Origin of the sequence: Streptomyces sp. NRRL S-87 (genome assembly GCF_000719335.1) — a bacterium.
Taxonomy (GTDB): Bacteria; Actinomycetota; Actinomycetes; order Streptomycetales; family Streptomycetaceae; genus Streptomyces.
The window spans coordinates 57,672-114,676 of record NZ_JOGB01000014.1 but is presented as its reverse complement, the minus strand read 5'-3'; the positions used below and the strand labels follow the sequence as shown (position 1 = coordinate 114,676).

Below are 57,005 nucleotides of genomic sequence, written 5' to 3'. Positions count from 1 at the left end.
GTTCGCGGGCGGGCTTCACCTGGTGAGCGGCCGCATCGTGATCGAGGCCGAGCTCGACACCAGCTTCGCCGCGCGGCGGCTGAAGAAGGACATCCTGGAGATCTTCGGGCACAGCTCCGAGCTGATCGTCATGGCCCCGGGCGGGCTGCGGCGCGGCTCCCGCTTCGTGGTCCGCGTGGTCGCCGGCGGTGACCAGCTGGCCCGCCAGACCGGTCTGGTCGACGGCCGCGGCCGCCCGATCCGCGGGCTGCCCCCGCAGGTGGTCTCCGGCGCGACCTGCGACGCCGAGGCGGCCTGGCGGGGCGCGTTCCTCGCCCACGGCTCGCTGACCGAGCCCGGCCGCTCCTCCTCCCTGGAGGTGACCTGCCCGGGCCCCGAGGCCGCCCTGGCCCTGGTCGGTGCCGCCCGCCGGCTGTCCATCGCGGCCAAGGCCCGCGAGGTGCGCGGGGTGGACCGCGTCGTGGTGCGCGACGGCGACGCGATCGGCGCCCTGCTGACCCGGCTCGGCGCGCACGAGTCGGTGCTGGCGTGGGAGGAGCGGCGGATGCGCCGCGAGGTCCGCGCCACGGCCAACCGGCTGGCCAACTTCGACGACGCCAACCTGCGCCGCTCGGCCCGCGCGGCCGTGGCCGCCGGCGCCCGCGTCCAGCGCGCGCTGGAGATCCTCGGCGAGGAGGTGCCCGAGCACCTCGCCGCCGCCGGACGGCTGCGCATGGAGCACAAGCAGGCCTCGCTGGAGGAGCTGGGCGCGCTGGCCGACCCGCCGCTGACCAAGGACGCCGTGGCCGGCCGGATCCGCCGTCTGCTGGCGATGGCCGACAAGCGCGCGCAGGACCTCGGCATCCCCGGTACGGAGTCCAACCTGACCGAGGAGATGGCCGACAACCTGGCCGGCTGACCCCGGGCAGCGAGGAAGGGACCCCGCAGCGGGGTCCCTTCCTCGCTGCGTTCCACGGCGGTCCGGCCCTGCGGCCCCCGCTCGTACGGCACTTGGGACGGCGGGACGCCTTATTGACATGGCCACGCGGCACCGAAAGCCTTGCGTCCGCATGTCCAACTGATCGACATGCTCTTTCCGATCGTTCCGATCGACGACAGCAGGGGGGCGCATGAGGCGCAGAGCGAGCTCGATCCTCGCCACCGGCGCGCTGATCCTCGGTTCCATGGCCGCCGTACCGGCGGCCATGGCGCAGCCGGGCACGACGGCCGACGGCACCGCCGCCGCGGCCGACGAGGTGAGGGTCTACGAGGCCGACATCACCCGCGCACAGGTCCCGCTGGTCCTCAGGGCCGGCCAGGACGCGCACGAGCTCGGGGAGCGTGCCCCGGCGCGCGGCACCACCCGCGTCGAGCTCTTCCTCACCGGAGCCCAGGCCCGCGAGCTGCGCGCCCAGGGCGTCCGGCTCGCCGAGCGCCGGCCCGCGCCGAGCGCCGCCCGCACCACCGCCGGCGACGGGGTGTTCCGCCCGTACAGCGGCAGGGGCGGGCTCAAGGAGGAGATCGTCCGGACCGGCCGCGACCACCCGGGTCTGGCGAAGGTCGTCTCCATCGGCAAGACCGTCCGGGGCAAGGACATCCTCGCCGTCAAGGTCACCAAGAACGCCAGGCGGACCAAGGACGGCGCCAGGCCCGCCGTGCTGTACATGTCGAACCAGCACGCCCGCGAGTGGATCACGCCGGAGATGACCCGGCGGCTGCTGCACTACTACCTCGACAACTACGGCCGGAACAAGCGGGTCAAGAGCATCGTCGACTCCACCGAGCTGTGGTTCGTGCTCTCCGCCAACCCCGACGGGTACGACTACACGCACGCCAAGGACGGCGAGCGGCTCTGGCGCAAGAACCTGCACGACAACAACGGCGACGGGAAGATCACCGCCGCCGACGGCGTCGACCTCAACCGGAACTTCTCCTACAAGTGGGGCTACGACGACGAGGGTTCCTCCCCGAACCCCTTCAGCGAGACCTACCGCGGCCCCCGGGCGTCCTCCGAGCCCGAGACCGTCGCCCTCGACCGCTTCGAGAAGCGCATCGGCTTCGAGTTCGGCATCAACTACCACTCGGCCGCCGAGCTGCTGCTCTACGGCGTCGGCTGGCAGGTCGCCACCCCCACACCGGACGACGTGCTCTACAAGGCGCTCGCCGGAACGCCGGAGAAGCCGGCCGTGCCCGGCTACTACCCGCAGGTCTCCTCGGAGCTGTACACGACCAACGGCGAGGCCGACGGCCAGGCCGGCAACGTCAACGGGATGATGATGTTCACCCCGGAGATGACGACCTGCCAGACCGCCTCGGACATCGACCCGAACGACCGCTGGAAGGCGGAGGACTGCCGCTCCGGCTTCAACTTCCCGGACGACGAGAAGCTGATCCAGGGCGAGTTCGCCAAGAACGTCCCCTTCGCGCTCTCCGTCGCCGAGACCGCAGCCCACCCCGACCGGCCGGTGTCGGTGGTCGGGAGGACCGCGGCCCCCTTCACCGCGGACCCGTTCACCGTCTCGTACGCCCGCGGCGGGGCCCAGCAGGTCGCCGTCACCGCGCGCAGGTCGCTGCGCGCCAAGACGCTCGAGTACCGCGTCAACGGCGGCCGTACGCACACCAGGGCGCTCGCCCCCTGGAAGGGCGGCGAGCGCTACGGCGGCGCCGACAACATCCGCTTCGACCAGTACCGCGCCGCCGTCGAGGGCGCCCGCCCCGGTGACAAGGTCGAGGTCTGGTTCACGGGCCGCACCGCCGCCGGCGCCAAGGTGACCGGCAAGGGCTTCCGCTACACGGTGGCCCGGCAGCCCCGCGCCGACGTCCTCGTGATCGCCGAGGAGGGCGCCAAGGCGAAGCAGGCGGCCACGTACGTCGACGCGCTGCGCGCCGGCGGCCGCTCGGCGACCGTCTGGGACGTCGCCGCGCAGGGCGTGCCGCACCCGCTGGGCGTCCTGTCCCACTACCGCGCCGCGGTCCACTACACGGCCGGGCAGGCGCCCGCCGGGGCCGTGCAGATGGCGCTGCGGGACTTCCTCAACGAGGGCGGCCGGCTCGTCGAGGCCGGTCCGAAGGCCGGCGGCGACACCCAGGCGGGCCGCACCGTCACCGACGACTTCAGCCAGTACTACCTGGGCGCCTACGGCCGTGCGGACGCCGCCGGTCCCACCGGGTTCACCGGCACCGGAGCCCTGCTCGGCGCCCGGGGCCCGCTCGGCGCCGCCGCCGGTGCCCCGCTGGACCGGGCGGGGGCCTACACGGTCACCTCCGACAGCCTGCCGGCGGACCGGTTCCCGCAGTTCCGCAGCGCGGCGGCCGGCTCGTACGCCGGGGTCGTGAACCCGTACGCGCCCTACAAGGGCTCCGGTATGGCGGCGACCGTCCACGACGACGACGTCTGGCGGCGCCTGGTCCGCACGGTCGACCTCACCGGGGTCGCCGCCGCCGACCAGCCGCAGCTCAGGCTCGCCCTCAACTGGGACACCGAGCCGGGCTACGACCACGCCGTGCTGGAGGCGCACACCACCGGCGCCCAGGACTGGACCACCCTTCCCGAGGCCTCCGGGCTGACCAAGAAGGACGTCCCCGCCGACTGCGGCCAGGGCTTCTTCATCCACGACCACCCGTTCCTCACCCACTACCTGACCCTGGGGGCGGGCGGCTGCACCGCCACCGGCTCCAGCGGCGCGTGGAACAGCTTCAGCGGCTCCTCCGGGGGTTGGAAGCAGGTGAGCTTCGACCTCAGCCCGTACGCGGGCAGGAAGGTCGAGCTGGCGCTGTCGTACGTCAGTGACGGCGGCAGCGGCGGCCGCGGGCTCTTCGCCGACGAGGCCCGCCTCGTCGTCGAGGGCGCGCAGCGCGAGGACGAGGGCTTCGAGAGCTCCCTGGGGGCGTGGACCGCGCAGGGCGCACCCGCCGGCAGCCCCTCGGTCCCGGGCACCTGGTCCCGGACCGGCGAGCTGTTCACGTCCTACGCCTCGGTCACTACCCGTGACACGGTGCTCCTCGGCTTCGGCCTGGAACACCTCCAGAACGCGCGAGCCCGATCGGTACTCATCGGTACGGCTCTGCGCTCGCTCCACCGCTGACTCTGAGTGACGGGCCCTCGGGTCCCCGTCGACCCGCACCGGAGCCTCCGGTGCGGGTCCGCGGGGGTTTCGGCACGTACTCGGGGCGATCCGGGAGCGTCGTCGATGTCACTCCAGGGCTCACGGAGAGGTAGGGTCGGAAGCGGTCGGGGACATCCCAAATAAAGCTCGCCGGTGGACAGGCCGGCGCACATACGAGGAGATCGGTTCGTGACGATCCGCGTAGGTATCAATGGTTTTGGCCGTATCGGCCGTAACTACTTCCGGGCCATGCTGGAGCAGGGGGCGGACATCGAGATCGTCGGTGTCAACGACCTGACGGACAACGCCACTCTGGTCCACCTGCTGAAGTACGACACCATCCTGGGCCGCCTCAAGGGCGAGGTCAGCCACACCGAGGACAGCATCACCGTCAACGGTCACACCTTCAAGACGATGGCCGAGCGGGACCCGGCCAACCTGCCCTGGGGCGAGCTGGGCGCGGACATCGTCATCGAGTCGACCGGCATCTTCACGAAGAAGGCGGACGCCGCCAAGCACCTCGCGGCGGGCGCGAAGAAGGTCCTCATCTCGGCCCCGGCCAGCGACGAGGACATCACCATCGTGATTGGCGTCAACCAGGACAAGTACGACGCGGCCAACCACCACGTCATCTCCAACGCCTCCTGCACCACGAACTGCGTGGCGCCGATGGCCAAGGTCCTCGACGAGAACTTCGGCATCGTCAAGGGCATGATGACCACGGTCCACGCCTACACCAACGACCAGCGCATCCTCGACTTCCCGCACAAGGACCTGCGCCGCGCCCGCGCCGCCGCCGAGAACATCATCCCGACCTCGACGGGTGCCGCGAAGGCCACCGCCCTGGTCCTGCCGCAGCTCAAGGGCAAGCTCGACGGCATCGCGATGCGCGTCCCGGTCCCGACCGGTTCGGTCACCGACCTCGTCCTCGAGCTCGACCGCGAGGTCACCAAGGACGAGATCAACGCGGCCTTCCAGAAGGCCGCCGAGGGCCAGCTGAAGGGCGTGCTCGACTACACCGAGGACGCCATCGTCTCCTCCGACATCGTGAACTGGCCGGCCTCCTGCACCTTCGACTCCTCCCTGACCATGGTCCAGGGCAAGCAGGTCAAGGTCGTCGGCTGGTACGACAACGAGTGGGGCTACTCCAACCGCCTCGTGGACCTGACGGTCTTCGTCGGCGGCCAGCTCTGAGCCAGGGCTAGGAACACCACGATGTGAAGCACAGGGTCCGGGTGGCGCGACGAGGCGCCGCCCGGACCCTGTAGTTTTCCTGTCGTTCTTCGCCCCGCACGGGCGCCAAAGGAGTCATAAACAGCATGAAGACGATCGACGAACTTCTCGCCGAGGGCGTCTCCGGCAAGCGGGTCTTCGTCCGCGCCGACCTCAACGTGCCGCTCGCCGGCACCGAGATCACGGACGACGGCCGCATCCGCGCCGTCCAGCCGACCATCGCGAAGCTCGCCGAGGCCGGCGCCCGCGTGGTCGTGGCCTCCCACCTGGGCCGCCCCAAGGGCGCCCCGGACCCGGCCTTCTCCCTCGCCCCGGCCGCCCGCCGACTGGGCGAACTGCTGGGCCAGGACGTCGCGTTCGCCACCGACACCGTCGGCTCCTCCGCCAAGGAGACCGTCGCCGCCCTCGCCGACGGCCAGGTCGCCGTCATCGAGAACCTCCGCTTCAACCCCGGTGAGACCAGCAAGGACGACGCCGAGCGCGGCGCCTTCGCCGACCAGCTCGCCGAGCTCGCCGACGTCTACGTCGGCGACGGCTTCGGCGCGGTGCACCGCAAGCACGCCTCGGTCTTCGACCTCCCGGCCCGCCTGCCGCACGCGGCCGGCTCCCTCATCGCCACCGAGGTCGGCGTCCTCAAGAAGCTCACCGCCGAGGTCGAGCGCCCCTACGTCGTCGTCCTCGGCGGCGCCAAGGTCTCCGACAAGCTCGCCGTCATCGACGAGCTGCTCGGCAAGGCCGACCGCATCCTCATCGGCGGCGGCATGGCGTACACCTTCCTGTACGCCAAGGGCTACGAGGTCGGCATCTCCCTGCTCCAGAAGGACCAGGTGGAGAAGGTCACCGAGTACATGAAGCGCGCCGAGGAGACCGGCGTGGAGCTGCTCCTCCCGGTCGACGTCCTCGCCGCCGGCGAGTTCCCGGACCTCAAGGGCAAGACCCCGGCCGACTTCATCACCGTCGACGCGGACAAGATCCCCGCCGACAAGGAGGGCCTGGACATCGGCCCGAAGACGCGCGAGCTCTACGCGTCGAAGATCGCCGACGCCGCGACCGTCTTCTGGAACGGCCCGGTGGGCGTCTTCGAGCACCCCGACTACGCGAACGGCACCCGCGCCGTCGCGCAGGCCCTGGTCGACAGCGAGGCCTTCACCGTCGTCGGCGGCGGCGACTCGGCCGCGGCCGTGCGCCTGCTCGGCTTCGACGAGAACGCCTTCGGGCACATCTCCACGGGCGGCGGCGCCAGCCTGGAGTACCTCGAGGGCAAGTCCCTCCCCGGCATCGCAGCACTGGAAGGCTGACCCGTGACCTCTCGTACCCCGCTGATGGCGGGCAACTGGAAGATGAACCTCAACCACCTCGAGGCCATCGCCCACGTCCAGAAGCTCGCCTTCGCCCTCGCCGACAAGGACTACGACGCGGTCGAGGTGGCGGTGCTCCCGCCCTTCACCGACCTGCGCTCCGTCCAGACCCTGGTCGACGGCGACAAGCTGAAGATCAAGTACGGCGCCCAGGACATCTCGGCGCACGAGTCCGGCGCCTACACCGGCGAGATCTCCGGCCTGATGCTGGCGAAGCTGAAGTGCACGTACGTGGCCGTCGGCCACAGCGAGCGCCGCCAGTACCACGACGAGTCCGACGAGCTGTGCAACGCCAAGGTCAAGGCCGCCTTCGCGCACGGGATCACCCCGATCCTGTGCGTCGGCGAGGGCCTGGACGTCCGCAAGGCGGGCAACCAGGTCGCGCACACGCTGGCGCAGGTCGACGGGGGCCTCAAGGACCTCCCGGCCGACCAGGCCGAGACCATCGTGATCGCGTACGAGCCGGTGTGGGCCATCGGCACCGGCGAGGTCGCCACCCCCGAGGACGCCCAGGAGGTCTGCGGGGCGATCCGCGGCCGCCTGGCCGAGCTGTACTCGCAGGACGTGGCCGACAAGGTCCGCATCCAGTACGGCGGCTCCGTCAAGGCCGGCAACATCGCCGCGATCATGGCCCAGCCCGACGTGGACGGCGCCCTCGTCGGCGGAGCGTCCCTGGACGCGGACGAGTTCGTGAAGATCGTCCGGTTCCGCGACCAGTGATCCCGTGCCGCTCGCCGCGATCACGGCGGTGAGTAGGCGGTAGGGCGGATCCGTCGTACTCTTGCGGGGGCCAGGGGGCTGAATCAGCAGCCACTGGCCCCCGCCTCGCCCCACTCAGGGCCGCAGCCAGGCCTCGATTTACCAGGAAAGTAGGATCCAGCCGTGATTATGGGGTTCTCGATCGCCCTGATCGTCTTCAGCCTGCTGCTGATGCTGCTGGTGCTGATGCACAAGGGCAAGGGCGGCGGCCTCTCCGACATGTTCGGCGGCGGCATGCAGTCCTCCGTCGGCGGCTCCTCGGTGGCGGAGCGCAACCTGGACCGCATCACCATCGTGGTCGGCACGTGCTGGTTCGCGTGCATTGTCGCACTTGGCCTGGTGCTGAAGCTCGACCGCTGACCGAGAAGTAACTCCGGCCATTGGACGCGCGTTGGGAGTTCCGTAGACTGGGGCGCCCGCGGCGGACATTGACGACGCGAACGCGGCACCATTACGCAGGGAGTTACGACCGTGGCAAGTGGCAACGCGATCCGTGGAAGCCGGGTCGGAGCGGGGCCGATGGGTGAGGCCGAGCGCGGCGAGTCCGCGCCGCGCCTGCGCATCTCCTTCTGGTGCTCGAACGGGCACGAGACGCAGCCGAGCTTCGCGAGCGACGCGCAGGTACCGGACACCTGGGACTGCCCGCGTTGCGGCTTCCCGGCCGGTCAGGACCGGGACAACCCCCCGGCCCCGCCGCGGACCGAGCCGTACAAGACCCACCTCGCGTACGTGCGCGAGCGCCGCACGGACGCCGACGGCGAGGCCATCCTCGCGGAGGCCCTCGCCAAGCTGCGGGGCGAGATCTGAGCCGCGGTACACCGCATGACTTCCGGGCCCGGCCCGCGGGAGGCACCTCTCCCGCGGGCCGGGCCCGTTTGTGTCCGGTACGGGCCTCCTGATCCTTTAGGTTGGGGGGTGGCGGGGCACGACAGGACGGAAGAAGTGGGTTGATGTCCGAGACGAAGGCAAAGCTGAACCGGATCCCCGAATGGGCCGCGCTGGCCAAGCACCGGGAGCAGTTCGCAGACACGCACCTGAGGGAGCTCTTCGCCGCGGACCCGGGCCGCGGCACCGCGTACACGCTGCGCGTCGGCGACCTGCACATCGACTACTCGAAGCACCTGGTCACCGACGAGACGCTGGGCCTGCTGCGCGACCTGGCCGCCGCGACCGGCGTGACGGAGCTGCGGGACGCGATGTTCCGCGGCGAGAAGATCAACACCACCGAGGGGCGGGCGGTCCTGCACACCGCCCTGCGCGCGCCCGCGGACGCGGTCGTCGAGGTCGACGGGGAGAACGTCGTCCCCGCCGTCCACGCGGTGCTCGACAAGATGGCGGCCTTCGCCGAGCGGGTCCGCTCGGGGGAGTGGACGGGTCACACCGGCCGGCGCATCCGCAACGTCGTCAACATCGGCATCGGCGGATCCGACCTCGGTCCGGCGATGGCGTACGAGGCGCTGCGCACCTTCACCGACCGCGACCTGACGGTCCGTTTCGTCTCCAACGTCGATGGCGCGGACCTCTACGAGGCCGTGCACGGGCTGGACCCGGCCGAGACGCTGTTCATCGTCGCGTCCAAGACCTTCACCACCATCGAGACCGTCACCAACGCCACGTCCGCCCGGAGCTGGCTGCTGGAGGGCCTCGGCGCCGAGGAGGCCGTCGCCAAGCACTTCGTGGCGCTCTCCACCAACGCCGAGAAGGTCGCCGCGTTCGGCATCGACACGGCCAACATGTTCGAGTTCTGGGACTGGGTCGGCGGCCGCTACTCGTACGACTCGGCCATCGGCCTCTCCCTGATGATCGCCATCGGCCCGGACCGCTTCCGCGAGATGCTCGCCGGATTCCGGCTGGTGGACGAGCACTTCAGGACCGCGCCGGCCGAGCAGAACGCGCCGCTGCTGATGGGCCTGCTGGGCGTCTGGTACGGAAACTTCTTCGACGCGCAGTCGCACGCGGTGCTCCCGTACTCGCACTACCTCTCCAAGTTCACCGCCTACCTGCAGCAGTTGGACATGGAGTCCAACGGCAAGTCGGTGGACCGGGACGGCAACCCGGTGGAGTGGCAGACCGGCCCGGTGGTCTGGGGCACTCCCGGCACCAACGGGCAGCACGCCTACTACCAGTTGATCCACCAGGGCACGAAGGTGATCCCGGCGGACTTCATCGGCTTCGCCGAGCCGGTCGGCGTGCTGCCGCCGGCCCTGGCGGCCCAGCACGACCTGCTGATGGCCAACTTCTTCGCCCAGACGCAGGCGCTGGCCTTCGGCAAGACCCCGGAGGAGGTACGGGCGGAGGGCGTCGCCGAGCCGCTGGTCCCGCACAAGACCTTCCGCGGCAACCACCCGACGACCACGGTCCTCGCGTCCTCCCTGACGCCGTCCGTGCTCGGCCAGCTGATCGCCCTCTACGAGCACAAGGTGTTCGTCCAGGGCGCGGTCTGGAACATCGACTCCTTCGACCAGTGGGGCGTGGAGCTCGGCAAGGTCCTCGCCAAGCGGATCGAGCCGGCGCTGACCGGTGCAGCGGAGGTCGGCGGGCTGGACGCCTCCACCCAGGCCCTGGTCGCCACGTACCGCGAGCTGCGCGGCCGCGGCTGACCGAACGGAGAAGGGCCCCGCTCTCGCAGGAGAGCGGGGCCCTTGGCCGTACCCGGTACGGCGGCTACGCCGAGGCCGGCGGGTACAGCGCCGGCGGGAGCTTCGCCGCCGCGGCCCGGTCGAGCAGCCACAGCGTGCGCACGTGGCCGTAGGCGCCCGCGGCCGGGGCCTGGACCTCGCCCGCGCCGCCCAGCGCGATGGCGACCGCGCCGGCCTTGTCCTCACCCGCGGCCAGCAGCCACACCTCGCGGGCCGCCCGGATGGCCGGGAGGGTCAGCGAGATCCGGGTCGGCGGCGGCTTCGGCGCGCCGTGCACGCCGATGACCGTACGGGCCTGCTCGCGCACGCCCGGCAGCTCCGGGAAGAGCGAGGCCACGTGCGTGTCCGGCCCCACACCGAGCATCAGCACGTCGAACCGCGGCACCGGGCCGTGGTCCTCCGGACCGGCCGCCCGGGCCAGCTCGTCGGCGTACGCGGCGGCCGCCGCGTCCACGTCCGCGCCGTACGGGCCGTCCAGCGCGGGCATCGCGTGCACCCGGGCCGGGTCGACCGGAACCGAGTCCAGCAGCGCCTCGCGGGCCTGGACGTGGTTGCGCTCCGGGTCGTCGGCCGGGACGTACCGCTCGTCGCCCCACCAGAGGTCGATCCGCGACCAGTCCACCGCGTCCCGGGCGGGGGCGGCGGCGAGGGCGGCCAGCAGGCCGTTGCCGTTGCGCCCGCCCGTGAGGACCACGGAGGCGGAACCGCGGGCGGCCTGGGCGTCCACGATCCTGGTGATCAGGCGCGCGGCCGCGGCCTGGGCCATCAGCTCCTTGTCACGGTGGACGACCACCTGGGGGGTGCTCACGAGGCCACCGCCTTCTTGGCCGGCGCCTTCTTCGAGGTCGCGGCCTTCGGGGCGGCCTTTCCGGCCGGAACCGCCTCGGTACCGGCCTCGGCCCCACCGGCGTCGGCGTCGGCCTCGACGGCCTCGGCCGCGCCCGCCGCGGTGTCGTCCGCCGCGCCCGCCGCGGTGGCGCCCGCCGCGGCCGGGGCGTCCGCGGTCCCGGCGCCCTGCGCGGAGCGGCCGGCGACCGCCGCGCCCTGCGCCTCCAGCCGCTCCACGCCGAACTTCAGCGAGGACTCGAAGGTGTTGTCCGGGTCCAGCCGCCGCAGCTCCTCGGCCAGCAGCTCCGCGGTGTCGCGGCGCTTGAGCGCCACCGCGCGGTCCGGCTGCCCCGGCATGCACAGCGTCGCCAGCGAGCCGTCGGCCCGGTCGAGGACTATCGTGCCGGCGGCGCTCTCCAGCCGCACCGCGGTCAGGCCCGGGCCCGTCGAGCGGGTCCGGCGCACCGGGACGTCCAGGCGGTCCGCCAGCCACATGGCCAGCAGCTCGCAGCTGGGGTTGTCGTCCTCGCCCTCGACGGTCGCACCGGTGACGGTGACCGTCTGCTGGTCGAGCGCGGCCGCCAGCATCGAGCGCCACGGGGTGATCCGGGTCCACGACAGGTCCGTGTCACCGGGGGCGTACGTCCCGGCGCGGGCGGTCAGCTCCGCGTACGGGTCCTCGGCGGCGTACGTGTCGACGATGCGGCGCTGGGCGAGCGCGCCCAGCGGGTCGCCGGCCACGTCCGAGGGCGCGCTGTCGGGCCACCACACCACGACGGGCGCGTCCGGCAGCAGGAGCGGCAGGACCACCGACTGGGCGTGGCCCGTCAGCTCCCCGTGCAGGCGCAGGACGACCGTCTCGCCGGTGCCGGAGTCGGCCCCCACCCGCACCTCCGCGTCCAGCCGCGTGTCACGGCGGTTGCGGGGGGAGCGGGTGGCGCGCTTGATGACCACGATGATCCGCGAGGGGTGCTCGTGGGAGGCGTCCTTGGCGGACTTCAGCGCGTCGTAGGCGTTCTCCTCGTCGGTGACGATGACGAGGGTGAGCACCATGCCGATGGCAGGCGTGCCGATGTCCCGGCGCGCCTGCACCAGCGCGGCGTTGATCTTGCTGGAGGTGGTCTCCGTGAGATCGATCTTCATGGCCGGCGCCAGCTCCGTCCGTCTCGTGCGAGCATCTCGTCGGCCTCGACGGGACCCCACGTGCCCGCCGGGTAGGTGGCCGGCTTGCCGTGCGCGTCCCAGTACTGCTCGATCGGGTCGAGGATGTTCCAGGACAGCTCGACCTCCTGGTGGCGCGGGAACAGGTTCGCGTCACCCAGCAGCACGTCGAGGATGAGGCGCTCGTACGCCTCGGGGCTGGACTCCGTGAAGGACTCGCCGTAGGCGAAGTCCATCGTGACGTCCCGGACCTCCATGGAGGTGCCGGGCACCTTGGAGCCGAACCGCACCGTGACGCCCTCGTCCGGCTGCACGCGGATGACCAGGGCGTTCTGCCCCAGCTCCTCGGTCGCGCCGGATTCGAACGGCAGGTACGGAGCGCGCTTGAAGACCACCGCGATCTCGGTGACGCGGCGGCCCAGCCGCTTGCCGGTGCGCAGGTAGAACGGCACGCCCGCCCAGCGGCGGTTGTTGATCTCCAGGCGGATCGCGGCGTAGGTGTCGGTCTTCGACGCGGGGTTGATCCCGTCCTCTTCGAGGTAGCCGACGACCTTCTCGCCGCCCTGCCAGGCGGAGGTGTACTGGGCGCGCACGGTGTGCTTGCCCAGGTCCTCGGGCACCTCGACGGCGCTGAGGACCTTCAGCTTCTCGGCCACCAGCGCCTTGGGGTGGAAGGAGCCGGGCTCCTCCATCGCGGTCAGCGCGAGCAGCTGGAGCAGGTGGTTCTGGATGACGTCACGGGCGGCGCCGATGCCGTCGTAGTACCCGGCGCGGCCGCCGATGCCGATGTCCTCGGCCATGGTGATCTGCACGTGGTCGACGTACGACCGGTTCCAGATCGGCTCGAACATCGTGTTGGCGAACCGGAGCGCCAGGATGTTCTGGACGGTCTCCTTGCCGAGGTAGTGGTCGATACGGAAGACCTCGTCCCGGGGGAAGACCTCGTGGACGATCTTGTTGAGCTCCTGTGCGCTGGCCAGGTCGTGGCCGAACGGCTTCTCGATGACGGCACGTCGCCACGAGCCGTCCTTCTGGGCGAGCCCGTGCTCCTTGAGCTGCTGGACCACCTTCGGGAAGAACTTCGGCGGGACCGACAGGTAGAAGGCGAAGTTGCCGCCCGTGCCCTGGGCCTTGTCGAGCTCCTCGATGGTCGACGCGAGCGTCTCGAACGCGGCGTCGTCGTCGAAGTCGCCCTGGACGAAACGGCAGCCCTGCACCAGCTGCTGCCAGACCTCTTCGCGGAAGGGCGTGCGCGAGTGCTCCTTGACCGCGTCGTGGACCACCTGTGCGAAGTCCTCGTGCTCCCACTCGCGGCGGGCGAAGCCGATCAGGGAGAAGCCCGGCGGCAGCAGACCCCGGTTCGCGAGGTCGTAGACGGCGGGCATCAGCTTCTTGCGCGAGAGGTCGCCCGTAACGCCGAAGATGACCAGGCCGGACGGCCCCGCGATCCGCGGGAGCCGCCGGTCCTGTGCGTCACGAAGCGGGTTCGCTCCGTTGAGAGACAAGGTTTTCAGGCCTCCGTGGGGGCGAGCTTGTCCAGCTCCGCCTCGGTCGACTTGAGCAGGTCGTTCCAGGACGCCTCGAACTTCTCGACGCCCTCGTCCTCGAGCAGCTGGACAACATCGTCGTACGAGATGCCCAGGGCCGCGACCGCGTCGAGCTCGGCGCGGGCCTGCTCGTAGGTGCCGCGGACCGTGTCGCCGGTGACCTCGCCGTGGTCGGCCGTGGCCTCCAGGGTGGCCTCGGGCATGGTGTTGACGGTGCCCGGGGCGACCAGGTCCACGACGTACAGGGTGTCCTTGTACGCCGGGTCCTTGACGCCGGTCGAGGCCCACAGCGGGCGCTGCTTGTTGGCGTGGGCGCGGTCCAGGGCGGCCCAGCGGTCGGAGGAGAAGACCTCCTCGTACGCCTGGTAGGCCAGCCGGGCGTTGGCGAGGGCCGCCTTGCCCTTGAGGGCCTTGGCCTCGTCGGTGCCGACCTTGTCCAGGCGCTTGTCGATCTCGGAGTCCACGCGGGAGACGAAGAACGAGGCGACCGAGTGGATCTTCGACAGGTCCAGCCCGCGCTCCTTGGCCTTCTCCAGGCCCGCCAGGTAGGCGTCCATGACCTCGCGGTAGCGCTCCAGCGAGAAGATCAGCGTCACGTTGACGCTGATGCCGAGGCCGATGACCTCGGTGATCGCCGGCAGGCCGGCCTTGGTCGCCGGGATCTTGATGAGCGTGTTCGGGCGGTCCACCAGCCAGGCCAGCTGCTTGGCCTCCGCGACGGTCGCACCGGTGTTGTGCGCCAGGCGGGGGTCGACCTCGATGGAGACCCGGCCGTCCTGGCCGTCGGTCGTGTCGTAGACCGGGCGCAGGATGTCGGCGGCGTCGCGGACGTCCGCCGTGGTGATCATGCGGATGGCCTCGTCGACGGTGACCTTGCGGGCCGCCAGGTCCTTCAGCTGCTGCTCGTAGCCGTCGCCGCTGCTGATCGCCTTCTGGAAGATCGACGGGTTGGTCGTCACACCGACGACGTGGCTCTGGTCGATGAGCTCGGCCAGGTTGCCGGACGTGATGCGCTTGCGCGACAGGTCGTCCAGCCAGATCGCCACGCCCTCGTCCGAGAGGCGCTTGAGTGCGTCTGTCATGGGAATTGCATCTCCTCTGGTGCCGGTGCCTGCGTCAGCGCGCGGCGGCGGCGATCGATTCCTTGGCGGCGGCGGTCACGGCCTCCGGGGTGAACCCGAACTCGCGGAACAGCACCTTCGCGTCGGCCGAGGCGCCGAAGTGCTCCAGCGACACGATCCGGCCGGCGTCGCCGACGTAGCGGTGCCAGGTCAGGCCGATGCCGGCCTCGACCGCGACACGGGCCCTGACCGACGGCGGCAGGACGCTGTCCTTGTACTCCTGGTCCTGCTCCTCGAACCACTCGACCGAGGGCATCGAGACGACCCGGGCCGGGATGCCCTCGGCCTGCAGCGCCTCGCGGGCGGCCACGGCCAGCTGGACCTCGGAGCCGGTGCCGATGAGGACGACCTGGGCGTCAGCGGTTTCGCCCGCGGGGCCCGTGGCCTCGAACAGCACGTAGCCGCCCTTGGCCGCGTCCTCGTTGCGCTCGTAGGTCGGCACGCCCTGGCGGGTCAGCGCCAGGCCGTGCGGGGTGCCCTTGCCGAAGACCTTGGTGTGGCGCTTGAGGATCTCGCGCCAGGCGATGGCGGTCTCGTTGGCGTCGGCCGGGCGGACCACGGCCAGGCCCGGGATGGCGCGCAGCGAGGCCAGGTGCTCGACCGGCTGGTGGGTCGGGCCGTCCTCGCCGAGGCCGATGGAGTCGTGCGTCCACACGTACGTCACCGGCAGGTGCATCAGGGCGGACAGGCGCACGGCGTTGCGCATGTAGTCGGAGAACACCAGGAAGGTGCCGCCGTAGATGCGGGTGTGGCCGTGCAGCGCGATGCCGTTCATCTCCGCGGCCATGGCGTGCTCGCGGATGCCGAAGTGGATGGTGCGGCCGTACGGGTCGGCCTCCGGCAGCGGGTTGCCCTCCGGCAGGAACGAGGAGGTCTTGTCGATGGTGGTGTTGTTGGAGCCGGCCAGGTCGGCCGAGCCGCCCCACAGCTCCGGGATGACCGAGCCGAGCGCCTGCAGCACCTTGCCGGACGCGGCGCGGGTGGCGACACCGGTGCCGGGCTCGAAGACCGGGAGCTTGTCCTCCCAGCCCGCGGGCAGCTCGTTGGCCTGGATGCGGTCGAACTCGGCGGCGCGCTCGGGGTTGGCGGTGCGCCAGGCGGCGAGCTCCTTCTCCCACTCGGCGCGCACGTCGCGGCCGCGGTCGAGCGCCTTGCGGGTGTGGGAGATGACCTCGTCGGAGACCTCGAAGGTCTGCTCGGGGTCGAAGCCGAGGACGCGCTTGGTGGCGGCGACCTCGTCGTCGCCCAGCGCCGAGCCGTGGGCGGCCTCGGTGTTCTGGGCGTGCGGGGCCGGCCAGGCGATGATCGAGCGGGCCGCGATGAAGGACGGACGCTCGGTCTCGGCCTTGGCGGCCTGCAGGGCGGCGTACAGGGCCTTGGGGTCGAGGTCGCCGTTCTCCTGCTGCGCGACGCGCTGGACGTGCCAGCCGTAGGCCTCGTAGCGCTTGAGGGTGTCCTCGGAGACCGCGGTCTCGGTGTCGCCCTCGATGGAGATGTGGTTGTCGTCCCAGAGCAGGACCAGGTTGCCCAGCTTCTGGTGGCCGGCCAGCGAGGAGGCCTCGGCGGAGATGCCCTCCTGGAGGCAGCCGTCACCGGCGATGGCGTAGACCATGTGGTCGAAGGGAGAGGTGCCCGGGGCGGCCTCCGGGTCGAACAGGCCGCGCTCGTAGCGGGCGGCCATGGCCATGCCCACCGCGTTGGCGACACCCTGGCCCAGCGGGCCGGTGGTGGTCTCGACGCCCTTGGTGTGTCCGTACTCCGGGTGGCCCGGCGTCTTGGAGCCCCAGGTGCGGAACGACTTCAGGTCGTCCAGCTCCAGACCGAAGCCGGCCAGGTAGAGCTGGGTGTAGAGGGTCAGCGAGGAGTGGCCCGCGGACAGCACGAAGCGGTCGCGGCCGACCCACTCGGGGTCGGCGGGGTCGTGGCGCATGACCTTCTGGAACAGGAGATAGGCGGCGGGTGCCAGGCTCATCGCCGTACCCGGGTGGCCGTTGCCGACCTTTTGTACGGCATCCGCGGCCAGGATGCGGGCGGTGTCAACGGCCCGCTGGTCCAACTCGGTCCAGTCGAGCTCTGTGGTGGTCGGCTTGGTGCTCACCCTGGGTCAGGGCTCCTCTCCACATGTCGAATCCCGGTGACGAAGGTCACCGGTCGCCCGGTGGCCAAACGCGCACCGGTTGTGTTTCCGAGCCTACCGTCGACGGGGCGTGCGGCTATTCGAGTGCCCACCGCCCGTCCGGGTCGGATCGCGCGGTCGGCGCACCCCCGAGATCACGCCCGTACGTGTGATCCGGTCGGTCCAACACGAGCCGACCCCCGCGCAGGGCCACGTATGGGCAACGTCTACAGTGGCGTGGTACGCGCAAGTCTTTACGGGGCATTCACGCCCGAAAGCTTGCTGGGAGTCTCTGTCAGGGGTGTGCGTGACGGCCGTCGAATCCCGTCCAGCGGGGGTGCTCGGGACGAGCCCCGGTCACCGGCCGTTCGGGGCCCGGGCCATGGGTTTCGTGGCTTTGACCAAGCCGCGGATCATCGAACTTCTGCTGATCACCACAGTGCCGGTGATGTTCCTCGCCGAGCAGGGCGTGCCCTCGCTGTGGCTGGTTCTGGCGACCTGCCTCGGCGGTTACCTGTCGGCGGGCGGTGCCAACGCGCTCAACATGTACATCGACCGCGACATCGACGCGCTGATGGACCGCACGTCGCAGCGGCCGCTGGTGACCGGCATGGTCAGCCCGCGCGAGGGCCTGGTCTTCGGCCTCGTCCTGGCCGTGGTGTCGACCCTGTGGTTCGGCCTGCTCGTCAACTGGCTGTCCGCCGCCCTGTCGCTCGGTGCGCTCCTCTTCTACGTCGTCGTCTACACGATGATCCTCAAGCGCCGTACCGCGCAGAACATCGTGTGGGGCGGCATCGCCGGCTGCATGCCGGTGCTCATCGGCTGGTCCTCGGTCACGAACTCCATGTCGTGGGCCGCGGTCATCCTGTTCCTCGTCATCTTCTTCTGGACGCCGCCGCACTACTGGCCGCTGTCCATGAAGGTGAAGGAGGACTACGCGCGCGTGGGCGTGCCGATGCTCCCGGTCGTCGCCTCGAACAAGGTGGTCGCCCGCCAGATCGTCGTCTACAGCTGGGTGATGGTCGCCGTCTCGCTGCTGCTCACCCCGCTCGGCTACACCGGCTGGTTCTACACCGCCGTGGCGCTGGCGGCCGGCGGCTGGTGGCTGTGGGAGGCGCACGCCCTCCAGGCCCGTGCCAAGTCCGGTGCGACGGGCGGCAAGCTCAAGGAGATGCGCCTCTTCCACTGGTCCATCACCTACGTGTCGCTGCTGTTCGTGGCCGTGGCCGTGGACCCCTTCCTGCGCTGACGCCGTGGCCCCGGGCGCGGGCGGTGTGACCTCCGTCCCGCGCCGCGCCCCCTTCCTCCCTTGATTACTCGCCGGTAGCATCGAGTCATGGCAGACACCAAGCAGGAGCGCACGGCGGCGAAGCTCGCGAAGCGGATCGGCGACTTCTCCCAGCAGCACGGCGGCGCCGAGGGGCAGCTCGCCTACATCGGCCAGATGGGCACCCGCATCGTCCTCGTCGGCGAGGACGGCGGCTGGGGCGACCTGGTGGCCCCGAGCCACGACGTCGCGCGGCTGGCCGCCGAGAAGGCCGGACTGACCCTGCACGAGGACTTCGACGGGGAACTGGCCGCCAAGGTGAAGACCGGCCCGTACGAGTGGAAGCGGATGGCCGGCATCCAGCTCGGCAGCCCTTCCTGACCCCTCCGGCACCCGTCCCGGGCCTCCGGCGCCCCTGCCGCACGGCCCCGGCGGCACGGCCCGAGACCCGTCGAACGACGGTACGGTCGCGCGCGGCAGCAACACCTGACGCCCCCGTCACCCGTTAGGACGTGTGGAAGCACATCCCGCCGGACCGTCCCCGGCGGGATTCCCGACGTCCGCAACGGGATGCCCGGATGATCGACACGCCGTCCCTGGTGGACCAGTACTGCCACGGGGTGCTCCGTACGGAGCTCGGCCTCGGCACCTTCGAGGCCCATCTGGGGCGCGCCGCGGGCCCGCCCGCCCCCGGCACCACCTTCTTCGACACCCAGACCGGCTTCGCCGTACGGCGCTGGTGCCCGCCCCTGCTGGGCCTCGAACCGCACTGCGCCCCGGCCCGCTACCTCGCCCGGCGCCGCGAGCTCGGCGTCGTCGAGTCGGGCCGCCGGCTGCTGCGGGGCTCCGGGATCACCACGTACTTGGTCGACACCGGACTGCCCGGCGACCTCACCGCCCCCGGCGAGCTGGCCGCGGCCGGGGCCGCCGAGGCCCACGAGATCGTCCGCCTCGAACTGCTGGCCGGCCAGGTGGCCGATGCCTCCGGGACCGTCGAGGCCTTCCTCGCCCAGCTCGCCGGGGCCGTCCACGGGGCCGCCGCCTCCGCCGTGGCCTTCACGTCCGGCGCCGGCGCCGGCCCCGCGCTCGCCTTCGCGCCCGACCCGCCGGGTCCCGGCGAGGTGCGCGCGGCGGCGGCCCGTTGGCTGGAGTCCCGGGCCCGGGCGCGGGCGGCGGCGCACGCCGCGCCCGCCGGGTCCCGCGAAGGCGGGGGCGGCGTGGACCCCGTACTGCTGCGGCACCTGCTGTGGAGTGCGGTGGCCACCGGCCTGCCGCTGCAACTGCACGCCGGGCCCGGGGACCCGCGCCGGCGCATCGACCGTACGGATCCGGCCCTGCTGACGGACTTCGTCCGTGCGACCGCAGGGCTCGGCACCGATCTCGTCCTGCTGCACGGGTATCCGTACCACCGGCACGCGGCGCATCTCGCCGGCGCCTTCCCCCACGTGTACGCCGACCTCGGACCGGCCCTCGCGCACACCGGTGCGCGGGCGGCCGGGGTCCTGGCGGAGTTCCTCGAACTCGCGCCCTTCGGCAAGCTGCTGTTCTCCAGCGGGGGCCGGGCGCTGCCCGAACTGCACGTGGTCGGCGCGCGCGTGTTCAGCGACGCGCTGGCCCGGGTCCTGGGCGGCTGGGTGGGCGACGGGGCCTGGTCCCTGCGGGACGCGGAGCGGGTCGCCGGAATGATCGCGGCGGGCAACGCGCGGCGCGTGTACGGGCTGGAGGGCGGCGGCTGACCCGCCGGGCGGGTCGCCGGACGGCGGGTCAGCCGGCAGGCCCGACGCCGCCCGGCGGGTCTCCGGCCTGCGGGCCTGCGGCCGGCGGGTCTCCGGTCAGCAGGTTCCCGCCGGGCGGCAGCGCGTCAGTGGGCCGCGGACAGCGCCGGGTCGCTCTGCGCGGGGATCCCCGCACTGGCCACCGGCCGCTCGCGCAGGCCCAGGACCACCCGCAGCACCGCGATCCACACCAGGCACGAGCCCAGCATGTGCGCGGCCACCAGCACCTCGGGCAGCTTCGTGAAGAACTGCACGTACCCGATCGCGCCCTGGGCCAGCAGCACCACCAGCAGGTCGCGGGCGCGCGCCCGGGTGTCGTCCGGGGCGTCGACCACCTTCAGCACCAGCCACATCGCCACGGCCAGCGCGCACACCAGCCAGGCGGCGATCGCGTGCACGTGGGCGGTGGTGGCCCAGTCGAAGGGCATCCGCGGCACGTCGCTGCTGTCACCGGCGTGCGGGCCGGAGCCCGTCACCACGGTGCCCGCGGCGATCAGCACGAAGGACGTGCCCAGCAGGGCCCAGCCCAGCTTGCGCACCGGGCCCGGCACGCGCGGCCGCGGGGCGGCGTCGCCCTCGCCGGTGCGCACCCAGGTGATCGTCGTGACGGTGATGAGGGAGGTGGCGAGCAGGAAGTGCGCCGCCACGCTGTAGGGGTTGAGCCCCAGCCAGACGGTGATGCCGCCCAGCACCGCGTTGCTCATGACGATGAAGAACTGCGTCCAGCCGAGCTTCGTCAGCGAACGCCGCCACGGCTTGGCCGAACGGGCCGCCAGGATCGCCCAGCCCACCGCCGCGCACAGCACGTACGTGAGCATCCGGTTGCCGAACTCGACCGCGCCGTGGAAGCCCTGGGCCGACGTGACGATGAGGCTGTCGTGGGTGCACTTGGGCCACGTGTCGCAGCCCAGGCCGGAGCCGGTGAGCCGGACGGCCCCGCCGGTGACGACGATGACCACGCTCATGACGACGGCGGCGAGCGCCGCGCGCCGGAGCACCCGGGGTGTGGGCGTCCAGCGCCGGGCGATGGAGGCGAAGGGGTTCAACACGGGCCCTATCGTAGGACGCGCCTTGTGCAAACTTTCACGAGGGGGTGCCGGTGTGGCCCCCCGACGGTGTGTGCGTCAGCCGGAAGCGGGAACCGGCCGGATCGCCCTCCTCGTGCCACCACACCAGGACCCGCCAGGGAGTTGCGTCCCCGGGGTAGTCCGGGGAGGTCGTGAAGTCCCGCACCAGGCCCGTCCCGGTCTCCTCCGCCGTGCGATCCGTCACGTCGGCCGAGCCGCGCCAGGGATGTCCCAGTACGTCCCACAATCCGTCAGGACCGCGCACCTCGAAGCGCCATACGGCCCGCCACGGCCGCGCGCTCAGGGTGGCCCGCACCGCCCCCTCGTCGACCTGCAGCCCGGCCGCGATCACCAGCGGGTCCACGCCCTGGATGCGGGCGGCGAGCACGGCGTGCGGCAGCAGCGTCTCGGGCAGCCGCCCGTCCGCGCGCAGGGCGGCCAGGGTGTCGAAGGACAGCAGGCGCAGCCGGAGCTCCAACTGCCGGCCGAGGTGCTTGACCGCCTCCTCCGCCTCCTCGTAGCCGGGGCCGCCGGCCCGGGCCAGGGCGCGGAAGCCCGCCTCGGCGTCCGCCGCCCAGGCCACCGCGTCCGCCGCCAGACCCAGTTCGGCGAGCCGGTCGCCGGCGAACACCTCGGCCTGCGCGAGTCCCCTGATGTTGACCGGATCCCGCTGGTCGAGCCGCCGCCACACCTCCACCGCGGCCAGCGTCAGATCGCGGGCCCGCTCGCCGGCCGCCCGCTCGATGGGTCCGGGCACCGTCTCGCCGCCCGGACCCAGCGGGAACCGCGGCAGCCGGTCGGCGTCGCTCAGCGGCCAGGCCAGCCACACGCCGTGGTTGATCAGCCCGCGGGCGTACCAGCGGGCGTACTCGGGGGAGTGCGGCGCGGCCTGCTCGGCGTACCGCATGCCCTCTTCGATCGCGGCCAGCGCCGCCGGCCGGTCCCCTTCGGCGAACCGGCGCGCGGCCAGGTCGCTCAGCCGCAGCCCGAGCCGCGCGGCGCACTCGGGATCGGTCCGGGCGGGCTCGCGCAGCGCCCCGATCAGCTCCGCCAGCAGTGCCTCGGCCTCGGCCGGCGGCAACTCGGCCGCCCCCGCCCTGATCCGAGCCCATTGCCCGTCCAGCCGCAACGCGGCCTCTCGCGCCACCATGTCCGCCCCCCGGCTCCGTGGTCAGTGGAGGCGTCCATCCTGACCCGCCCGCTACTCCCAGCGGAAGTGCCGCCCCGCCAGACCCAGCCCGAGCACCGACCATCCGGCCAGCAGGCCCAGCTGTTCCCAGGGCAGCCCGGCGCCGTGCTGGAGCACGTCGCGCAGCCCCTCCGACAGGGCGGAGACCGGCAGCAGCTCCAGGACGGACCGGACCGCGCCGGGGAACTTGTCCAGCGGCACGGCGACCCCGCCGCCGACCAGCAGGAGCAGGAACACCAGGTTCGCCGCGGCGAGGGTGGCCTCGGCCTTGAGGGTGCCGGCCATCAGCAGCCCGAGACCCGAGAACGCGGCGGTGCCGAGCAGCAGCAGGACGGCCACCGCGAGCGGGTTGCCGTGCGGCGACCAGCCGAGCGCGAGGGCGATCGCGGTCAGCAGCGCCACCTGGAGCACCTCGGTGACCAGCACCGACAGCGTCTTGGCGGCCATCAGGCCCCAGCGCGGCAGCGGCGAGGCGCCCAGCCGCTTCAGCACGCCGTAGCGGCGGTCGAAGCCGGTGGCGATGGCCTGGCCGGTGAAGGCGGTGGACATGACGGCGAGCGCCAGCGCGCCGGGGGCGAGGAAGTCGACCGGTTCGCCCGCGCCTGTGTCGATCACGTCGACCGTGGCGAACAGGACCAGCAGCATGGCGGGGATGATCACGGTCAGGAGCAGCTGCTCGCCGTTGCGCAGCAGCATGCGCGTCTCCAGCGCGGCCTGCGCGCCGATCATGCGGGCCAGCGGCGCCGCGCCCGGCTTCGGGGTGAACGTGCCGGCGCTCATCCGCGCAGCTCCTTACCGGTCAGCTCGAGGAAGACGTCCTCCAGGGTGTGCCGCTCGACGGAGATGCCGTCGGGCATCACGCCGTTCTGCGCGCACCAGGACGTGACGGTGGCGAGCAACTGCGGGCCGACGCTGCCGGTGATGCGGTAGGCGCCGGGGGTGAGCTCGACGGCCGCGCTGCCGTCGGGCAGGGCCTTGAGGAGGGAGGCCAGGTCGAGTCCCGGGCGGCCCGTGAAGCGCAGGGTGTTCTCGGCGCCGCCGCGGCACAGCTGCTCGGGGCTGCCCTGGGCGATGACCTTGCCGGCGTCGATGATCGCGACGTCGTCGGCCAGCTGCTCGGCCTCGTCCATGTGGTGGGTGGTGAGGACGACGCCGACGCCGTCGGCGCGCAGCTCGCGCACCAGCTCCCAGGTGGCGCGGCGGGCCTGCGGGTCGAGGCCGGCGGTGGGTTCGTCGAGGAAGACCAGCTCCGGGCGGCCCACGACGGCCATCGCGAGCGCGAGGCGCTGCTGCTGGCCGCCGGACAGGCGCCGGTACGGGGTGCGCCCGCAGCCGCCGAGGCCGAGGCGCTCCACGAGGGCGGCGACGTCCAGCGGGTGCGCGTACAGCTTCGCCATGTGGCGCAGCATCTCGACGGCGCGGGCGCCGGAGAAGACACCGCCAGACTGGAGCATCACGCCGATGCGGGGGCGCAGGGCCTCGGCGTCGGCGTAGGGGTCGAGGCCGAGGACGCGGACGGTGCCGGAGGCGGGCGGGCGGTAGCCCTCGCAGGTCTCGACGGTGGTGGTCTTGCCGGCGCCGTTGGGGCCGAGCACCGCGGTGACGGTGCCGTACCGGACGTCGAGGTCGAGTCCGTCGACGGCGGTCTTGTCGCCGTACCGCTGGACCAGGCCCCGTACGCGCACGGCGGGGCCGGCCGTGTCATCACTCATGGGGGCGAGTCTACGAAGCGTGGGGGGCGGCCCGGGCCGTCGGGGGAAGCGGGGGTCGGTTCCCGGCCGGGTCCAGCACCCACGGGCGCCCTGGCCTGCGGCGCGGTCGCCGGAACGGACCCCCGACGAATACGGAATTCCAGATTCCAAATTACTCTGCGTCGACAAATAAGGTAACCCTTAGTGATAGAGGACACCTGGAGTGGCGTCCGTCACGGCTTGTCGCTCCTTCGGCAATTACGCAACAATGGCGTTGTGAAAAACGAGGCACGGATGATCGAGACCCCTCACGGGGACCTCGCTACCGGGGAGCGGTCAACCCGCAACCGGGTCGCGCGCTCGATCCTGGACCACGGTCCCTCGACCGTGGCCGACCTCGCCGGGCGACTCGGCCTCACCCAGGCCGCCGTCCGCCGCCACCTCGACGCACTCGTCGCCGACGACGTGGTCGCCCCCCGTGAGCAGCGCGTCTACGGAGCGCGCACCCGGGGCCGGCCCGCCAAGGTGTTCGCGCTCACCGACTGCGGTCGCGACGCCTTCGACCAGTCGTACGACAAGCTCGCCGTCGACGCCCTGCGCTGGATCTCGAAGGCCGCGGGCGGCGGGGAACAGGGCGAGGCGGCCGTCGCGGCGTTCGCGCGCGACCGGCTGGCCGCCCAGGCGGAGGCCTACCGGGAGGCCGTGGACGCGGCCGAGCCCGCGGACCGTACCGAGGCCCTCGCCAAGGCGTTGACCGCGGACGGGTACGCTGCTACGGCGAAGAGCGCTCCCGGTCCGCACAGCGGAGAACAGCTCTGCCAGCACCACTGCCCGGTCGCCCACGTCGCCGAGCAGTTCCCGCAGCTCTGCGAGGCGGAGACCGAGGTCTTCTCCAAGCTGCTCGGGACCCATGTGCAGCGGCTCGCCACCATCGCCCACGGCGACGGGGTGTGCACCACGTTCATTCCGCGCGGCGCCGCCCCACAGACCACTTCATCAGCATCTGCAAGCACGGCCGGGAGGAACCCCGCATGACCACGGAGATTGCTCACCCTGAGCTCGAGGGCCTGGGCAAGTACGAGTACGGCTGGGCCGACTCCGACGCGGCCGGTGCCGCCGCCAAGCGCGGTCTCAGCGAGGACGTCGTCCGGGACATCTCGTCGAAGAAGAACGAGCCCGAGTGGATGCTGAAGCTCCGCCTCAAGGGCCTGAAGCTCTTCGACAAGAAGCCCATGCCGACCTGGGGCTCCGACCTCTCGGGCATCGACTTCGACAACATCAAGTACTTCGTGCGTTCCACCGAGAAGCAGGCCGCTTCCTGGGAGGAACTGCCCGAGGACATCAAGAACACGTACGACAAGCTCGGCATCCCGGAGGCGGAGAAGCAGCGCCTCGTCGCCGGTGTCGCGGCCCAGTACGAGTCGGAGGTCGTCTACCACCAGATCCGTGAGGACCTGGAGGAGCAGGGCGTCATCTTCGTCGACACCGACACCGCGCTGAAGGAGCACGAGGAGCTCTTCAAGGAGTACTTCGGCACCGTCATCCCGGTCGGCGACAACAAGTTCGCGTCGCTGAACACCGCCGTGTGGTCCGGTGGCTCGTTCATCTACGTCCCCAAGGGCGTCCACGTCGAGATCCCGCTGCAGGCCTACTTCCGCATCAACACGGAGAACATGGGCCAGTTCGAGCGGACGCTGATCATCGTGGACGAGGACGCGTACGTCCACTACGTCGAGGGCTGCACGGCCCCGATCTACTCCTCGGACTCGCTGCACAGCGCCGTCGTCGAGATCATCGTGAAGAAGGGCGGCCGCTGCCGCTACACGACGATCCAGAACTGGTCGAACAACGTGTACAACCTCGTCACCAAGCGTGCCGTGGCGTACGAGGGCGCGACCATGGAGTGGATCGACGGCAACATCGGCTCCAAGGTCACCATGAAGTACCCGGCCGTCTACCTGATGGGCGAGCACGCCAAGGGCGAGACCCTCTCTATCGCCTTCGCCGGCGAGGGCCAGCACCAGGACGCCGGCTCCAAGATGGTCCACATGGCGCCGAACACCTCCTCCAACATCGTCTCCAAGTCGGTGGCGCGGGGCGGCGGCCGCACGTCGTACCGCGGCCTGGTCGAGATCGGCGAGGGCGCCTCGGGCTCCAAGTCCAACGTGCTCTGCGACGCGCTGCTCGTCGACCAGATCTCCCGCTCGGACACGTACCCGTACGTCGACGTCCGCGAGGACGACGTGTCCATGGGCCACGAGGCCACCGTCTCCAAGGTCTCCGAGGACCAGCTCTTCTACCTCATGAGCCGCGGCATGACCGAGTTCGAGGCCATGGCCATGATCGTGCGCGGCTTCGTCGAGCCGATCGCCAAGGAGCTGCCCATGGAGTACGCCCTGGAGCTCAACCGGCTGATCGAGCTGCAGATGGAGGGTGCGGTCGGCTGACGGCCACCCGCCCCACCACCAGCTCCACGGTCCGTCCCTCGCGGGCCGAGGACCGCAACGACGTAGGAAGAGAGCAAAACGACAGCCATGGCTGAGGCTCAGAACATCCCGGCGGGGTCGACCACCGCCGGAGCGATCGCGGTGGCCGCGGAGTCCACCGTCGCCACCCGGATGAGCGCACCCCCGTCCTTCGACGTGGCGGACTTCCCCGTGCCGCACGGCCGCGAGGAAGAGTGGCGCTTCACCCCGCTGGAGCGCCTGCGCGGCCTCCACGACGGCACCGCGACCGCCAACGGCAGCATGAAGGCCCAGATCGACGCCCCCGAAGGGGTCACCGTCGAGTCGGTGGAGCGCGACGACGAGCGCGTCGGCAAGGCCGGCACGCCGGTCGACCGCGTCGCCGCCCAGGCGTTCTCGTCCTTCGCCAAGGCCACGGTCGTCACCGTGCCCAAGGAGACCGTCCTCACCGAGCCCGTGCGCGTCTCGCTGCACGGCGAGGGCGGCACCACCTTCGGACACACCGTCTTCGACGTGAAGCCGTTCGCCGAGGCCGTCATCGTCATCGACCACACCGGTGACGGCGTGCGCGCCGCCAACGTCGACTTCCTCGTCGGCGACGGCGCCAAGGTCACCGTCGTCTCCATCCAGGACTGGGACGACACCGCCGTCCACTGCTCCCAGCACAACGCGCTGGTCGGCCGCGACGCGTCCTTCAAGTCCTTCGTCGTGACCTTCGGCGGCGACCTCGTCCGCATCCACCCGCGCGTCGCGTACGCGGGCCCCGGCGGCGAGGCCGAGCTGCTCGGCCTGTACTTCACCGACGCCGGCCAGCACCAGGAGCACCGCCTCCTGGTCACCCACAACGTGCCGCACTGCAAGTCCAACGTGGTCTACAAGGGCGCACTGCAGGGCGAGGCGGCCCACGCCGTCTGGATCGGCGACGTCCTCATCGAGAAGACCGCCGAGGGCACCGACACCTACGAGCTCAACCGCAACCTCGTCCTCACCGACGGCGCGCGGGTCGACTCCGTGCCGAACCTGGAGATCGAGACCGGCGAGATCGTCGGCGCCGGCCACGCCTCCGCGACCGGCCGCTTCGACGACGAGCAGCTCTTCTACCTCCAGGCCCGCGGCATCCCGGCCGACGAGGCCCGCCGCCTGGTGGTCCGCGGCTTCTTCGCCGGGCTGGTCCAGCAGATCGGCGTCGCCGACCTGGAGGAGCGACTCATCGCGAAGATCGAGAACGAGCTCGAGGCGGCCGTCTGATGACCTACGTGAAGGCCTGCGCGCTCAGCGAGCTGGAGGAGAACACCCCCAAGCGGGTGGAGCTCGACGGCACCCCGGTGTCGATCGTCTCCACCGACGGCGAGGTGTTCGCGATCAACGACATCTGCTCGCACGCGAACGTCTCCCTGTCGGAGGGTGAGGTCGAGGACTGCCAGATCGAGTGCTGGCTGCACGGGTCGGCCTTCGACCTGCGCACCGGCAAGCCGTCCGGCCTCCCCGCGACGCGCCCCGTCCCCGTTTACCCCGTAAAGATCGAAGGGGACGACGTGCTCGTCTCCCTCACCCAGGAGTCCTGAGGCATCCATGGCTACGCTTGAAATCCACGACCTGCACGTCTCCGTCGAGGCGGAGAACGGCGCCCGCGAGATCCTCAAGGGCGTCGACCTGACCGTCAAGCAGGGCGAGACGCACGCCATCATGGGCCCCAACGGCTCCGGCAAGTCGACCCTGGCCTACTCCCTCGCCGGCCACCCGAAGTACACGATCACCGGTGGCACCGTGACCCTCGACGGCGAGGACGTCCTCGAGATGTCCGTCGACGAGCGCGCCCGCGCCGGCGTCTTCCTCGCCATGCAGTACCCGGTCGAGGTCCCCGGCGTCTCGGTCTCCAACTTCCTGCGCACCTCCGCCACCGCCGTCCGCGGCGAGGCCCCCAAGCTGCGCACCTGGGTGAAGGAGGTCAAGGAGGCCATGGAGCGTCTCTCCATGGACCCGGCCTTCGCCGAGCGCAACGTCAACGAGGGCTTCTCCGGCGGTGAGAAGAAGCGCCACGAGATCCTCCAGCTCGAGCTGCTCAAGCCGAAGATCGCGATCCTCGACGAGACCGACTCCGGCCTGGACGTCGACGCCCTGCGCATCGTCTCCGAGGGCGTCAACCGCGTGCGCGACACCGGTGAGGTGGGCACCCTGCTCATCACCCACTACACGCGCATCCTGCGCTACATCAAGCCCGACCACGTCCACGTGTTCGCGAACGGCCGCATCGTCGAGTCCGGCGGCGCCGAGCTCGCGGACCAGCTCGAGGCCGAGGGCTACGACAAGTACGTGAAGGGTGGCGCGACCGCGTGACACAGCTGCCTGGCCTCCTCGACACCGAGGCGATCCGCAAGGACTTCCCCCTGCTGGATCGTGTGGTCCACGACGGGAAGAAGATCGTCTACCTGGACTCCGCGGCGACCTCGCAGAAGCCGCGCCAGGTGCTCGACGCGCTGAACGAGTACTACGAGCGGCACAACGCCAACGTCCACCGCGGCGTGTACTTGGTCGCCGAGGAGGCCACGGCGCTGTACGAGGGCGCGCGCGACAAGGTCGCCGCGTTCGTCAACGCCCCGAGCCGCGACGAGGTGATCTTCACCAAGAACGCCTCGGAGTCGCTCAACCTGGTCGCGAACATGCTCGGTTGGGCCGACGAGCCCTACCGGGTCGACCACGAGACCGAGATCGTCATCACGGAGATGGAGCACCACTCCAACATCGTGCCGTGGCAGCTGCTCTCGCAGCGCACGGGTGCGAAGCTGAGGTGGTTCGGGCTCACCGACGACGGCCGCCTCGACCTGTCGAACATCAACGAGCTCATCACGGAGAAGACGAAGATCGTCTCCTTCGCGCTGGTCTCCAACCTGCTCGGCACCGTCAACCCCGTCGACACCATCGTGCGCCGGGCCCAGGAGGTCGGCGCCCTGGTGCTGCTCGACGCCTCCCAGGCCGCCCCGCACATGCCGCTCGACGTGCAGGCGCTGGGCGCCGACTTCGTGGCCTTCACCGGTCACAAGATGTGCGCCCCGACCGGCATCGGCGTCCTGTGGGGCCGCCAGGAGCTGCTCGAGGACCTGCCGCCGTTCCTCGGCGGCGGCGAGATGATCGAGACCGTCTCGATGCACTCCTCGACGTACGCCCCGGCGCCGCACAAGTTCGAGGCGGGCACGCCCCCGATCGCCCAGGCCGTCGGCCTCGGCGCGGCCGTGGACTACCTGAACGCCATCGGCATGGACAAGATCGCCGCCCACGAGCACGCGATCACCGAGTACGCGCTGAAGCGCCTGCAGGAGGTTCCCGACCTGCGGATCATCGGCCCCACCACGGCCGAGGACCGCGGCGCCGCGATCTCCTTCGTACTCGGCGACATCCACCCGCACGACGTCGGCCAGGTCCTGGACGAGCAGGGCATCGCGGTCCGCGTGGGACACCACTGCGCGCGCCCGGTCTGCCTGCGCTACGGAATTCCTGCGACCACGCGAGCGTCGTTCTACCTGTACTCCTCCCCGGCCGATGTCGACGCCCTGGTCGACGGCCTGGAGCACGTACGCAACTTCTTCGGGTAGGAGAGCGCTTCAGTGAAGCTGGATTCGATGTACCAGGAGCTGATCCTGGACCATTACAAGCACCCGCACGGCCGCGGTCTGCGTGACGGCGACGCCGAGGTGCACCACGTCAACCCGACGTGCGGCGACGAGATCACGCTGCGGGTGAAGTACGACGGCGAGACGCTCACGGACGTCTCGTACGAGGGCCAGGGCTGCTCCATCAGCCAGGCGAGCGCGTCGGTCCTCAACGAGCTGATGGTCGGCAAGGAGCTCGCCGAGGCGCAGAAGATCCAGAGCACGTTCCTGGAGCTGATGCAGTCCAAGGGCAAGATCGAGCCCGACGAGGCGATGGAGGAGGTGCTGGAGGACGCGGTCGCGTTCGCCGGCGTCTCGAAGTACCCGGCCCGCGTGAAGTGCGCGCTGCTGAGCTGGATGGCGTGGAAGGACGCGACCGCCCAGGCCCTGGGCGAGGGCGCCGAGAGGAAGACGGCATGAGCGAGAACGCAACTCCCGAGGTGACCACGAAGCCGGCCACCGAGGAAGAGGTCCGCGAGGCCCTCTACGACGTGGTCGACCCCGAGCTGGGCATCGACGTGGTGAACCTGGGCCTGATCTACGGCATCCACATCGACGACGCCAACATCGCGACCCTGGACATGACCCTGACGTCCGCGGCCTGCCCGCTGACCGACGTGATCGAGGACCAGGCCAAGTCCGCGACCGACGGCATCGTCAACGAGCTGCGGATCAACTGGGTCTGGATGCCCCCGTGGGGCCCCGACAAGATCACCGACGACGGTCGCGAGCAGCTCCGCGCCCTCGGGTTCAACGTCTGAGCACAGCCCGTCCGAGCACGGTCCGTGCGAGAACGGCCCTCAAGGCGCTTCGCGAAGGCCCCCGGCACCTCGGTGCCCGGGGCCTTCGCGCGTTCCGGCGGTGGGCCTTCGGGTGTTCCGGCGCCGGCTCTTCGGGTGTTCCGGCCGTGGGCCTTCGGGTGTTCCGGCGCGGGGCCTTCGGGTGTTCGTCCGCCGTACGGGCGGCGTGCACGCGGAGTTGGGGCGGCGGGCCGAGCCTTCTCACGGCCGTCACGCCGTGACGGCGCACGTGAGAGGAAACCGCCGTGACCGTTCGCCACGCCGCCGGGCTCGCCGGCGCAGCCGCCCTGCTGGTCGCCGGGCTGACCACGCCCGCGCAGGCCGTGACCTACGGGACGCCGACCATCAGCCTGTCGGCGGCCTACCTGTCGGGTGCCGTCGGTGGCGTGGGCGACCCGGTCGTCACCGTGACCGTCGGTCAGAGCGGCGCGGACGCGAGCGCGCTGACCGTGGCCGTGTCGGCCAGCAGCAGGACCTCGGTGGCCGCGACCTCGGACGTGACCGTCACCGGCACCGGCGCGGTCCGTACCCTCGCGGTGGCCGCGCGCGGCCGCGGCTACGCCGACCTGACCGTCAAGGTGACCGGCCTGGGCGGCAAGAGCGCCACCAGGACCCTGTCGTACGCCGCCTCCGCCGCGGTGCAGAACCCGGCGGACGCCCGCTACCTGACCGGATCCTCCGACGCCTCGGCCGCTGTCGACCTCGGCGGCGGCTACGCGGTCGTCGCGGACGACGAGTCCAACGTGCTCCGGCTGTACGACCGTTCGCGCTCCGGCGCGCCCGTGCGCACCTGGGACTTCAGCTCCCGGATCGGCGCCACCAAGGAGATCGACATCGAGGGCGCGGCCCGGGTCGGTGACACCATCTACTGGACCGGCTCGCTCGGCAACAACAAGGACGGCGAGTACAGGGCCGACCGCAACACCGTCTTCACCACCAAGGTCACCGGCACGGGCGCGAACGCCCAGCTCAGCTACGGGCGTTCGTACCGCAGGCTGCGCGACGACCTGGTGGCCTGGGACACGGCGAACGGCAACCGCTACGGCTTCGCGGCCGGCACGGCCACCGGCCAGGCGCCCAAGCAGATCGACGGCTTCAACGTCGAGGGCCTGGAGTTCGCGCCCGGCTCGACGAGCACCGCGTACATCGGCTTCCGCGCCCCGCTCGCCCCGGCCGTGCCCGGCGGCAGGGCCCTGGTCGTGCCGGTCACCAACATGGACCAGGTGCTGGCCACCGGCGCCAAGGCGGCATTCGGCACGCCGATCGAGCTGGACCTGGGCGGCCTGTCGGTCCGCGACATCCGCAGGAACGCCGCCGGTCAGTACCTGGTCCTGGCCGGCAGCTGGGCCGCCGACGACAACACCGACCCGTACGCCCTGTACTCCTGGGACGGTGTCGCCGGCCACGCGCCGGTCAAGGTCGCGGACCTGCCGACCGGCGACGCGGGCGGCTGGGAGTCCGTGGTCGAGGTCCCGGACCTGGGCGTGCCCGGTGCCCGGGTCCAGCTGATCACCGACAACGGCTCCGCCGACCTCTACGGGGACGGCGTCGAGGCCAAGGACCTCACCCACCCGGAGTGGAAGAAGTCCCGGTCCGCCTGGTTCACGATCGGCTGACCGGACACCCTGTGCGTCCGGTCCTCCGGCAGACCGCGGCCGGGGACCGTCAGAAGGTGCCCGGCGGGGGTCCGCCGGGCACCGGCGGCTGCGCCGGTGCGGCCGCCGCGGCGGCGGCCAGGGAGGGCGCGAGGTCCTCGCGCCGGATCCGCTGGTCGACGTAGAGCAGGCCGCTGGCCAGCTGCGGCAGGCCCATCTGGAAGACCTGCGAGACGACGGTGCCGATCAGGATGGACAGGAAGTAGACGACCATCCCACCGACCAGCGCCCCGGTCCCGGCGTCCGGATCGGCCGCGGCGAACGCGGTCGGCACCATGGCGAAGAACCCGACCAGCATGAACGGCAGCTGGATGAGGTAGCCGATCACGGCGGCGATCGCGAGGGTCAGCAGTGTGATGCCGAAGATCCGCCACCAGGAGTCCTTGACCAGCCGGGACGAGCGGCGCAGCGCCGCGACCGGGCCGAGCTTCTCCATCACCACGACGGCCGGGGCCAGGCTGAACTTGACGCCCAACCAGACGGTGAGCGGGAGCGCGAGCAGGACGATCAGCGGCAGGGCCAGGAGCGCCCCGGGCGGCTCGGGCTGCGAGTAGTCCGCGGTCGCGGCCACCACGATGCCGACCACCAGGGCCACGAGCCACGGCAGGCCCGCGGTGACCATGGTGAGCAGCAGGGTGCCGAGCATGGCCGGCAGCCGGGACCAGGACCGGCGGAACATCGCGCCGAAGGTGGTGCGGCGGCCCAGTACGGCCTCCTGGAGCACGTTCGGGACCAGCGAGCTGATCACCGCCCAGCCCAGCAGCATCAGCGCGCAGAGCAGCAGCCCCAGCGGGACCAGCGTCCACAGCACCGGAACCAGGTCCTCGTCGGCCGGGGTCGCCCCGGCCGGCAGGTCGAAGACGCCGTCGAGGTGCTCCCACACCAGTCCGAGGCCGAGGGCGACCGCGCCCACGACGACGAGGAGCCCGGCGCCCTGGACCGCCAGCATGACGCCGACCAGCTGCTTCCAGTAGCGGCCGAAGGTCGAGAACGCCCCGGCGAGGACGTCGCCGAGGCCGAGCGGCTGCAGCGGGATCACTCCGGGCCGGGGTGGCGGGGGCGCCCAGCCGCCCGCCCAGCCGCCGGGTCCGCCGGGTGCCCCGTAGGGCGCTCCGTACGGGGCGCCGCCGTGCGGCTGTCCGTACGGGTTGCCGCCGTTCGCGTTGCCGCCGTTCGGGTCCGACGGCGGTGGTCCCCACCCCTGGTTCTGCGTCATGCCTGTACTCCGTGTGGCTGGATTCTTCTCCCCCTGGAGGGGACACGGTAGCCCGGGTGTCCCGTTCCCCCGGACGGAGGTACCCACACCCACTGCGCACGTGCGTTCGTATCGTTGTGTACGGGTGTACGCATCGTTGTGTACGCTCGTACGCATGCCTTACGTCCTGCTGGCCGCGGCCATAGCGGCAGAGGTGGCCGGGACCACCGCGATGAAGTACAGCCACGGCTTCAGCAGGCTCTGGCCGTCGCTGGGGACCCTCGTGGGCTACGCCGTGGCCTTCACCCTGCTCGCCCAGGCGCTCAAGTCCATGTCGGTGGGCACGGCGTACGCGATCTGGTCCGGCGTCGGGACGGCGGCCATCGCCGCCATCGGCATGCTCTTCATGGGCGAGGCGGCCAACGCCGCCCGCCTGGCCGGGATCGTGCTGATCATCGCCGGGGTGGTGCTGCTCAACATGGGCGGCGCGGGGGCCCATTGATGGCCGCCGTCCGCCGTTACGACCCCCAGCGCCGCGAGCGCATCCTCGACGCGGCGATCCGCGTCGTGGGCGCCAAGGGGATCGCCGGGCTCGGTCACCGGGCCGTCGCGGCCGAGGCCGACGTGCCGCTGGGCTCCACCACCTACCACTTCGCGACGCTCGACGACCTGCTGGTGGCCGCGCTGCGGCGGATCAACGCCCGGTTCGCCGAGCGGGTCGCGGCGAGCGCGGCCCTCGACGACCCGTGCGTCGACCTGGCCGACGACCTCGCCCGGCTGCTGGGGGAGTGGCTGGCGGGCGGTCCGGCGGGCGACCGCACCGACGTGGAGCTGGAGTACGAGCTCTACCTCGCCGCCCTGCGCCGACCCGCGCTGCGACCGGTCGCGGCCGAGTGGTGCGAGGCGGTCACCGCGCACCTGTCCCGGCGGACCGATCCGCGGACGGCGCGGGCACTGGTGGCGATGATGGACGGGTTCGGCCTCCAGGTGCTGCTCACCGGCGCGCCGTACGACGCGGGGTACGTCGCGGACATGCTGCGGCGCGTCCTGCGCTGAGCGGTGGCCGCGGCGGGGGCCCCGGTTGCGTACGGCGCCCGTCGGCCACGGCCCGCTCGCTCGTCAGTCCCGGACCGCGTCCGGGGTCGGGTGAGGCCGGGACCGGGTCAGTCCCGGACCGCGTCCAGGGCCGCCGCCACGCTGCCCGCGACGTCCGTCACGGGATAGAGGGCGGCCCGTACCGTGCGTCCGCGGTCCACGACCAGCGTGAGCCGCTTCAGCCGGTTCGCCCCCGCCGCCCGGAACGTCGGCAGCCGCAGGGCGGCCGCCAGGCCCAGCTCCGCGTCCGACAGCAGAGGGAAGCCCAGCTCCTCGGCCGCCGCGAACTCCCGCTGCTCGTCCGGCCGCTGCGTCGAGACGCCCCGCACCGCCGCGCCGGCGGCCGTGAACTCCGCCAACCGGTCCCGGAACGTGCGCGACTCCAGCGTGCAGCCCCCCGCGCCCGGGATGCCGCCCCAGCCCGGCGGGTACGACTCGCCGCGCACGTACGCCCCCGGGAAGCAGTAGAGGACGGTGAACTCCGCCGCCGCCACCGGGTCCCGCGGCGAGCCGTCCTGGTCCGGCAGCGCGAGCTCCGGCACCCGCGTGCCCACCAGCGCGTGCACCCGCTCGGCCTCGCGCGAGGAGTCCCCGGCGGTGGCCGTCAGCTCGCCGTCGCCCAGCAGCCACTGGTCGCCCCAGTCCTGGAGCGCGATCAGCACCGGCACCAGGGCCCGCCCGCGCGCGGTCAGCCGGTACGCGTACCGCACCGGCCGCTCCTGGTAGGGCTCGCGGCCCAGCACCCCGGCCTCCACCAGTAGCCGCAGCCGCTCCGCGAGCACCTTGCGGGACACCCCGAGCTCCCCCTGGAACTCCTCGAAGCGGGTCAGTCCGCGGGCCGCGTCACGCACGATCAGCAGCGTCCACCAGTCGCCGACGACGTCCAGGGCCTGCGCGATGGCGCAGTCCGCGTCGTCGAGTCGCGTCCGCTGGGCCATCCGCCCCCACTCCCCTCCGTGCCGAAAGCCGTTGACCCCCACGGTCCCATGCTGGCAGAGTCAGTTCCCAAAGGGAACTTACTGGGTGGGGCGAGGGGGAGCGGGCGTGAGGGGTCGGCGGACGGTACGTGAGGCGCACAGGGCCGGGTCGGAGGAGTCGCGCACAGGGCCGGGGGAGCCGGGCGCCGCGGCGGGGGAGCGGGGCGTCGCGGCGGGGGAGCGGGGCGTCGCGGCGGGGGAGCCGGGCGCCGCGCCCCCGCAAGGGCTGCGGGAGGTCCCGAAGGTCGTGTGGCTGCTGGCCGGCGGGGTGTTCGTCAACGCCGTCGTCAGCTTCACGTTCGTCTTCGTCTTCGTGTACCTGACCGGTCCCCGCGGCTTCGGCGCCCCCGCCGCGGGTCTGCTCATGGGCGTCAGCGGGATCGGAATGGTGGCGGGCAACTTCACCGGAGGGTGGTTCGGCGACCGCTTCGGTCACCGGCGGGTGCTGCTCGCCGCCTCCGCGCTCGGCGGCGCGGCCCTCCTGGCCCTGCCGCTGCTGTCCACCCCGCTGCTGTGCGCGGTGCTGCCCGCCGCCCAGTACGCGAGCGGGGTCGTCCGGGCCGCCAACTCCGCCCTGGTCGCCGTCACCGTCCCCGAGGGCGCCCGCCGGCAGGCCTTCGCCGTCATCCGCTGCGTCTCCAACGGCGGGTTCACCGTCGGGCCGCCCCTCGGCGCGCTGATCGCCACCAGCCTGTCGTACGACTGGATCTTCGTCGCGGACGGCGTCGGCACCCTCTTCTTCGCCCTCTGGACCGCCCGCGTCGTCCCCGCCCGCGGCGCCACGTCAAAGACCACCTCCGCGGTCGCGGCCGACCGGGGGCCGGGCGTCTGGCGCGAGCTGCGCGCCAGGCCCGCGCTGCTTACCCTGCTCGGCGCGATCCTCGTCATCGACCTCGTCTACCGGCAGCAGTACTCGACCTTCCCGGCCTACCTCGCCGACCACGGCATGGACACCCGCGCCTACGGGCTGCTCATCGCGATCAACGGCGGGGTGATCCTCCTGCTGGAGATCCCCGTCGCCCTGGCCCTGCGCTCCCGCTCGCCGCTGCACATCATCGGCACCGGCCTCGTCCTGGTCGCCGCCGGCTACGCGATGCTCCTTCCCGGTGCCGGCGCGGCCACCACCGTCGCCATGATGGTCCTGGTCAGCCTCGGCGAGATCCTCTACAAGACCACGGCCACCGCGTACGTCGCCGACGAGGCCCCCGCCCACGCCGTGGGCCGCTTCCAGAGCCTGTACGCGGGCGTCTCCGTCAGCGGCGTCGTGCTCGCCGCCCCGCTCGGGGCCGGTCTGTACGCCGCCGCCCCGGGCGCGCTGTGGCCGCTGTGCGCGGTGCTCGGCGCGGCTGCCGGGGCGACGGTGCTCACGCTGGGCGTCCGTACCGCGCGCCGTACCGCGCGCCGTACCGCAAGCCGGACCACCCCCGATGATCGACCGGCACATGAGACCGGTTCGCCCGCGGCGCCCGTCGTTGGTTAGCGTTTCCTACATGACTACGCGTACCACCGGCGCCGTCGCCGCCGGACTTGCCACCATCACCGCCGACGGCACCGTCCTCGACACCTGGTTCCCCGCCCCTGAGCTCGTCACCGAGCCGGGCGAGGCCGGCACCGAGCGGCTCTCCGCCGAGCGGGCCGTCGAACTGCTGGGCGCGGCCGCCGCGAAGGCGATCCGCACGGACGCCGTCCGCGGCGTCGAGGTCGTCGCCGTCCGCACGGTCATCGCCTCCCTCGAGGACAAGCCGCTCGACGCGCACGACGCCTACCTGCGCCTGCACCTGCTCAGCCACCGCCTGGTCAAGCCGCACGGCCAGAACCTGGACGGCGTCTTCGGCCTCCTGACCAACGTCGCCTGGACCTCCCTCGGCCCGGTGGCCGTGGACCAGGTCGAGACCGTCCGCCTGAACGCCCGCGCCGAGGGCCTGCACCTCCAGGTCACCTCGATCGACAAGTTCCCGCGCATGACCGACTACGTCGCCCCCAAGGGCGTGCGCATCGCGGACGCCGACCGCGTCCGGCTCGGCGCGCACCTCGCCGAGGGCACCACCGTCATGCACGAGGGCTTCGTCAACTTCAACGCGGGCACCCTCGGCACCTCCATGGTCGAGGGCCGCATCTCCGCCGGCGTGGTCGTCGGCGACGGCTCCGACATCGGCGGCGGCGCCTCCACGATGGGCACCCTCTCCGGCGGTGGCAAGCAGATCATCTCCATCGGCGAGCGCTGCCTGCTCGGCGCCGAGTCCGGCATCGGCATCGCGCTGGGCGACGAGTGCATCGTCGAGGCCGGCCTGTACGTGACCGCGGGCACCCGCGTCACCCTCCCGGACGGCCAGGTCGTCAAGGCCCTGGAGCTCTCCGGCGCCAGCAACATCCTCTTCCGCCGCAACTCCACCACGGGCGCCGTCGAGGCCCGCCCGAACAACGCGGTCTGGGGCGGCCTCAACGACGTCCTGCACAGCCACAACTGACGCCGCGGGCGGTCTCGCCGTACGTACGCGAAAGCCCCCGACCGGGACGGACCGGTCGGGGGCTTCGGCGTACCGGGCGGGCGCGCGGGGCGCAGCGGGGCGCGGGGAGGCCGGGGGTGCGGGGAGGTGCGGGAAGGGCGTGGGCGCGGGGTGGGCGTGGGGGCGGGCGGGTGGCTCAGCTCAGGGGGATCGAGCGGACGAGGCCCGCGAAGGCCCGCTTCTCCTCCTCGGTCAGCTCCACGCGCTCCATCGGGTGGGATTCCACGCCGCGCTGCGACGGGATGAAGGCCAGGCCCTGCGGGGCGGTGGGCTCGGGGTGGTGGAAGCGGCTGTCCCACAGCATGTGCCCGAGGCCGAGCACCCAGACGACGGCCGCCACGACGAGCACGCCGAGGCCGATTTCCTGAGCGAGCGACATGGAGGTGAACACGCGGTCCTCCGAACGGGAGTGCGACGTTGGTACGCGCGATCGGACGTTCAGGACACTCAACACCAAGACCGGCCTCTCGGGCAGGGTGTGTGTCGCACATCACGCCAGGGTCGAAAGTCCCGAGTCTGTCCTGATTCGCCCGGAGGCCCGGAGGCCCGGAGGCCCGGAGGCCCGGAGGCCCGGAGGCCCGGGGGCCCGGAGGCCCGGGGGGCGCGCTCAGTCCGCCAGGGGGAGCTTGAAGCCCTCGTGGCTGCGGGCGTACCCGAGCGACTCGTAGAAGCGGTGCGCGTCGGAGCGCCGCTTGTTGCTGGTCAACTGGACCAGGGCGCAGCCGCGCGCCCGGGCCCGCTCCGCCGCCCGCCCCATCAGGTCGCGGCCCAGGCCTCCGCCCCGCCGGTCGGCGCGGATCCGTACCGCCTCGACCAGTGCCCGCTCGGCGCCACCCTGGCCCAGGCCCGGGATGTAGGTGATCTGGAGGCAGCCGACGACCGTGCCGGCCCCGGAGGCCCCTGCTTCGACCAGGACCAGCATCTCGTTGCGCGGGTCGGCCTCGATGGCCGCGAAGGCCCGCTCGTGCGCCTCGCCCACCGTGATCGACGCCGGGTCGACGACCCGCTCCTCGTCGGCGAGGAGGGCGAGCACGGCCGGCAGGTCCCGGCGGGTGGCGGTGCGGAGGATCATGCACGGAGTGTCGCAGGGGCCCCGGCCGGGACGGCGGCCGGGGCCCCTGGTTCAGGCGCGCCTCAGGGGCGCTGGCCCGTGGGTACGGGTTCCGTGGCGGTCACAGGTCCGTCGTACCGACCGGTCCGTGGTGGTCACGGGTTCCGTGGTGACGGGTCCCGTGGTGACGGGTTCCGTGTGCTTACGGGATGAAGCGCAGCACCTGCGGGTCGTGGTCGCTGTTCTGGTCCGCGAACTCGGCGTTGATGTGCACGCTGTCGTACGAGAACTTCTTGATGCCGGGGCTGGTCAGGATCTGGTCCAGCACCTGGGCGTTGCCCTGGTAGACGTACGAGTACCGCTCCGCGCGCGGCAGCGACTTGATGGCGGAGTACAGCGCGCCGCCGTCCTCCAGCTTCTGCGCGGTCTCCGAGAACTCGAAGTCGTTGATGTCGCCGAGGGCGATGACGTTCGCGTTCGGCTGGACGGCCAGGACGTCCTTGACGAAGGAGTTCACGGCCTCCGCCTGCAGGTGGCGCTTGGTCTCCGAGGAGCGCGGCACCGGCTGGTGGCTCGAGGTCAGGCCCTCGTCGCCGCCCTTCGAGCTGAAGTGGTTGGCGATGACGATGACCGTGCGGCCGCGGAAGACGAACTCGCCGGCGAGCGGCTTGCGGCTGTCCTGCCAGGCCGGGTTGGCCGGGTCGATGCGGCCGGGGGAGTGGGTCAGGGCCGCGTGGCCCGCCTCGCGGACCACGCCGGTGGGGGTGGTGGCGTTGCCGCCGTCGCGGTCGGTGAACGAGACGCGCGCGGGGTTGAAGAGGAAGACCTGGCGGATGTTGCCGCCGGGCTCGCCGCCGTCCTTGAGGTTCTCCGGCTCGATCGAGCGCCACTCGTACGCCGGGCCGCCCGCCGCCTTGATCGCGTCGGTGAACTTGCGCAGGGTCTCGCCGGCCGAGACGGTGCCGTCGTTCTTGGCGCCGTTGTCGTCCTGGATCTCCTCCAGCGCGACGACGTCGGGGGAGGAGAGGTTCTCGACGACGCCCTTGGCGAGCGCGTCGAACTTGTCCTGCGGGTCGGTCGGGTCGAGGTTCTCGACGTTGTACGTCGCCACCGCGAGCTCGCCCTGCTTCTGCGGGGCGGTGCGCTCGCGCTGCAGGTTCTTGGACTGGACGGTGCCGAGGGTGCGGGCCACGAGGGTGTAGCCGCCGAACTGGTTGAAGTCCAGGGGGCCTTCGGTGGTGCCGGTCAGCCTGTCGCCGACGTTGGCGACCGGGAACGGCTGCTGCGCCAGCGGCGCGAGCTGCTGGATCTGCAGGCGGCCGGTGTTCTGGGACTCGTACGAGTTGTAGAGGGTGCCGCCGCGCGGGGTGTTGTGCTCCCAGCCCTTCACGGTGACCCACAGCTCGGCGTACGGGTCGGTGGCGCCGACGACGCGGGAGGTGCCGATGCGGACGTTCATGCCCTCGAGGGACTCGTAGTAGTCCAGGGCGTAGGTGCCGGGCTCGAGGGTGAGCCCGTTGATGCTGTTGGCCGCCGCCGCGTCGCCCTGGGGGGCGTACTCGGCGGGGACGGAGTACTCGTCGACCTGAACGGCCTCGGGGAGCTCGTTGCCCGAGGACAGGACGGTCACCTTCGGCTTCGAGATCTGGGTGACCGACTGGTTGCCCGAGTTCAGGCCACCGGGGACGTACTCACCGACGAGGCCGGAGACGGACACGGCGTCGCCGACGGCGACGGTCGGGACCGAGCTGGTGAAGACGAAGACGCCCTCGCTGGTGGCGGCGTCGTCGTCGGTCTCGGGGTCCTGCATCCAGAAGCCGCGGGAGCCGTACGTGCGGACGCCGGTGACGATGCCCTCGACGCCGGTGACCTGCTTGCCGGCGAGCGGGGATATACGCGTGGTGCCCTGGATGTCGTGGATGCGGGTCGCGGCGGCGGTGCCGTCCGTCGAGGTGTCGGCGGCGGAGGCGGAACCGGCCAGGAGGCCGCCGGCCAGAGCGGTGGCGACGACGGCGGCGACGGCGGCGGAGCGGGGCAGGGATCCAGTCACGGCGGGACGGGAACGCATGGTCAGGCTACTCCGGTGTGTGGAGGGTGAGGGGTGGGTAGAGCCACTGTTGAGTTCTACGCGCGTCAATCTCCGGCGTGGCCGGGGTAGTTGTCAAGGTCTGACAGGTATACGGCGGCTGACGTGTACATGAACCGGATGGGATGGGGCGAATTGCGTCTAGGCTGGGGCGTGCGTTGGCCCGGCCGGATGCCACTCGAATTCCCCTTGCCGGAAAGCGGAATCGATGGGTCCGTAACAGCCGTGTTCGTCGCCCGTAGTCGTTGCTCGCCGCGTCGTAGTCGTCGATCCCTACGCCCCTGATCGTCGGTGCCCGGCCGGTCCGGTCAGCCGATCCTGGTCGACACCCTGCAGATCCGCCGCAGACCCGCTCCGTCGCTCCCACGTCGCTCCATCCGAGGAGAACCAGCCATGTCCGCAGAGCGCCCCTCGCTGCCGCCGGTTCGGCTGCCGTCCGAGGCGGAACTGGCCCGCGACGCCCTCACCGCGCCGTTGTTCGTGCGCGCGGTGCGCATCGCCCGCTGGTCCGGCCCGGCCACGCCGGTGGGGGCGGGCGGTGAGCTGTCGGCGGCCCGACTGCCGGAGGCCGCCGCCGCGCTGGGGTTGGCGGCCGACGACGAAGGGTGCGCGCGGGCGAGCGAGGCCTGGCGGGTGGCGGTCGACTGCGGGTTGGTGGCGGTCGACTGCGGGTTGGGGGCGGTCGCGGGGGCGGTGACGGGGGCAGCGGCGGGGGCGGTGGCGGGGGCGGCGGCGGAGGCCGAGGTCGGGGCTGAGGTCGAGGCCGGGGTCGAGGTCGAGGCTGAGGTCGGGGCCGGGGCCGGGGCCGGGGCCGGGGGCGAGGTCGAGGTCGGGGCCGGGGCCGGGGCGGGCGAAAGGGTTGTGGGCACGGCCGCGCCCGGGCCGCAGCTCGCGAAGGTCGCCGGGGCGCCCGGCGATGTGCTCGACCTCTGGCTGACCGCCCTCGACACCGTGCTCGCCGACGCCGCCGTGCCGGACCTGGACGACCTCGGCGAACTCGCCGGGGCCCTCGACTCCGGGGTCGGGTTCGACCTCACCGCGCTGGACTGGGATCCGCGGCGCGAACAGGAGTTCCTGGAGGCGGTACTGACGCAGCTGTACCGGCTGACCGTGGCCGAGGGCGGGCCTGGGGCGTACCCCGGGCCTTCCGCGCCGGTGCCGCTTCCGGTGCTGGCCGCCTCGCTCGTCGTACCGACGGACATGGGCGCCCCGACGGACGACGTGCTGGCCGAGGTCTCGGACATGATGATGCGGCTCGACGACCGGTTCCGGGTGCTGGAACCCATCGGGCTGGTGGACTTCCGCCCCGTCGACCCGGGACTGATGGCGGAGGCGGACGACGAGGAGCTCGCCGCCGGCGCCCATGTGCCGGACGCCGTGGAGGACCTCGCCCGCTACGGGCTGGTCCGGCTGACCCCGCTCGGCCTCTTCGGCATCCGGGCCCGGCTGCTGGAGGCGGGGTACGTGGCGCCGGCCGTCGGCGGTTTCGCCGACAAGGGGGCCGACGCGTTGCTGACCGGCATCGCGCACTACCCCGAGGCGGCCGCCCGGGCCGAGGTCGAGGGCTGGCTCGTCGGTCGTACGGCCGCGGAAGCCGCAGCGGAGCTGCTGGCCGCGGCGCGCGGGGCCGACCCGGGGGCGCCGCTGCGACGGCTGCGCTGCCAGCAGGCGCTCGCCCTGACGGGGGCGGCCGCGGAGCCGGCCGTGCGCGCGGTGCTGGCGGACCGGGAGCTGGGCGGGCTGGCCCGGGTGTGGCTGGCCGAGCGGGGTGCGGTCGATGTGCCGGCGCCCGGCGAGGAGCTCGTGTTCTGGCTGGCCGTGGACACGATCGCGGCCCAGCTCGCGGCCGATGGGGGGATGGGGGCCGGGGCGGGGGCGGGGGCGCGGACGGTCGGTTCGGGTTTGGGTTCGGGTTCGGGTTCGGGTTCGGGTGCGGGTGCGGGTTCGGGTTCGGGGATGGGTTCGGGCTCGGGTTCGGGGATGGGTTCGGGTTCGGGGAAGGGGAGCGGCGTGGGCTCCGAGGAGGTGACCGCTCTGATGGTGGGGCTGACGGGCGGGGACGGTGGCTTCCTCGCGTCGGCCTGGCGGGTGGACCACCCCGACGTGGCGGACGTACTGGATGCGGTCGGGCGCATGCACCCGGACAAGGGGATGGCCAAGGAGGCGCGCAAGGCGGCGTTCAGGGCTTTGGGGCTTCGCCCTGGCCTGCGGCCACCCCTGGCCCGGGCCTGCCTCCGGTCCAGCCTGCCACCCCTGTCAAGCGCCTCCCCCACACACCACGGGGCGGCCTGCCGGGGGCTTCGGTCGGGGCAGGGAGGTCAAGCGCCCACACACCAGGGCGGCCTGCCAGTGGCTTCGGTCGGGGCAGGGAACACACACCAGGGCGGCCTGCCCCGGGCTTCGGTCGGGGCAGGGAGGACGACGTCGAGGACCGGCCGGGACGTGGCCGGGGGACCTGTTCCCCGAAGCGGTCGACGCTGCTTCGGTGGGAGTTCAACTCCCGTTCAGCGATGGGCGGGAGCCTGTCCGCCGTCGTCCCCGGGGGATTCCTTCCCGAGGAACCCCGTCCATGCGCACGCGTCCCCACAAGGAGAACCGATGCCGCTCAGCCGCAGGGAATTCGCCGCCCGGTCCGCCGGTGCCGCCGTCGCACTCACCGGCACGGTGGGTGCCCTGGCCACCGCACCCGGAGCCCTCGCCGCGGAACAGACCGAGGAGGACGGCCGTCACTGCGAGCCCGGTTACGGTCCGCTCGTCCCCGACCCGGCGGGCCTGCTGGCGCTGCCGGCGGGCTTCTCGTACCGCGTCATCACGCACAGCGGCGTCACCCGTCTGGAGAGCGGCGAGTTCACTCCCTCCAACCACGACGGCACGGCCACCTTCGAGGGCCACCGCGGTGTCACCCTCCTCGTCAACAACCACGAGCTGAAGGGGCCGCGCTCGCTGTGGCCGCGCCCGGTGCCGCTGAGCGAGGGCCTCGTGTACGACCCGGCCGCCGCGGGCGGCTGCACGGTCGTCGAGGTCCGCCGCGGCGGCGAGGTCGCCGAGTGGGTCGGCATCGCCGGCACGTCCACCAACTGCGCGGGCGGCCGTACCCCCTGGGGCACCTGGCTCACCTGCGAGGAGACCGAGGACCTGGCCGGCAAGAACGGCATGACCAAGGACCACGGCTACGTCTTCGAGGTGGACCCGGCCGACCGCCGTGCCAACCTGGACCCGCAGCCGGTCAAGGCCTTCGGCCGCTACGCCCACGAGGCCGTGGTGATCGACCCCGGGTCCGGGCACGCCTACCTCACCGAGGACGCCTCCGGCCCGAACGGCCTGCTCTACCGCTGGGTGCCGCCGACCGGCTTCCGGCACGGCCGCGGGAAGCTGCGCACCCTGGCCGCCGACGCGGGTGTGCTCCAGGCGCCCAAGTGCTACGACAGCGCGGGCCGGTTCGTGGACGACCTCTCGCGGGCCACCGCCATCGGCACCGTCTACGGCGTCGACTGGGTCGACGTACCGGACCGTGACGCCCGGAAGACCTCGGTGCGCAAGCAGTTCGTGGACGGGCAGGTCACCCGGGCGCGGAAGCTGGAGGGCATGTGGTGGGCGGACGGGGGCACGTACTTCGTATCGTCGTACGCGCGCGAGGAGAGCCCCGGTGCGCCGCACGACGGGCAGGTGTGGTTCTACGACCCCAAGCGGCGCACGGTGCGCCTGGTCGTGCTCATCGGCGTGAACGCCGACCCGTCGGCGGACGGCTCCTTCGACGGCCCCGACAACATCACGGTCTCCCCGTACGGCGGCCTGATCATCGCCGAGGACGGCCAGGGGCTGCAGCACCTCTTCGGGGCGACCGAGACCGGGAAGACCTACCCGCTGGCGCGCAACGAGCTGAACATCGGCACCGCGGAGGACCCCGAGTACTCCGAGTTCACCGGCGTCTGCTTCTCGCCCGACGGGCGCACGCTCTTCGCCAACATCCAGGACCCGGGCATCATGCTGGCGATCACCGGTCCATGGCGCCGACGGGCTCAGCTTCCGCGCTGACCCCTGCGGCCCATTCCCCCAGGAGGAACTCGTACGCCTGCGAGGGCCAGTCCTCCCCCTGCCCGCTGGTCTCCACGAGCAGCCGTATCGCCTCGTTCGCCTCGGCGGCGGACGGGCGGGCGGGACCCGTGGGCGGGGGCGTCGTGTACATGCGTTCAAGGCTACGGGCGGGCACTGACAGCGACCTCCGATTTACCGATGGGATGTGTCACGTCGTGCCCGCCCCGAGCTCAAAGTGCCTGCGCTGCGGGCTTGACCATGCCTCGCACTGTGCGGGACTTCACAAACTCGCCCATGGCCGTCATCTCCCACTCGCCGGTGAACTGCTTGATCAGCTTGGCCATCATCACGCCGGTCTGGGGCTCGGCGTGGGTGAGGTCGAAGCGGACCAGCTCCTCGCCGGTGGTGCCGTCGATGAGGCGGCAGTAGGCCTTGGCGACCTCGGTGAACTTCTGGCCGGAGAAGGAGTTGACGGTGAAGACGAGGCCGGTCGCCTCGGCCGGCAGTCGGCCGAGGTCGACCGTGATCACCTCGTCGTCGCCGGCGCCCTCGCCGGTGAGGTTGTCGCCGGAGTGCTTGACGGAGCCGCCGAGGATGGTGAGCCGGCCGAAGTAGCAGCTGTCCAGGTGGTTGCGCTGCGGGCCGTACGCGATGACCGAGGCGTCGAGGTCGATGTCGCGGCCGCGGAAGGCGGGCTCCCAGCCGAGGCCCATCTTGACCTGGGAGAGGAGCGGGCGGCCGCCCTTGACCAGGGACACCGTCTGGTTCTTCTGGAGGCTGACCCGGCCCTTGTCGAGGTTGATCTTTCCGGTGGGGGCCGCGGCTGCCGCTGCCGGCTCCGGTGCCGGGGCCCCGGCGGGGGGCGGCGGAGTGCCCCAGGCGGGGGCGGGCGGCGGAGTGGCGGGGGTGGGCGGAGTGCCCCATGCGGGGGTCGACGGGGCCGGCGGTGCCGCCGGCGGTGCGGGAGGTGCGGGCGGTGCGGGCGCCGGGGGGACCGGCGCGGCCTGCGGGGCCGCCGCGGGGGCGTCGTCGACCGTCACGCCGAAGTCGGTGGCGATGCCCGCCAGCCCGTCGGCGTACCCCTGACCGACCGCGCGGACCTTCCAGGCGCCGGCGCGCAGGTAGACCTCCACGACCACGAGCGCCGTCTCCGTGCCCAGCCGGGGCGGGGTGAAGGTGGCGATGACGCTGCCGTCGTCCGCGTTGCGGACGGTGGCGGTGGGCTCGATGCCCTGGAAGGTCTGGCCGGCCGCGTCCGGGCTCGCCGTGACCACGATCTTCTCGATGCCCGGCGGCACCGCCGACGTGTCCACCGTGATCGCGTCGGGCGCGGCACCGCCGCCGGACCGGTAGCTGACGCCGGGCCCGGAGGGCTGGTTGTAGAAGATGAAGTCGGCGTCGGAGCGGACCTTGCCGTTCGCGGCGAGGAGCAGTCCCGACACGTCCAGGCGCACCGGAGCGGCCACGTCCACCGTCACGCGGACGGTGTTCAGCGGCAGGTTCGAGCCAGGGGTCATAGCGGTCATGCCAGGTCAACGACCGAGTGGGCTTTGCCGTTCCCTTACTCGCGGTGGGCTTCGGAGGAATTCTCGGTTCCGGTGCGGGTGGGGAGGAGGCGCGTGTGGGGTGGGTGGGCGCGTGCCTGCCGGGTGCAGGGCGGCGGGGGCGGTGGCCGGACGGGCGGGCGTGGTCCGCGGTCGGCGTCAGTGGCGGTTGCGCGGGTGGTTGCGGGCGACGCGCTCGTTGCCGAACTTGTACGCGCCGGTCCACCGCGCCATCACCAGCTGGGCGTCCCCCGACTCCACCTCGGCGAGGAACTTCGCGGCGCGGCCGCCCCGCAGGGTCCCGGCCGACCGGCCGCGATGGGTGATGACGACGGTCCCGTCGCCGCGCTGTTCGTACGTGAATCCGAAAGGCTGTGGCATGCGGTCAGCTTCGCCCGCCCCGGGGTGCGCGGCAACGCATTTCCGGGGCGGGCGCGGTGAGGGGGCCTCAGGAGGCCTCGGGCCGGCCGTCCACCCGGCGGGGCAGCCCCAGCGGGTTGGCCTCGCGCAGCTCCGCCGGGAGCAGCGCGTCCGGCACGGACTGGTACGCCACCGGCCGGAGCCAGCGCTCGACGGCCGTGCCGCCGACGGACGTGGAGTGCGAGGTGGCCGCGGGGTACGGGCCGCCGTGGTGCTGGGCCGGGGCCACGGCCACGCCCGTGGGCCAGCCGTTCACCACGATCCGGCCGGCCAGGGCCGTGACCTGGGCGACCAGGTCCGCCGCGGGTCCCTCGCCGCCGGCCGTCTCGGCCGCGGAGAGCTGGAGCGTGGCGCTCAGGTTGCCGGGCAGCCGGGTCAGCACCGCGGTGGCCTCGGCCTGGTCGGCGTACCGGGCGAGGACCGTGACGGGCCCGAAGCACTCCTCCAGCAGGAGCTCGTGCGGGCCCTCGGCGGCCAGGTGCCGGGCGGGTACGGAGAGGTAGCCGGCACCGACCCCGTGCTCGCCCGCCGCACCGGCCGCCACGGGGGCCGTGACCCCGGGGAGCGAGGCCCGCTCGCGCACGCCCGCGAGGAAGTTCTCGCGCATGCGCAGGTCGAGCAGCACGCCCGGCCCGGTGTCGCCGACCGCCTTGGCGAACGCGGCGGCCAGCCGGTCCCCGTCCGCACCCTCGGGCACGAGGACGAGGCCGGGCTTCACGCAGAACTGGCCCATCCCCAGCGTCACCGAGCCGGCCAGCCCCGCGCCGATCTCCTCGGCGCGCTCGGCGGCCGCCGCGGGGGTGACCACGACGGGGTTGAGGGAGCCGAGCTCACCGTGGAAGGGGATCGGCACGGGTCGTGCGGCGGCGGCGTCGAACAGTGCCCGCCCGCCACGGATGGATCCGGTGAACCCGGCGGCCGCGACCAGCGGGTGGCGGATGAGCTCCAGGCCCGCGTCGAAGCCGTGGACCAGGCCCACGACCTCGGCCGGCAGTCCCGTCTCGACCGCGGCGCGGCGCAGCAGGTCCGCGCAGAGCTCCGAGGTGGCCGGGTGGTCGGGGTGCGCCTTGACGACGACGGGGCAGCCGGCGGCGAGGGCGCTGGCGGTGTCGCCGCCCGGCACGGAGAAGGCGAGCGGGAAGTTGGAGGCGGCGTACACGGCGGCCACGCCGAGCGGCACCTTGTAGCGGCGCAGCTCGGGGCGGGGCGGGGTCAGGGCCGGGTCCGCGCGGTCGATGCGGACGTCGAGGTAGGCGCCCTCCTCCACGGCGTCGGCGAACTCCCGCAGCTGGTACGTCGTCCGGGCGAGCTCACCGGTCAGGCGGGCCGCGCCCAGGGCCGTCTCGGCGTCGGCCGCCGCGACCACCCGGTCCGCGGCGGCGTCGAGCCGATCGGCGGCGGTGCGGAGGAAGGCGATGCGCGCGGTGCGGTCGGCCAGGGCGGCGCGGGCCGCGTGGGCGGCGCGTACGGCCGCGTCCACGTCCTGTGCTGTGGCCTCCACCGCAACCTGATCGAGTCGCTTCCCGGTGCGGGGGTCCACGCTCCAGACTGGGGTTGCTGCCATCGCGGCCTGCCTCCAAAATGTCCGTTCAGTATTCTGAACACCGTTCCTGTATGTGAACGGATTGCGTATGCTGCGGACTCTATTTCCGTGCGCTCCGCGTTGACAAGTGGCGACGCGGGGCGCGGGACGTGAGCCGGGACGATGGCGAGCAGAGGGGCGAAGGGCGCATGACGACAGCCGAGTCCGGGGCGGCACCGGTCAAGTCCGCGGTGCGGACGGTGGTGTTGCTGGAGTGGTTCGCGGCCCGGCCCGGGCTGCACAGCCTGGCCGCCGTGCAGGAGGGCACCGGATTCCCCAAGTCCAGCCTCTACATGCTCCTGCGGACGCTGGTCGACCTCGGGTGGGTGGAGACCGACGCCGCCGGCACGCGCTACGGCATCGGCGTACGGGCCCTGCTCGTGGGCAACTCGTACATCGACGGCGACGAGGTCGTCGCGGCCGCCCGGCCCGCCCTCGACCGGCTCTCGGACGACACCACCGAGACCATCCACCTGGCGCGGCTCGACGGCGCCAGCGTGGTCTACCTGGCCACCCGGCAGTCCCAGCACTTCCTGCGGCCTTTCACCCGGGTCGGGCGGCGGCTGCCCGCGTACTCGACGGCGCTGGGCAAGGCGCTGCTCGCCACGCACACGGACGAGCAGGTGCGCAGGCTGCTGCCCGAACGGCTGGAGCCGGTCACCGAGCACACCATCACCGACCGGGAACGGCTGATCGAGGAGCTGGCGCTGGTGCGCGAGCAGGGGTACGCCGTCGACCGCGAGGAGAACACCCTCGGGCTGCGCTGCTTCGGCGTGGCCGTGCCGTACCGGACGCCGGCGCGGGACGCGATCAGCTGCTCGGTGCCGGGGGCCCGGCTGACGCCCGAACGTGAACGGCTCATCAGGCAGGCGCTGTTCGCGGCGCGCGACCGGCTGGCGCTGGCCACCCGGATGCTCTGACGGCCTCCTTCCTTCGGCAAGAGGCCGGGCCCCGGGGTGGAGCGGGTCTCCCCCGTGCGGGGGAGGCGGTTCCCCGTTGCGGGGGACGTGGCGGGGAAGGGGCGGGCGGGATCGTGGGCTCATGACCGTACGAACCGCTCACCTGCCCCCGGCCGTGTCCCCGACGGCCTTCCGCCTCTCTCCCGCACGGTGCGCCTGCGGGCCCTCGGGCTCGCCGCGACGTTCCCCTACCTCGCGCTCAAGGCCGCCTGGCTGGCGGGCAGCCGCATCGGCATACCCGAGGGCAGCGTGCTGCGCGAGCCCGGCCCGTTCTTCGTCATCGCCAACGCAGTGACCATGCTGATGGACGCCACGCTCGTCCTGCTGCTCCTCGTCCTCACCACACCGTGGGGGGCCCGGGTGCGGTCATGGCTGCTCACCGTGCCGGTGTTCGTCGCGAGCGGGCTGCTCACGCCCATCGCCGTAGCCTTTCCGGCGCAGTTGGTGACGCGGATCGGGGACGGCGGGGCCGCGGAGCGGGCCCACCGGGCGGCGGAGCCGTTCCTCGACGAGTGGGTGTTCACCGTCGTCTACGTCGGCTTCGGTATCCAAGCGCTCGTCCTGGCCTGCCTGTTCGTGCCGTACGCACGAGAGCGCTGGGGCGGGCTCTGGCGGGGTGGCCGGTGGGCGGCCGGCCGCGTGGAGCGCGCGGCGGCCGCGCTCGCCACGGCCACCGGTCTGGCGGTGGCCGCCCTGCTGGGGTCCTGGACCTTCGGCGGTACCGCGGGCCTGAGCACGGCGGCGGAGCGGGCGCAGAAGTCGGTGGAGACCGCGGTGGTGTCCGGCACGCACGCGCTGACCGCCCTCGCGGCCGTGGCCGGCGGGCTCCTGCTGGTGCACGGCGCCCGCTGGGGCGTACGTTCGGCGCGGCTGCCCCTGGCGGTCGCGTGGATCGGTGCGTCGGCCTCCCTGGGCTGGGGCGGCTGGCTGATGATCGCCGCGCTCGGAGCGGGTGATCCGGCGAAGGGCGTCACCTCGGTCATGTACCTGACCTACGCTGGTCAGATGATCACCGGACTGCTGGTGGCGGGCGTCCTCGCCCGCCGGCTCACCGCACACGGACTCACCTCACGTGGGCCCACCGCCCGTCGGTCCACCGCCCGTCGGTCCACCGTCCGACGCGCCGCGTGAGGGTCCTGTTCGGGCGCGCGGCCCGGGGGCGCTGGGTCCACCTGGTCCTCGGCGGCGCCCTCCTGATGCCCTACTTCCTGCTCGCCTCCGTGCTGCTCAGTGTGGTCAGGCCGGGGCACCGGTCCGTGTTCGAGTCGATACCGGAGCTCCTCACCGTGTACGCCACGGCCCTGCCGCTGGTGGCGGTCAGCGGGGTGTTCGCCCTGGTCCGACCCATGTCGGCGGGGGCGGTGCGGGCCATGTGCGGCGTGCCGGGCGAGCTGCTGGCCGACGGCCCCGCCCGCTCGCGGCCGGCCCGGTTGAGGACCGCGGTCTGGTGGACCGTGCACCTCGGGCTGGGGGCGGTGATCAGCGGCATGAGTCTGGCGGTGCCGCCGATGGTGCTGGTGCTCCTGGGTACCCCGTTCCTCCCGGCGCTGCGGGACCCGGAGCTGGCGCTCTGGGGGTGGTTCCGCACGATGCCGGGGATGCTCACGGCGCCGCTGGCCGGGCTGGCCCTGCTGGCGGCCCTCGCCGGTTGCGCGGCCGCCGCCGGGGCGCTGCTGGCGAGCCTGGCGCCGGTGCTGTTGGGTCCTACCCCGGCGGATCGGCTCGCGGCGGCCGAGGAGCGGGCGGCGGACCTGGCGGTGCGCAACCGGCTGGCACGGGAGCTGCACGACTCGGTGGGGCACGCGCTGAGCGCCGTCACCCTCCAGGCGAGTGCCGCCCGCCGGGTGCTGGACTCCGATCCGGCGTTCGTACGGGAGGCGCTGGCCGCCATCGAGGACACCACGCGGCGCACGGTCGGCGAACTGGACGCCGTACTGGGGCTGTTGCGGGACGGGGACGAGACGGCCGGCTCCACGGCACCCGCGCCGACGCTCGCCGCCGACCTGGAGGGCCTGCTGGCCCGTACCCGGGCGGGCGGCGTCGAGGTGGTGGACCGGCAGGACCCGGGGCGGGCCGCGGACTGGGAGCGGCTGCCCGCGATCGCGTCGCGGGAGGCGTACCGGATCGTGCAGGAGGGCCTGAGCAACGCGCTCAAGCACGGCACCGGCCCGGTGCGGCTGAGCATCGCGGTACGGGACGAGAGCGAGCTGGAGATCACGATGACCAATCCGTGTGCGGGGAGCGGGCAGGGGCAGGGCGGCGAAGCCGTCGCCCTCGGGGCGGTGGCCCTGGGGAGCGGGGCGGACCGGAGCGCCGGGACGGCGGGGACTGTGGGGAGTGCGGGGAGCGCGGGGACTGCGGGGAGTGGGAGGAGTGGGGGGACTGCGGGGGCTGCGGGCTCCGGCGGCGGGGCGGTGGGAGCCCGGGCCGTCGGCGTGCAGGGTCTCGGCGTGCAGGGTCTCGGCGCGCAGGTTCCCGGTGCTCAGGCTCTCGGTGTCCGGTCCGGGAGGGGGCGGGGCGGCCGTGGGCTGACGGGCATAGCCGAGCGGGCCGCGCTGCTCGGCGGCCGGGCCGAGGCCGGGGCGGCCGACGGCACCTGGCGGCTGCGCGCCGTCCTGCCGCTCGCGGGCCCGGCGGGGGAGTCCCGGTGAGCGCGGGGGAAGCGGGGCACGCGGTGGGCGCGGGGGACATGGTGGCGGACAGCGTGGGCGGGCCGGGTGTGGGTGTGGGTGTCGGTGCGGGTGCGGGTGCGGGTGCGGGTGCGGGTGTGGGTGGGGGGCCGGGTCCGGTCGGGGGTGCGGGTGGGCCCGGCGGGCCCGGTGCCATCCGGGTCGTCCTCGCCGACGACGAGCGCATGGTCCGTACCGCGCTGCGGGTCATCCTCGACGCCGAGGCGGGCATCGAGGTGGTGGGGGAGGCGGCGACCGGCGCCGAGGCGGTCTCGGTGGTGCGCGCGCTGCGCCCCGACGTGGTGCTGATGGACGTGCGCATGCCGCAGATCGACGGGATCCGGGCCACCGAGCAGATCCTCGCCACCCTTGCGGACCCGCCCCGGATCGTGGTGGTGACCACCTTCGAGAACGACGCCTACGTGTACGACGCGCTGCGCGCGGGCGCGGCCGGGTTCCTCCTCAAGCGGGCCGACCCGGACGAGCTGGTCGGCGCCGTCCGGCTGGTGGCCCGGAGCGACTCGCTGCTCTTCCCCGCGGCCGTGCGCGGCCTGGCGGCAGAGCACGCGCGGCGCTCTCCCGCGCCCCCACCGTGGGCGGCACGGCTCACCGACCGCGAGGGCGACGTGCTGCGCCTGATGGCGAAGGGGATGTCGAACACGGAGATGAGCGAGTGCCTCGGGGTCGGCCCGGCCACCGTCAAGACGCACGTCGCCGCGGTGCTCGCCAAGACCGGCTCCCGCGACCGCACCCAGGCCGTGATCGCCGCGTACGAGTCGGGCTTCATCACCCCGGGCTGACCGCGGACCCTTCCGACCACCTCCGGTTGACCGTCCTCGAAGCGAAGCGAAGGCGAAGATGTAGAGGTAGATGCAGATGAAGAAATACTGAGAACCCGGCCGCAAGCGGGGCAGAACGGAACGCCCCGGCCGGTTCCCGCGTCCCTCAGAGGGATGAACAAGACGATCAGGCGTGCGTCGGTCTTCTGTCTGCTGCTGGTGCTGGCCCTGCTGGTGCGGGTCACCTGGGTGCAGGCGTACGAAGGCAAGGCCCTCGCGGACAACACGAACAACCGCCGGACGAAGATCGCCCAGTACGCGGCACCACTCGGGAACATCATCGTCGGCGGCAAGGCCGTCACCGGATCGAAGCGGGTGGACGCGGGCGACTTCGCGTACAAGCGCACGTACACCGACGGCGGGCTGTACGCGCCGGTCACCGGGTACAGCTCGCAGGTCTACGGTGCAACACAGTTGGAGAAGCTCTACCAGGACGTGCTCAACGGCACGGACTCCCGGCTGAAGAACCCGCTCGACGCCCTCACGGGCAAGCGGGCGAAGCCGGGCAACGTGCTGACGACCATCGACCCCGGAGTCCAGAAGGCCGGCTACGAGGCGCTCAAGGGCAAGACCGGCGCGGCCGTGGCGATCGACCCCGCCACCGGCGAGGTGCTGGCCGTCGTGAACACGCCTTCGTACGACCCGGGCCGGATCGCCGGCAGCAGCGACGGCGCGGCCTGGAAGGAGCTCAGCGCCGAGGACGGCAAGGCCATGGTCAACCGCGCGCTGCGCCAGCCGCTGGCCCCCGGCTCCACGTTCAAACTCGTCACCGCCGCCGCGGCTCTGGAGAACGGCCTGTACGACTCCGTCGACACGCCGACCGACAGCCCCGACCCGTACACCCTCCCCGGCACCCGGACGGTCCTGGAGAACGAGAACAAGTCCGCGCCCTGCAGGAACGCCACCCTGCGCACGGCCATGCGCTACTCGTGCAACAACGTGTTCGCGCACATCGCGTACGAGCTGGGCCAGGACAAGATGCGGGACATGGCCGAGAGGTTCGGCTTCAACGACGAGAAGCAGGACATCCCGGTGCGGGCCTACCCGAGCGTCTACCCGTCCCGGAAGGCCTCGCCCGACCTGGTCGCCCAGTCCGGCATCGGCCAGTTCGACGTGACCGCCACCCCGCTGCAGATGGCGATGGTCGCCGCGACCGTCGAGAACGGCGGCAAGCAGGTCGCCCCGCACATGGTCTCCGAGGTCACCGACTCCGGGGGCGGCGTGCTGGAGAGCTTCAAGGACCCCGGGAGCAGGCAGGTGATCAGCGAGCGGACCGCGGAACTCCTGCGCGAGACCATGAAGACCGTGGTCGAGGAGGGCGGCGGCGGCAACGCCAGGGTCCCCGGCGCCGAGGTCGGCGGCAAGACCGGCACCGCCCAGCACGGCGTGAACAACAGCAAGAAGCCGTACGCCTGGTTCACCGCGTACGGGACCAAGGGCGGCAAGCAGGTCGCCGTGGCCGTGATCATCGAGAACTCGGACACCGACCGCTCCGAGATCGCCGGCGGCCGGCTGGCCGCCCCGGTGGCCCAGAAGATGATGGCCGCGGCCCTCGGGGGGTAGGCCGTCGGCGGCCCCGCCCGCGCGGTCGTACCCGGAGCTGTCCCCGGCACCGGGCCCGGGCCCGGACCCGTCCCCGGCGCTGTCCCGAGCGCGGCCGCCGTCGTCCCCGTTCGAGCGCCCGGCGGTCGGCTGCCGTGGTCGGGAACCGCGGCGGGGCGGGGCGCGTTCCCCTTGTCATGATCAGAACCGCCCGACCGGCAGACCTCGATCCGATCGCCGTCCTCCACACCAGGGCGCGCGCCACGTACTACGCGGGCCGCATCCCCGAGGAGGCCTACCTCGGCGAGGCCGAGCTGGCCCGGACGCGCGAAGGCTGGGCCCGGGCCATCGACCGCCCCGACGGCGCCGTGCTCTGCGCCGAACGCGGCGGCGCCCTCGTCGGCGTCGCCGCCTTCCGGCCCGACGAGGGCGCCATGACCCTCACCCAGCTGCACGTCGACCCCGACCACTGGCGCCACGGAATCGGCCGCGCCCTGCACACGGCCTGCCTCGACGCCTGGCGCGGCACCGGCGTCGACCGCGTCCGCCTGGAGGTCTACGAGCACAACCTGCGCGCCCAGGCCTTCTACGCCGCCCAGGGCTGGCGGCCCGAGACGCCCGGCGCCCCCCGGACGGGCTCGCACCTGACCCTGTGGCTGGACGTGACGCGCGCCACGGAATGAGGCGGCGGTCGCAGCGGTTGACCTCCCAGGCGGAGGCGACCCCTCCGTGCGCGTCCGCCGGGCGCCGCCCCTCGAGCCGGGAGAAGAGAAGGAACGTGCGCGTCGAGATCTGGTCGGACATCGCATGCCCGTGGTGCTACATCGGCAAGGCCCGCTTCGAGAAGGGCCTGGCCGCCTTCGCGCACCGGGACGAGATCGAGGTCGTGCACCGTTCCTTCGAGCTCGACCCGCGGGCCCCGAAGGGCGTGACCGGCCCGGTCGTCGAGATGCTGGCCAAGAAGTACGGCCGCACGCTCGACGAGGCGCGCGGCATGGAGGAGCACGTCGCCGCCGCCGCGCGCGCCGAGGGTCTGGAGTACGTCACCGAGGGCCGCGACAACGGCAGCACCTTCGACATCCACCGCCTGCTGCACCTGGCCGCCGCCCACGGGCGCCGGGACGCGCTGCTGGACCTCGCCTACCGGGCCAACTTCGCCGAGGAGCGCTCGGTGTTCGATCCCGAGGTGCTGATCGCCCTCGCGGTCGAGGCCGGCCTCGACGAGGCCGAGGCGCGCGCTGTGCTGGCCGACGGGACGGCGTACGCCGCGGAGGTCCGGGCCGACGAGCGCGAGGCGGCCGAACTCGGCGCCAACTCCGTGCCGTTCTTCGTCCTCGACCGACGCTTCGGGGTCTCCGGCGGCCAGCCGGCGGAGGTGTTCACGCGTGCGCTCGAGCAGGCCTGGCAGGGGCGCGAGATCGTCGCGGAGACGCCGGCCGGCGAGGCCTGCGAGCCGGACGGGGCCTGCGCGGTCCCGCAGGGGTGAGGGTAGGCCGCGGTGGTTCGGTGGCTGGGAGCCGATCATAAGTGATTGCTTGAGATCTCATGCATAACTCTCCAATAGACTTTGAGGCCTGATCGTCGCAGAGTGAGTGCATGGAGCGACTCGAGCGACTTTCCCTTGCCGACGTGACCCGTGCGGAGTTCGCGCACACCACGACCTACCTGAACACGGCCACCTGCGGCGTGCTCCCGCGTCGGGCCGTCGCCGCGGTGCGCGACCTGGCCGAGGCGGCCGGGGCCGGCAGGCCGGAGGGCTTCGGCAGTTGGGAGGCGGTGGCGTCGGCGCGGGAGGCCTTCGGGCGGCTCACGGGCGTCCCGGCGGGGCGGGTGGCGGTGGCTTCGGCGGTCTCCACCCTCGTCGGCCTGATCTCGGCCTCCCTGCCCGCCGGGGCCGAAGTCCTCCTCCCTGAAGGGGAGTTCGCGTCCGTCATCAATCCCTTCGCGCTGCGGCCCGACCTCAGGCCCCGGTACGCGCCGCTGGAGGGGCTCGCCGACGCGGTGCGGCCGGAGACCGCGCTGGTCGCGCTGAGCGCCGTACAGTCCGCCGACGGGCGGATCGCGGACCTGGACGCCGTCCGGCGGGCCGCGACCGCCCACG

The 57,005-nt window shown here is 72.5% G+C and carries 51 protein-coding genes (2 of these 51 cut by a window edge); 33 read left to right on the top strand and 18 right to left on the bottom strand.

Annotation, left to right across the window (positions count from 1 at the left end; translation table 11 throughout):
• The 8 genes from whiA to pgi form a co-directional block, all read left to right on the top strand.
• Positions 1-898, top strand: partial view of a DNA-binding protein WhiA gene (gene whiA, locus IF43_RS0111365; protein ID WP_030197759.1) — the 3' portion only. The gene continues 92 nt to the left of window position 1, outside the view; only the last 898 of its 990 coding nucleotides appear in the window; its start codon lies off the left edge, out of view; the stop codon is at positions 896-898.
• 211 nt (positions 899-1,109) lie between these two features.
• Positions 1,110-4,064 carry a M14 family metallopeptidase gene (locus tag IF43_RS0111360; RefSeq protein WP_030197756.1) on the top strand — a complete coding sequence of 985 codons (2,955 nt, stop codon included), beginning with the start codon at positions 1,110-1,112 and terminating at the stop codon, positions 4,062-4,064.
• A gap of 210 nt (positions 4,065-4,274) precedes the next feature.
• Positions 4,275-5,279, top strand: a complete 1,005-nt coding sequence (gap, locus tag IF43_RS0111355) for a type I glyceraldehyde-3-phosphate dehydrogenase (protein WP_030197753.1) — start codon at positions 4,275-4,277, stop codon at positions 5,277-5,279.
• 125 nt (positions 5,280-5,404) lie between these two features.
• Positions 5,405-6,616, top strand: coding sequence for a phosphoglycerate kinase (gene pgk, locus IF43_RS42595; protein ID WP_030197751.1), 1,212 nt, complete (start codon positions 5,405-5,407; stop codon positions 6,614-6,616).
• A 3-nt stretch (positions 6,617-6,619) separates the two neighbouring features.
• Positions 6,620-7,396: a triose-phosphate isomerase gene (gene tpiA, locus IF43_RS42590; RefSeq protein WP_030197746.1), complete on the top strand. Its 777-nt coding sequence runs from the start codon at positions 6,620-6,622 to the stop codon at positions 7,394-7,396.
• Between the two features lie 168 nt (positions 7,397-7,564).
• Positions 7,565-7,795 (top strand): preprotein translocase subunit SecG, encoded by a 231-nt coding sequence (gene secG / locus IF43_RS0111340; protein WP_030197745.1) that lies wholly within the window; start codon positions 7,565-7,567, stop codon positions 7,793-7,795.
• A 111-nt stretch (positions 7,796-7,906) separates the two neighbouring features.
• Positions 7,907-8,242 (top strand): RNA polymerase-binding protein RbpA, encoded by a 336-nt coding sequence (locus tag IF43_RS0111335; RefSeq protein WP_007263454.1) that lies wholly within the window; start codon positions 7,907-7,909, stop codon positions 8,240-8,242.
• Between the two features lie 140 nt (positions 8,243-8,382).
• Positions 8,383-10,035: a glucose-6-phosphate isomerase gene (pgi, locus tag IF43_RS0111330; RefSeq protein ID WP_030197740.1), complete on the top strand. Its 1,653-nt coding sequence runs from the start codon at positions 8,383-8,385 to the stop codon at positions 10,033-10,035.
• Positions 10,036-10,099: 64 nt separating this feature from the next.
• Here pgi and pgl read toward each other — a convergent pair whose 3' ends face one another.
• From pgl to tkt, 5 genes are read right to left on the bottom strand one after another with little or no spacing between them, the layout of a single operon-like run.
• The gene (gene pgl, locus IF43_RS0111325) at positions 10,100-10,882 is read right to left on the bottom strand and encodes a 6-phosphogluconolactonase (protein WP_030197738.1); all 783 of its coding nucleotides are present in this window, start codon (positions 10,880-10,882) and stop codon (positions 10,100-10,102) included.
• Positions 10,879-12,045 carry a glucose-6-phosphate dehydrogenase assembly protein OpcA gene (opcA, locus tag IF43_RS0111320; protein WP_030197735.1) on the bottom strand — a complete coding sequence of 389 codons (1,167 nt, stop codon included), beginning with the start codon at positions 12,043-12,045 and terminating at the stop codon, positions 10,879-10,881. Before opcA ends, pgl begins: the two co-directional genes overlap by 4 nt.
• Entirely contained in the window at positions 12,042-13,568 is a 1,527-nt protein-coding gene (gene zwf / locus IF43_RS0111315) for a glucose-6-phosphate dehydrogenase (RefSeq protein WP_030197728.1), read from the bottom strand. Before zwf ends, opcA begins: the two co-directional genes overlap by 4 nt.
• A 5-nt stretch (positions 13,569-13,573) precedes the next feature.
• Positions 13,574-14,692, bottom strand: a complete 1,119-nt coding sequence (gene tal / locus IF43_RS0111310) for a transaldolase (protein WP_030197726.1) — start codon at positions 14,690-14,692, stop codon at positions 13,574-13,576.
• 34 nt (positions 14,693-14,726) lie between these two features.
• Entirely contained in the window at positions 14,727-16,829 is a 2,103-nt protein-coding gene (tkt, locus tag IF43_RS0111305) for a transketolase (RefSeq protein WP_030197725.1), read from the bottom strand.
• 319 nt (positions 16,830-17,148) lie between these two features.
• Between tkt and IF43_RS0111300 the strand changes: the two genes are divergently transcribed.
• The 3 genes from IF43_RS0111300 (at position 17,149) to IF43_RS0111290 (ending at position 19,850) form a co-directional block, all read left to right on the top strand.
• Entirely contained in the window at positions 17,149-18,096 is a 948-nt protein-coding gene (locus tag IF43_RS0111300) for a heme o synthase (protein WP_199922714.1), read from the top strand.
• An 87-nt stretch (positions 18,097-18,183) separates the two neighbouring features.
• On the top strand, positions 18,184-18,495 hold the full coding sequence (locus IF43_RS0111295) for a hypothetical protein (protein ID WP_030197716.1): 312 nt from the start codon (positions 18,184-18,186) through the stop codon (positions 18,493-18,495).
• A gap of 197 nt (positions 18,496-18,692) precedes the next feature.
• Positions 18,693-19,850 (top strand): amidohydrolase family protein, encoded by a 1,158-nt coding sequence (locus tag IF43_RS0111290; protein WP_030197713.1) that lies wholly within the window; start codon positions 18,693-18,695, stop codon positions 19,848-19,850.
• 125 nt (positions 19,851-19,975) lie between these two features.
• Here the strand turns inward: IF43_RS0111290 and IF43_RS0111285 are convergent, their stop codons facing one another.
• From IF43_RS0111285 to IF43_RS0111270, 4 genes are read right to left on the bottom strand one after another with little or no spacing between them, the layout of a single operon-like run.
• Positions 19,976-20,968 carry a heme A synthase gene (locus IF43_RS0111285; RefSeq protein WP_078910077.1) on the bottom strand — a complete coding sequence of 331 codons (993 nt, stop codon included), beginning with the start codon at positions 20,966-20,968 and terminating at the stop codon, positions 19,976-19,978.
• 4 nt (positions 20,969-20,972) lie between these two features.
• Positions 20,973-22,106, bottom strand: coding sequence for a hypothetical protein (locus tag IF43_RS0111280; RefSeq protein ID WP_158939276.1), 1,134 nt, complete (start codon positions 22,104-22,106; stop codon positions 20,973-20,975).
• Positions 22,107-22,157: 51 nt separating this feature from the next.
• Entirely contained in the window at positions 22,158-22,925 is a 768-nt protein-coding gene (locus IF43_RS0111275; protein ID WP_030197707.1) for an ABC transporter permease, read from the bottom strand.
• Positions 22,922-23,857 (bottom strand): ABC transporter ATP-binding protein, encoded by a 936-nt coding sequence (locus IF43_RS0111270; RefSeq protein ID WP_030197706.1) that lies wholly within the window; start codon positions 23,855-23,857, stop codon positions 22,922-22,924. Before IF43_RS0111270 ends, IF43_RS0111275 begins: the two co-directional genes overlap by 4 nt.
• A 273-nt stretch (positions 23,858-24,130) precedes the next feature.
• On the opposite strand from IF43_RS0111270, the gene IF43_RS0111265 reads away from it, so the two are divergent.
• The 9 genes from IF43_RS0111265 to IF43_RS0111225 all read left to right on the top strand — a co-directional run bounded on the left by IF43_RS0111265 (position 24,131) and on the right by IF43_RS0111225 (position 32,364).
• Entirely contained in the window at positions 24,131-24,871 is a 741-nt protein-coding gene (locus tag IF43_RS0111265; RefSeq protein ID WP_030197705.1) for a metalloregulator ArsR/SmtB family transcription factor, read from the top strand.
• On the top strand, positions 24,868-26,283 hold the full coding sequence (sufB, locus tag IF43_RS0111260; protein ID WP_030197704.1) for a Fe-S cluster assembly protein SufB: 1,416 nt from the start codon (positions 24,868-24,870) through the stop codon (positions 26,281-26,283). The genes IF43_RS0111265 and sufB overlap by 4 nt, the downstream gene beginning before the upstream one ends.
• An 87-nt stretch (positions 26,284-26,370) precedes the next feature.
• A complete protein-coding gene (gene sufD, locus IF43_RS0111255; RefSeq protein ID WP_030197702.1) occupies positions 26,371-27,549 on the top strand; it encodes a Fe-S cluster assembly protein SufD in 1,179 nt (392 codons plus the stop codon).
• On the top strand, positions 27,549-27,866 hold the full coding sequence (locus IF43_RS0111250; RefSeq protein WP_030197700.1) for a bifunctional 3-phenylpropionate/cinnamic acid dioxygenase ferredoxin subunit: 318 nt from the start codon (positions 27,549-27,551) through the stop codon (positions 27,864-27,866). Before sufD ends, IF43_RS0111250 begins: the two co-directional genes overlap by 1 nt.
• Positions 27,867-27,873: 7 nt before the next feature.
• Positions 27,874-28,638, top strand: a complete 765-nt coding sequence (gene sufC, locus IF43_RS0111245) for a Fe-S cluster assembly ATPase SufC (protein ID WP_030197697.1) — start codon at positions 27,874-27,876, stop codon at positions 28,636-28,638.
• Complete coding sequence (locus tag IF43_RS0111240; RefSeq protein ID WP_030197694.1) at positions 28,635-29,891, top strand: cysteine desulfurase; 1,257 nt, start codon at positions 28,635-28,637, stop codon at positions 29,889-29,891. Before sufC ends, IF43_RS0111240 begins: the two co-directional genes overlap by 4 nt.
• A gap of 12 nt (positions 29,892-29,903) precedes the next feature.
• Positions 29,904-30,368, top strand: coding sequence for a Fe-S cluster assembly sulfur transfer protein SufU (gene sufU / locus IF43_RS0111235; protein WP_030197691.1), 465 nt, complete (start codon positions 29,904-29,906; stop codon positions 30,366-30,368).
• Positions 30,365-30,709: a metal-sulfur cluster assembly factor gene (locus IF43_RS0111230; protein ID WP_030197688.1), complete on the top strand. Its 345-nt coding sequence runs from the start codon at positions 30,365-30,367 to the stop codon at positions 30,707-30,709. The genes sufU and IF43_RS0111230 overlap by 4 nt, the downstream gene beginning before the upstream one ends.
• Positions 30,710-31,035: 326 nt before the next feature.
• Complete coding sequence (locus tag IF43_RS0111225; protein WP_107048464.1) at positions 31,036-32,364, top strand: hypothetical protein; 1,329 nt, start codon at positions 31,036-31,038, stop codon at positions 32,362-32,364.
• Positions 32,365-32,413: 49 nt separating this feature from the next.
• On the opposite strand, the gene IF43_RS0111220 is transcribed toward IF43_RS0111225, so the two are convergent.
• Complete coding sequence (locus IF43_RS0111220; protein ID WP_051795114.1) at positions 32,414-33,619, bottom strand: hypothetical protein; 1,206 nt, start codon at positions 33,617-33,619, stop codon at positions 32,414-32,416.
• A 154-nt stretch (positions 33,620-33,773) separates the two neighbouring features.
• Here IF43_RS0111220 and IF43_RS0111215 point away from each other — a divergent pair, with 154 nt between their 5' ends.
• Positions 33,774-34,100: a multidrug efflux SMR transporter gene (locus IF43_RS0111215; RefSeq protein ID WP_030197680.1), complete on the top strand. Its 327-nt coding sequence runs from the start codon at positions 33,774-33,776 to the stop codon at positions 34,098-34,100.
• Complete coding sequence (locus IF43_RS0111210) at positions 34,100-34,654, top strand: TetR/AcrR family transcriptional regulator (RefSeq protein WP_030197678.1); 555 nt, start codon at positions 34,100-34,102, stop codon at positions 34,652-34,654. The genes IF43_RS0111215 and IF43_RS0111210 overlap by 1 nt, the downstream gene beginning before the upstream one ends.
• Before the next feature lie 107 nt (positions 34,655-34,761).
• On the opposite strand, the gene IF43_RS0111205 is transcribed toward IF43_RS0111210, so the two are convergent.
• Positions 34,762-35,631 carry a winged helix-turn-helix transcriptional regulator gene (locus IF43_RS0111205; protein WP_030197675.1) on the bottom strand — a complete coding sequence of 290 codons (870 nt, stop codon included), beginning with the start codon at positions 35,629-35,631 and terminating at the stop codon, positions 34,762-34,764.
• Positions 35,632-35,896: 265 nt separating this feature from the next.
• Between IF43_RS0111205 and IF43_RS0111200 the strand changes: the two genes are divergently transcribed.
• Positions 35,897-37,150, top strand: coding sequence for an MFS transporter (locus IF43_RS0111200; RefSeq protein ID WP_030197671.1), 1,254 nt, complete (start codon positions 35,897-35,899; stop codon positions 37,148-37,150).
• Between the two features lie 10 nt (positions 37,151-37,160).
• Positions 37,161-38,138 carry a 2,3,4,5-tetrahydropyridine-2,6-dicarboxylate N-succinyltransferase gene (gene dapD / locus IF43_RS0111195; RefSeq protein WP_030197668.1) on the top strand — a complete coding sequence of 326 codons (978 nt, stop codon included), beginning with the start codon at positions 37,161-37,163 and terminating at the stop codon, positions 38,136-38,138.
• Positions 38,139-38,313: 175 nt separating this feature from the next.
• On the opposite strand, the gene IF43_RS0111190 is transcribed toward dapD, so the two are convergent.
• From IF43_RS0111190 to IF43_RS0111180, 3 genes are all read right to left on the bottom strand, one after another.
• On the bottom strand, positions 38,314-38,568 hold the full coding sequence (locus tag IF43_RS0111190) for a hypothetical protein (protein WP_030197665.1): 255 nt from the start codon (positions 38,566-38,568) through the stop codon (positions 38,314-38,316).
• A 216-nt stretch (positions 38,569-38,784) separates the two neighbouring features.
• Entirely contained in the window at positions 38,785-39,249 is a 465-nt protein-coding gene (locus tag IF43_RS0111185) for a GNAT family N-acetyltransferase (RefSeq protein WP_030197661.1), read from the bottom strand.
• 181 nt (positions 39,250-39,430) lie between these two features.
• Positions 39,431-41,296 (bottom strand): endonuclease/exonuclease/phosphatase family protein, encoded by a 1,866-nt coding sequence (locus tag IF43_RS0111180; RefSeq protein ID WP_030197658.1) that lies wholly within the window; start codon positions 41,294-41,296, stop codon positions 39,431-39,433.
• Between the two features lie 2,616 nt (positions 41,297-43,912).
• Between IF43_RS0111180 and IF43_RS0111175 the strand changes: the two genes are divergently transcribed.
• The gene (locus IF43_RS0111175) at positions 43,913-45,349 is read left to right on the top strand and encodes an alkaline phosphatase PhoX (protein WP_030197656.1); all 1,437 of its coding nucleotides are present in this window, start codon (positions 43,913-43,915) and stop codon (positions 45,347-45,349) included.
• Here the strand turns inward: IF43_RS0111175 and IF43_RS0111170 are convergent.
• The 4 genes from IF43_RS0111170 to IF43_RS0111155 all read right to left on the bottom strand — a co-directional run bounded on the left by IF43_RS0111170 (position 45,309) and on the right by IF43_RS0111155 (position 48,877).
• A complete protein-coding gene (locus IF43_RS0111170; RefSeq protein ID WP_030197653.1) occupies positions 45,309-45,500 on the bottom strand; it encodes a hypothetical protein in 192 nt (63 codons plus the stop codon). The two genes, IF43_RS0111175 and IF43_RS0111170, sit on opposite strands and share 41 nt — an antisense overlap.
• Positions 45,501-45,579: 79 nt before the next feature.
• A complete protein-coding gene (locus IF43_RS0111165) occupies positions 45,580-46,866 on the bottom strand; it encodes a TerD family protein (protein ID WP_030197650.1) in 1,287 nt (428 codons plus the stop codon).
• 186 nt (positions 46,867-47,052) lie between these two features.
• Positions 47,053-47,274 carry a hypothetical protein gene (locus tag IF43_RS0111160; RefSeq protein ID WP_030197648.1) on the bottom strand — a complete coding sequence of 74 codons (222 nt, stop codon included), beginning with the start codon at positions 47,272-47,274 and terminating at the stop codon, positions 47,053-47,055.
• Positions 47,275-47,341: 67 nt separating this feature from the next.
• Complete coding sequence (locus IF43_RS0111155) at positions 47,342-48,877, bottom strand: aldehyde dehydrogenase family protein (RefSeq protein ID WP_030197636.1); 1,536 nt, start codon at positions 48,875-48,877, stop codon at positions 47,342-47,344.
• Between the two features lie 167 nt (positions 48,878-49,044).
• On the opposite strand from IF43_RS0111155, the gene IF43_RS0111150 reads away from it, so the two are divergent.
• From IF43_RS0111150 to IF43_RS0111115, 8 genes are all read left to right on the top strand, one after another.
• Positions 49,045-49,815: an IclR family transcriptional regulator gene (locus IF43_RS0111150; RefSeq protein ID WP_030197633.1), complete on the top strand. Its 771-nt coding sequence runs from the start codon at positions 49,045-49,047 to the stop codon at positions 49,813-49,815.
• 189 nt (positions 49,816-50,004) lie between these two features.
• The gene (locus IF43_RS0111145) at positions 50,005-50,985 is read left to right on the top strand and encodes a hypothetical protein (RefSeq protein WP_063753308.1); all 981 of its coding nucleotides are present in this window, start codon (positions 50,005-50,007) and stop codon (positions 50,983-50,985) included.
• Positions 50,986-51,050: 65 nt separating this feature from the next.
• A complete protein-coding gene (locus tag IF43_RS0111140; protein WP_078910083.1) occupies positions 51,051-52,505 on the top strand; it encodes a sensor histidine kinase in 1,455 nt (484 codons plus the stop codon).
• Between the two features lie 173 nt (positions 52,506-52,678).
• A complete protein-coding gene (locus tag IF43_RS0111135) occupies positions 52,679-53,323 on the top strand; it encodes a response regulator transcription factor (protein WP_030197623.1) in 645 nt (214 codons plus the stop codon).
• A 153-nt stretch (positions 53,324-53,476) separates the two neighbouring features.
• Complete coding sequence (locus IF43_RS0111130; protein WP_030197622.1) at positions 53,477-54,925, top strand: penicillin-binding protein 2; 1,449 nt, start codon at positions 53,477-53,479, stop codon at positions 54,923-54,925.
• Between the two features lie 176 nt (positions 54,926-55,101).
• Positions 55,102-55,587, top strand: a complete 486-nt coding sequence (locus IF43_RS0111125; protein WP_030197621.1) for a GNAT family N-acetyltransferase — start codon at positions 55,102-55,104, stop codon at positions 55,585-55,587.
• Positions 55,588-55,682: 95 nt separating this feature from the next.
• Positions 55,683-56,390, top strand: a complete 708-nt coding sequence (locus IF43_RS0111120) for a DsbA family oxidoreductase (protein WP_030197620.1) — start codon at positions 55,683-55,685, stop codon at positions 56,388-56,390.
• Between the two features lie 110 nt (positions 56,391-56,500).
• Positions 56,501-57,005, top strand: partial view of an aminotransferase class V-fold PLP-dependent enzyme gene (locus tag IF43_RS0111115; protein WP_030197619.1) — the 5' portion only. It continues 569 nt past the right edge of the window; 505 of the gene's 1,074 nt are visible here — the first part of the coding sequence; the start codon lies at positions 56,501-56,503; its stop codon lies beyond the right edge, outside the window.

Bases quoted from the DNA above. Each gene is read 5' to 3' on its own strand.
- IF43_RS0111160 (WP_030197648.1), bottom strand. From the start codon at position 47,274: ATGCCACAGCCTTTCGGATTCACGTACGAACAGCGCGGCGACGGGACC.
- IF43_RS0111265 (WP_030197705.1), top strand. From the start codon at position 24,131: ATGATCGAGACCCCTCACGGGGACCTCGCTACCGGGGAGCGGTCAACC.
- IF43_RS0111205 (WP_030197675.1), bottom strand. From the start codon at position 35,631: ATGGCCCAGCGGACGCGACTCGACGACGCGGACTGCGCCATCGCGCAG.
- IF43_RS0111230 (WP_030197688.1), top strand. From the start codon at position 30,365: ATGAGCGAGAACGCAACTCCCGAGGTGACCACGAAGCCGGCCACCGAG.
- IF43_RS0111290 (WP_030197713.1), top strand. From the start codon at position 18,693: ATGATCGACACGCCGTCCCTGGTGGACCAGTACTGCCACGGGGTGCTC.
- IF43_RS0111270 (WP_030197706.1), bottom strand. From the start codon at position 23,857: ATGAGTGATGACACGGCCGGCCCCGCCGTGCGCGTACGGGGCCTGGTC.
- pgk (WP_030197751.1), top strand. From the start codon at position 5,405: ATGAAGACGATCGACGAACTTCTCGCCGAGGGCGTCTCCGGCAAGCGG.
- opcA (WP_030197735.1), bottom strand. From the start codon at position 12,045: ATGAAGATCGATCTCACGGAGACCACCTCCAGCAAGATCAACGCCGCG.
- IF43_RS0111220 (WP_051795114.1), bottom strand. From the start codon at position 33,619: ATGACGCAGAACCAGGGGTGGGGACCACCGCCGTCGGACCCGAACGGC.
- IF43_RS0111155 (WP_030197636.1), bottom strand. From the start codon at position 48,877: ATGGCAGCAACCCCAGTCTGGAGCGTGGACCCCCGCACCGGGAAGCGA.
- sufD (WP_030197702.1), top strand. From the start codon at position 26,371: ATGGCTGAGGCTCAGAACATCCCGGCGGGGTCGACCACCGCCGGAGCG.
- IF43_RS0111280 (WP_158939276.1), bottom strand. From the start codon at position 22,106: ATGGTGGCGCGAGAGGCCGCGTTGCGGCTGGACGGGCAATGGGCTCGG.
- IF43_RS0111185 (WP_030197661.1), bottom strand. From the start codon at position 39,249: ATGATCCTCCGCACCGCCACCCGCCGGGACCTGCCGGCCGTGCTCGCC.
- secG (WP_030197745.1), top strand. From the start codon at position 7,565: ATGGGGTTCTCGATCGCCCTGATCGTCTTCAGCCTGCTGCTGATGCTG.
- IF43_RS0111130 (WP_030197622.1), top strand. From the start codon at position 53,477: ATGAACAAGACGATCAGGCGTGCGTCGGTCTTCTGTCTGCTGCTGGTG.
- IF43_RS0111170 (WP_030197653.1), bottom strand. From the start codon at position 45,500: ATGTACACGACGCCCCCGCCCACGGGTCCCGCCCGCCCGTCCGCCGCC.
- IF43_RS0111165 (WP_030197650.1), bottom strand. From the start codon at position 46,866: ATGACCCCTGGCTCGAACCTGCCGCTGAACACCGTCCGCGTGACGGTG.
- IF43_RS0111180 (WP_030197658.1), bottom strand. From the start codon at position 41,296: ATGCGTTCCCGTCCCGCCGTGACTGGATCCCTGCCCCGCTCCGCCGCC.
- IF43_RS0111250 (WP_030197700.1), top strand. From the start codon at position 27,549: ATGACCTACGTGAAGGCCTGCGCGCTCAGCGAGCTGGAGGAGAACACC.
- IF43_RS0111150 (WP_030197633.1), top strand. From the start codon at position 49,045: ATGACGACAGCCGAGTCCGGGGCGGCACCGGTCAAGTCCGCGGTGCGG.
- sufC (WP_030197697.1), top strand. From the start codon at position 27,874: ATGGCTACGCTTGAAATCCACGACCTGCACGTCTCCGTCGAGGCGGAG.
- IF43_RS0111210 (WP_030197678.1), top strand. From the start codon at position 34,100: ATGGCCGCCGTCCGCCGTTACGACCCCCAGCGCCGCGAGCGCATCCTC.
- IF43_RS0111175 (WP_030197656.1), top strand. From the start codon at position 43,913: ATGCCGCTCAGCCGCAGGGAATTCGCCGCCCGGTCCGCCGGTGCCGCC.
- IF43_RS0111215 (WP_030197680.1), top strand. From the start codon at position 33,774: ATGCCTTACGTCCTGCTGGCCGCGGCCATAGCGGCAGAGGTGGCCGGG.
- tal (WP_030197726.1), bottom strand. From the start codon at position 14,692: ATGACAGACGCACTCAAGCGCCTCTCGGACGAGGGCGTGGCGATCTGG.
- IF43_RS0111295 (WP_030197716.1), top strand. From the start codon at position 18,184: ATGGCAGACACCAAGCAGGAGCGCACGGCGGCGAAGCTCGCGAAGCGG.
- IF43_RS0111360 (WP_030197756.1), top strand. From the start codon at position 1,110: ATGAGGCGCAGAGCGAGCTCGATCCTCGCCACCGGCGCGCTGATCCTC.
- IF43_RS0111125 (WP_030197621.1), top strand. From the start codon at position 55,102: ATGATCAGAACCGCCCGACCGGCAGACCTCGATCCGATCGCCGTCCTC.
- dapD (WP_030197668.1), top strand. From the start codon at position 37,161: ATGACTACGCGTACCACCGGCGCCGTCGCCGCCGGACTTGCCACCATC.
- IF43_RS0111275 (WP_030197707.1), bottom strand. From the start codon at position 22,925: ATGAGCGCCGGCACGTTCACCCCGAAGCCGGGCGCGGCGCCGCTGGCC.
- IF43_RS0111140 (WP_078910083.1), top strand. From the start codon at position 51,051: ATGCCCTACTTCCTGCTCGCCTCCGTGCTGCTCAGTGTGGTCAGGCCG.
- sufB (WP_030197704.1), top strand. From the start codon at position 24,868: ATGACCACGGAGATTGCTCACCCTGAGCTCGAGGGCCTGGGCAAGTAC.